The following is a 57,671-nucleotide window of genomic DNA, read 5'->3' as shown; positions in this document are numbered from 1 at the left end:
GGTAAGGTAGCTCTAAATCTTCTAGAATTGATTTTACATGCTCAACCATTCCCTCTAATGCCTCGTAAGACTTTTCAGGATGCTCAATTCTCACTAATTCTACTTTTTCGAACTGATGAAGGCGATTCAGTCCCCTTACATGAGATCCGTAACTACCCGCTTCTCTACGATAGCATTGAGAGAATGCCGTATTTAGGATAGGCAATTGCTTTTCCTCTACGATCACATCGCGATAAAGGTTGGTAACGGAAACTTCCGCTGTAGGAATCAGGTATAGATCATCCGCTCCGATATAATACATTTGTCCTTCCTTGTCAGGAAGCTGTCCTGTTCCATATCCGGAGGCCTCATTCACTACATGAGGTGGGTTTACCTCTAAGTATCCAGCATCTACATTCTTATCTAGAAAATATTGAACCAGGGAGCGTTGAAGCCTTGCTCCTTGCCCAAAATAAACCGGAAACCCAGCGCCTGCCACCTTCACTCCTAATTCAAAATCAATAAGGTTGTATTTCTTTGCGAGTTCCCAGTGAGGAAGTGCTTCCTTAGGCATGGGCTGCTCCTCTGCACTTTGAAAGATGACTTCATTCTCTTCTGGAGTTACACCTGCCTTTACTTTCTCGTAGGGAATGTTTGGAATCAAATACAATCCTTCTAGAAGGTCCTTCTCTACAGACTCTAAATCTTTTTTAAGCTCTTGGCTTTTTTCTTTAAAAGCGGTAGTCTTCTGCTTTGCGTCTTGGATTGCCTCCTTATTCCCTTCTTTTAAGAACTGTGCGATCTCATTTGAAATTCGTCTGCTTTGCGCGAGATTCTCATCTAGCTCAAATTGAACGGCTCTACGTCTATCGTCTAAGTTCACCACCGTTTCTACAAGATCCAACTGCTTAAATCCTCTTTTTTTAAGTCCCTCTAATACGAGCGCTTTGTTCTCTTTGATAAAACTAATCTGTAGCATCCTTCTATTGTGATAATATTATTAAATCCTTTCTAGTTTGTGATTGTGAGTTCTCTTTTAATCACAAGTTCATTTTGTTTATTCACGTCTCTTGTAAAGACAAGATCCTGATTGAGCCAAACCTGCTCTAAAGAAAACAGTCTGGGTGTCAATTTATAATCGAAACGAAGCGTATCTTGGTCTATTTCTGAATCGAGCTCATTTTGAAAACGAATTCCCAATGTCGAATAATAAGACTGAGCCTCGGCATCCTCCGACTCGAGCGTGCGTACAGCCCCTGAAATGTATTCATAATAATATCCTTTCAGACTGTCCTTCTTCTTCATTGCGCTAACAGGGACATTGGCCGTACTGGCGTCCAAGTCCACTAAATTCACACTGAATAAAGAAGTTTCTTCTTCCTTGTCAAGCAAATCGTTACCCGCCTCGTCCTGTACATAAATTCGAAGCACTTGGTCTATCGCTTGTACATCGTCTTCTCCTTGACGGCAAGAAGCCGCTAGAAGTATGAAAACGAGAAGAAAAAGGTATTTTTTGACGTTCATTAAGCAAAAATAGCATTATTTTAAGTGCTATGAAAATATCCAGTGGATTAACTTGAACCGAAAAAGTGCACTTTTCCACTCATCAGGACCAAAAAAAAGTCCTCATGATAAATAAGGACTTTTTTTTAGGTTCTAGGCATTCGCCCTTTCCCTTATTTTTATCAAAAGTACTCTTTATTCTACGTAGATTCCTGCCCAACTTCTTTTTAGGGGAAGCAAGAAATCCGATAAAAAACTAATGTAACTTGATTTTGAAAAGTCAAACACTTCAATTTCGTGCGAAATACTTCCATCCTTTAGACCGGATCTAAATTCACCTAATTTTAGGGTCTTAATTTCTCCGTTCTCTACATAAGAGGCTTTCATTCGATCAAAAAAGCCGAGCGAAAACTCGTGATCCAATTCTCGTATTGCCTCTCCTAAAGTATCAATCGAACATCCCGAGGCCATTTCTTTCTCCTCATCTACAGCAACGACAAGAAACTGATTCTTCTCGATTTTAAAGGAAGCCGATAGTGGTTTGCCGTGGGCAGCCCAGGTTCCTAAAAAATCATATAATTTTTCCGTAATCTTTTTGCTTTCTTTTGGCAAGAAAGGTCTAGAAGCAGGATATATAAGCACTCGATAATCATTTGTTTCAATGACTTCAGATTCCTCTATTCTCATTTCTTAATTTTCTTTTAATTATGCAAAGTTAGTGAAAAACAAACTCTTGCCTTCTTTACAAATCTTCCGCCTCCGCTAAAAGCTCCGCAATATCTTTGACCTCTACCGTACTGTTAAGGTGCTTCACACCGTCGCTCATCATGGTCATGCAGAAAGGACATCCTGTGGCAATCACATCGGGCTTTTCTTCCAATGCTTCCTCTGTTCTCTCTACGTTGATGTCTTTCTTCCCGGCTTCAGGTTCTTTGAACATTTGTCCTCCGCCAGCGCCACAGCAAAGTCCACTTTGCTTGCATCGTTTCATTTCCACTAGTTCCGCATCGAGTTTAGAGAGCAGATCTCGTGGAGCTTCGTATTCTCCATTGGCTCTCCCTAAATAGCAAGGGTCATGAAAGGTAATCTTCTTTCCTTCGAATCGACCTCCTTCGATTTTAAGCCTTCCCTCTTTCATTAAATTCTTTAAAAATTGAGTGTGGTGCATCACTTCGTAATGCCCTCCCAAACTTGGATACTCATTCTTAATCGTATTAAAACAGTGTGGACAAGCGGTCACAATTTTTTTGACTTCGTAGGCATTCAAAACCTCGATGTTCGTCATGGCCATCATCTGGAATACGAATTCATTACCGGCTCGTTTTGCAGGATCTCCTGTACAACTTTCCTCTTGCCCTAAAACGGCAAACTCAACATTGATCTTATTTAGTATTTTGCAAAATGCGCGCGTTATCTTCTTAGCTCGGTCATCAAAACTTCCTGCACAACCTACCCAGAACAGCACCTCTGGCGCTTTTCCCTCGGCCGCATATTCGGCCATGGTTTTTATTTTAAAATCCATACTCAGTTTTTGTTTTTGTTACATAAAGCTCACGCTTTACAAAAGCGGCGCTCGGTTTATTGCGCCCAGTTTAAACGGTCTGCTTGGTTGTACTGCCAAGGCGCCCCGTTGTTTTCGATATTGGCCATCATCAAATTCCATTCCTGTGGAGCGGAAGATTCCTCCATGATCATAAATCGTCTTAAATCAATAATGATGGACAAAGGATCGATAAGAACAGGACAGGCCTGTACACAAGCATTGCACGTAGTGCATGCTCGCAATTCTTCACGAGTGATATAATCGTCTAATAGTTTTTTACCGTCCGCTACAAACGAGCCGTTCTTCTCTACATTTCTGCCTACCTCTTCCAGCCTATCTCTCGTATCCATCATGATCTTTCTCGGAGAAAGTTTCTTGCCCGTTAAATTGGCAGGACACACGTCTGTGCATCGTCCACACTCTGTACATGTATACGCATTAAGCAGCTGCACCTGATTAAGTTCTAACACATCGCTGGCGCCAAACTTCTCGTCCGCTTGCTCTGCACTCGGTTCTTGCGCCGCAAAAGGATCTGCATTGGGATCCATCATTAATTTAATCTCACGTGTCACAGCAGGCAAATTGGTAAGTTCTCCTACTGGCTCGAGCTTGGCAAACCAAGTATTTGGAAAGGCAAACAAAATATGCAAATGCTTTGAGAAGTAAAGATAGTTCATGAAGAAGAGCACTCCAACGAAATGGAACCACCACGCTCCACGTTCCGCTAAATGAAGAGCTTCACTAGAAAGTCCTAACGAACTAAACAGGGGACTAAGCGTTATTTCACTAATAGGGAAATACCCTAGAATCTGTTCTCCGCTCAGTTCTCGGATGCGAAGATCCGCACCGTTCATGGTAAAGAAGGCAAGCATGAGCGCAAATTCAATGACAAGAATCCAATTTGCATCGTTCTTAGGCCATCCAAACAATTCTTTCATGGTGAGGCGGCGAACGCCATAGAAATTTCTACGAATAAAAAAGACGACCACTGCGATCAAAACAAGCAAGGCTAGAACCTCTAAAACTGCGGTAAAGACTCCGTATAGAGAAAGGCCTAGCACAGAGGCTAAAAATCGGTGCGTGCCGAAAAGACCGTCTACAATAATTTCAATAAGCTCTAGATTGATAATTACGAAGCCCACATAAACTAGGATGTGAAGGATTCCAGCAACAGGGCGTGCACCCATCTTGCTCTGCCCTAAAGCAACTCTGGCCATTAATGCCCATCTCTCTTTTGGGCGATCGGATCGATCCACCTTTTTACCGAGTTTAATATTTCTTACTAGCTTTTGAAGACTTCGAACAAAAAGTCCAATCCCTAAAACAAGTAAGATTCCAAATAGAATATTATCAAGATACGGCATCATAGGCGTGGGGGTTATTTACTGTTTTTACCAAATACGGAAAAGTTCACATATCGCTTCGGATTTGCTTTCATGTCTTCCACCAAAGCATTCAGGTTTTCCGCTGTCTTATTCAAATTTTGATAAAGTTCCTCATCTTTTGTCAATTTACCAAGAGAACCTTCACCATTTTGTATTCCTGTAATAACATTATTTAATTGCGAGGTCGTTTTGTTAAGCGCATCGATGGTATTGTTGAGCTTATCCGTGTCGATCTGCTCTGCAATATTTCCATAGTGATCCATCGCATCGCGAGCGCTCAAGGTCGCTAGATTTGCATTGTCTAAAATCTTTTGGATTCTCGGATCGTTGTTGGCAAGCAATTGATTGGCTTGCGAAGAAGTCCTTTCAAAAGCCCCTACAGTACGATTCAAGTTAATAAGTAGAGCTTTAATTTCCGCCTGGTTTTCAGCTCCGGTCATTAAATTGGCATTAATCATTAGAGAATCCACTCTCTTTAAGACGGATTGCAATTGATCTTTCACTGGACCTACTTGAGAGGAAATACTGTTCATCATAGAATCCTTATATCCTCCACTTAAAGTATCGCCTGATTTCGCCTCTTCTCCTCCGTACTCCAGATTCACTCGAACTTGTTTTCCAGACATCAGTCCAGGTTCAAAGATTTCGAGTGTAGAATTTTTAGAAAATTTAAATTGATCGTCCATAGTGACTTTTAAGACAAAATGAAGTTTCCCATCTTTTCCAGTCACGGGAGCGATTTCGTCCACCTGTCCTACTTTAAGTCCATTAATAGACACATGCGAGGAAGGTTCAAGCCCTTCCACGTTATCGTATTTCGCATAGAAAACGTTATCAGATACGAAAAGACTTTTGCCTTTCATAAACTGAAATAACACTACAAATCCTATGATCGCTAAAGCGGCAATTAAGCCTGCTTTTAATTCTTTAGAAAATTTCACAAGTTCAAATTTTGAGTGACAAATATAGGATATTTTTAATTAAAAAAACTCAATTCATCGTGGAGTGAAAAGCCAAAAAAGCGGCATTATCTGCCGCTTTTTAAGGATCCATAAAAGGATTTATTATTTGCCTGTTTTATCCCAAACTTCGATTCGATAATCGTCAATGTCTGCATTGTCCACTAAACTCTTCATGAAGAGTTGACCGAACATTTGTGCATTTTGACCTGCAATAGCCTCGGCGATTTGCTTCTCATCTCCTGGTTGTTTGTTAATCGTTTCCGATTTTTTCACCACTAGATAGACGCCGCTGATTCCTTCGACAGGTTGTGAGAGTTTCCCTTTTTGAACGCCGAATGCGGCTCCTGCAACTCTAGGTTCCATAGCCATACCTACGACTGGGTTCAAAAGGTTCACGCTAGCAGAAGCTTTCGTTGCTCCAAATAATTTGGCCGCTTGATCAAGTCCTGTCACGTTTCCAGATTTGATTTTGTCCATAATTTGCTTCGCAGCCAATTGGTTTTTCACGATGGGTTCAATCTGGTCTCTTACGGTTTCTGGATCGGCTAGACCTTTGTCTTGTTTCCCGTTGTAATAGGCCACAATACGATCTCCAGTTCCCTCCACAACAAAATACTCAGTTTCTCCTTTCTCTCTCTTCTTGTTAAATGCCCAAGAGATTACTTCTTCATCTTTGTCCGTACCTAATCCCTGAACACGTCCGTCAAAACGTTTTACCATTTTAGGATTCGTAAATTCAAACTTAGATTTCTTCGCTAGGTTTGCGAAATCGTTGAAAGATTTCCCTTGAACTTGTTGAATAAAGCGTCTTGCGTCTCTATCCACTGCGTTTTCTGTTTCTTCAGAAGGCTTGATTGTTTTCACAAGGTTTGCAACCTTGTAACCCATCGCTCCTGTTTTCTTATCTTGAATATTAATAATATGATAGCCAAATTGTGTTTCTACAACGCCTGTTGCGCCTTTTGCATGACTGCCTAAATACGCTTGGAATTCAGGAACAAAGGGAGTGTTCGGTGTAGTCCATCCTAAACTTCCTCCTTGCGCAGCAGAACCTGGATCGTCTGATAAATTCACAAATTCAGCAAATTTACCTGGGTTTGCTTGTACAATCGCACCAATCGAATCCGCTAGTTTCTTAGCTTCTTCCTTGGTTCTTTTGATTCCTTGCGCCGCTGGGCTCGCACTGTGCGCGATTAGAATGTGACGAGACAAAGTTGAATCTGACGTTTTCTTATCTAGTAATTTAGAAACTACATAAAGGTTTTGCTCTTTGTACGGTCCAAAGGTTTGACCAATGGCTGCACTTGCAACTTTATCGGAAATGCTTGGTGGCAATTGCTCTTTAGAAAAATAAGTAGGATTGAAAGGCAAGTCTGAATTCAGCATGACGAACATAGAATCCTGTGTCGTATTAATGAAGTTCTCAGTCCCTCCTGAAGCGTCCGTTCCTTTATTTAGTAACTTTTCAATTTCATCTTTCACTTTCGTGTCGTCCTGAAGTGTAGGTTTCGCTGGGAAATACACGACTCCAAGGTTGCGACTTGCTTCTGATTTGTAAGTATTAGGTCTCTCTTTGATATAGTTTGCTAAATCTTGCGTGCTAACTTTGATTGGATTTTTTTGAAGATAAGTCGCGTAATCGATCTGAACATAGTCAATGTCTGCCACTTTATCTCTTTGAGAAATCATCTCCCCGACTTCTTTTTTGCTCGCTGTGATTCCGGAAGATACATTCGCAAACAACTGTCTAGCCATCATACGATATTCGACACCGCGTCTGATTTTTAGCCATTGGTTATGTTCTTGAATTTGTCCTGCCGCTTCGAGTCCTTCATAGTACTGCTTCACTTCTTGCAATTTGAAGTTTCCCTTCTCGTCAAAGTAATCAGGAACTTGTGCGAACATGGGATCGTATTTCAGTTGGCTCCAAAAGTAATCGTCATTCAACTCGAGCCCTAGCTCATCAAATTGCTGCTTGATTAACTTGGATTGAACCAACATTTGCCACGCTTGCTCTTCGAGTCCTGTGCTAGGCTGTCCTTGTTGTTGAGCCTGCTGCTGAAGTAGTAAAAGTTGGTCATTGTATTCGTCTCTAGTGATTTTGTCGCCATTGACTTGTCCTAAAATATTAGGATTCTTGCCGAACACTTGATCGATACTATCTGGAGTCACTAAGAACGCAAATAGCGCAAGTGCAATCACCCCAATCATTAACCAAGATCTTTTTCTAATTTCTCCTAAAACTGCCATTCTATATAAACTTTTTAATCAGTGTGCGAAAATACACATTTTTAACCTATTAGAAAAAAAATATTTCCACTTTGTTTTTGCGCAAAATACCTACGATTCAGAAAAATTGGAAAATATGTCTACAATCCGCCCACTCACACTATTGGCATAAGAATTGAGCAGTCCTCCTTTAAAACCTATGCACGAGCGGATTTCTGACAAACCTTGGATTCCCTGCTACGGCACAACGAAATAACAATGACAATTTGTCATTTACAATAATATTATGATCGAATTTGAAGACATGAATTTAGAAGGACTATTGGAGGATGATTTTACAGTTTTCGCACAGGACTTAAGTATGATCGATTTCGAGGATAAAACTCAACTAGACACCCAGAAACTATACCCTATTCTTCCCGTCAGAAATCTCGTGATGTTTCCCCAGGTGATCATCCCGATTACGGCAGGAAGAGAACAAAGCAAGAAACTCCTAGAAGACGCGCAAAAAAACGGGACCATCATTGGGATTATCAGTCAAAAAAATAGCAATTTAGAGAATCCTGAAACATCGGATTTGTATCAAATTGGAACCTTAGCGAAGATTGTCAAGATTATCACTTTGCCCGAGGGCAATATTACGGCAATTACCAAAGGGATGCTTCGCTTTAAAATAAAAAATTACGTTCAACAAACGCCCTACATGACAGCGAACATTGAACAATTGAATGAGTCCTCCACGAGGGACCGTCATAAGTACGAAGCACTCATAGACAACATTAAAGCCCTTGCACTCAAAATCATTCAGCTGGATCCGAACATTCCGAATGCAGCCAACTTTGCGATTAACAATTTAACGCAAAATGAAGACCTATTGAATTTCATTTGTACAAATGGAAACTTCAGTGTGCAAAACAAACAAGGCCTTCTAGAAGAAAAAAGCTTGATGAAACGAGCGAAACGTTGCTATTCCTATATGCACGAAGAATTTAGAAAATTGGAACTTCGCAATCAAATTCATCAAAAAACGTCCAAAGACCTCGACAAGCAACAAAGAGAATACTATTTAAATCAGCAAATCCGCACCATTCAAGAAGAACTCGGCGGTGGAGCAGAAAGCGATGCGGAGGAACTACGTGAAAAGGCAAGCAAACTCTCTTGGGATCCAAAAGTAGAAGAACATTTTGAAAAGGAACTTAACCGCTTGTCCCGACAACATCCCAATTCGCCAGACTACAATGTACAGCGAAACTATTTAGACTTTTTCACGGATCTACCCTGGAATACATTTTCAAAAGATTCGGTTGAAATTAAAAAAGCGCAACGAATTTTAGACCGAGATCATTTTGGTCTTGAAGACATCAAAAAAAGAATCCTTGAGCACATGGCAGTCCTCAAATTAAAGGACAATATGAAATCGCCAATCCTCTGTCTTACAGGCCCTCCAGGGGTGGGGAAAACCTCCTTAGGTAAATCCATCGCGAATGCGCTTGGAAGAAACTATGTACGCGTCTCGCTTGGGGGCTTACATGACGAAAGTGAAATTCGGGGACACCGTAAAACCTACATTGGTGCAATGGCGGGGAGAATCTTACAGTCAATCAAAAAATCAGGCACCTCAAATCCTGTCGTAGTCCTTGATGAAATTGATAAGATAGGACAAGGCGTGCATGGAGATCCAAGTTCAGCCTTGCTAGAGGTTCTAGACCCGGAGCAAAACCATAGTTTCTATGACAATTACTTAGAATATGGATACGACCTTTCAAAAGTGATGTTTATCGCCACTTCCAATACACTTTCCACCATACAATCTCCTTTGTTAGACCGGATGGAAATCATTGAAATCACAGGCTATACAACCGAAGAAAAGATTGAAATTGCCAAAAGACACCTTATCCAAAAACAACAAGAAAATTCAGGACTGGATTCTAAGGCCTTTAGACTAGGAAACAGAGAACTGAAGCATATCATCGACAGTCACACCTCTGAATCGGGAGTGAGAACATTAGAGAAAAGAATTGCTTCCATTGCACGCTGGGTTGCCCTGCAAATTGCAATGGAAAATGAATACGAGCCTAAATTAACCTTAAAGCAAATTGATCAAATTCTGGGGGTACCTAGGGAGAAAACCGCTTCTGAAATCTCTGGAGTTCCTGGAGTGGTCACAGGGCTAGCTTGGACCAGTGTCGGGGGAGACATTCTCTTTATTGAAAGTCTTTTAAGTGCCGGAAAAGGAAATTTGACTATGACGGGGAATTTAGGAAATGTGATGAAAGAATCGGCGACCATCGCTTTGGAATACATTAAAGCAAAGCATTTGGAATTAGGCCTCAAGGAAGAAGAGGTCAGTTCATTTAACATACACGTGCACGTTCCTGAAGGAGCCACTCCAAAAGACGGACCCTCCGCTGGGATCGCGATGTTAACCTCAATGGTCTCGAGTTTCAAGAACAAGAAAGTGAAACCTCACATGGCCATGACCGGAGAGATCACGCTGCGAGGAAAAGTACTTCCTGTGGGAGGAATCAAGGAGAAACTTCTTGCTGCGAACCGCGCTGGAATTCGGGAAGTCATCCTTTGCGAGGCCAATCGAAAAGATGTGGATGAAATTAAAAAAGACTACCTGAAAAATCTCAAAATCCACTACGTGACGAAAATGAGCGAGGTGATTGACATTGCCATTGTCTAGAGGGAAAAGTCTTATAATTTTGCCAGTGCGAGAAGGCCTTTGGAGAAACTTTGTTTTGCTGTGAGGACCTCTCGCACTGGCAATTTAATTTAAGACGCAGAGCCTTGGACTTTGCCTCCCAAAGAATTCGGACAAGGAAAGGGTATGATTTTACAATATCACCCTTCTAAAATCTAGGCAAAAGGTGATAATTTGCGTAATTTTACCACCTCAAATACAATTCAACTAACAAAGTACCTTATGCTTTCAAAAATAAACCCTTCTCAAACCCAAGCATGGAAGGACCTACAAGCCCATTTTTCAACTCAAAACTTTGATTTGCGCACCTTGTTTGCCATAGACAGCACTCGTTTCGAGACATTTTCTATTGCAAGCGATCACTTCCTCTTTGATTACTCGAAGAATTTAATTGACCAAAAAACCAAAGATTTACTTCTTCAGTTAGCGAAAGAATGCGACTTAGAAAAGTCCATTCAAGCAATGTTTTCAGGAGAAAAAATCAACGAGACTGAGAACCGAGCCGTTCTTCATACCGCCCTTCGAGATTTTTCTTCGGATCCTATTTTGGTGGACGAGCAGAACATAAAACCGCAAATCCAAAAGGTTCTAGACAAAATGAAATCGTTTTCTGAAAATGTAATTTCAGGGGACCATAAAGGGTATACCCATCAACCCATTACGGACGTTGTAAACATCGGCATCGGAGGATCCGATTTAGGGCCTGTGATGGTGGTATCGTCATTAAAACACTACAAAACGAGATTAAATGTCCATTTTGTTTCGAACGTGGATGGCAATCACATTGCGGAAGTACTAAAACCTTTAGACCCTGAAACGACCTTGTTTATTGTCGCTTCGAAAACCTTTACTACGCAAGAAACCATGACCAATGCAGAGTCTGCAAAACAATGGCTACTAGAAAGTGGTGCGACCACAAGTGATGTTGCGAAGCATTTTGTCGCTTTATCGACCAATACAAAAGCGGTTCAAGAATTTGGAATCTCTGCAGATTCAATCTTTGAATTCTGGGATTGGGTTGGAGGCCGTTATTCTCTTTGGAGCGCCATTGGACTGAGCATTGTACTTGCGGTAGGGTATGAAAATTTTGAATCTCTTTTAAAAGGGGCCAACAAAACCGACACGCACTTCAAAACGGCACCTTTAGATCAGAATGTCCCTGTTCTGATGGGGCTACTAGGAATTTGGTATCGCAATTTTCACGACGCATCATCGTATGCGATTCTTCCCTATTCTCAATATTTAGATCGCTTTGCAGCCTACTTACAACAAGGCGACATGGAAAGCAATGGAAAAAGTGTGGATCGAAATGGCAATTTTGTCGACTACGAAACGGGGCCCATTATTTGGGGCGAACCCGGCACCAATGGACAACACGCCTTTTATCAACTAATCCATCAAGGCACGGAACTTATCCCTTCTGATTTCATTGGCTATGTAGAGTCTTTAAACTCAGTTTCTGATCATCAACCTAAATTGATGGCAAATTACTTTGCACAGACCCAAGCTTTGGCTTTTGGTAAGACAAAAGAGGAAGTGGAAACCGAACTTCGACAAAGCGGACAAGAGGAAAAACAAATTGAAAGCCTTGCAAATTTCAAAGTATTTAAAGGAAACATTCCCACCAACTCACTTTTATTCAAGGAGCTAACCCCTTTCACTCTAGGCGAACTAATTGCATTGTATGAGCATAAAATCTTCGTACAAGGGGTGATTTGGAATGTGTTTAGCTTTGACCAGTTTGGCGTTGAACTTGGGAAAGTTCTTGCCAAAGGAATTCTTCCCGAACTACAGAGCAAGGAGAAGACAACTAGACTTGACAGTTCCACGAACGGATTACTTAATTACTACAAAGCAAACAATCAATAAAACATCTTTTTGCAAAAATCAGAATTATGGCTCAAATACTAGACGGACTCAAAGTTTCGAAAGACATCAAAAGCGAAATCAAAGTAGAGGTAGATAAAATTTTAGCTCAGGAGCTCCGAGCTCCACATTTAGCAGCTATCCTTGTGGGTGAAAATGGCGCAAGCAAAGCCTATGTAAATAGCAAAGTGAAAGACTGTAAAGAGGTAGGGTTCGAGTCCACTTTAATTCGCCTATCGGACACGGTGAGTGAGTCTGAACTTCTTGCAGAAATTGAAAAGCTAAACCAAGATCCCGCGATCGACGGGTTTATCGTACAGCTACCTTTGCCAAAAGGTATTGATCAAGAACTCATCATTAATGCGATTGACCCCACAAAAGACGTAGACGGCTTTCATCCAGAAAACTTTGGTAGAATGGCCTTAGAAATGGAGGCATTCTTACCGGCAACCCCCTACGGGATCATGACTTTACTTGAGCGTTACAATGTTAGTACAAAAGGAAAAAACTGCGTGGTCATTGGAAGAAGCCGAATTGTAGGTCGTCCTATGAGCATTTTACTAAGCAGCAAAGGGGATCCTGGCGATGCAACCGTGACGGTTGTGCATAGCCATACCCAAAATATAGAAGAATACACACGCAAAGCAGACCTTATCGTGGTTGCCCTTGGTGCTCCGAAATACCTGAAAAAAGACATGGTGAAAGAAGGGGTTGTGATTATTGACGTCGGAATCACCCGAGTGGAGGACACAGGAGAACGTGGATTTCATTTGGAAGGAGACGTGGATTACGAGGGATGCAAAGAAAAGGCGAGCTGGATTACACCGGTACCCGGAGGCGTTGGGCCGATGACCCGAGCTATGCTAATGAAAAACACTTTGCTAGCCTACAAACGAAAAGGCTAAGAACTAGATAAAAAAAGAGTGGAACTAGGTTTCCCTATTTCAATACAAAATGATAGAAGATCAGGAACAATTATTAAAAGAAGGTAAAATGCTGCCTGTCATGGAGCATTTTTACACCATCCAAGGAGAGGGTGCCCATACAGGAAAGGCGGCTTACTTTATCCGTCTAGGGGGGTGCGACGTGGGATGCCATTGGTGCGATGTGAAAGAAAGCTGGGATCCAAAAATCCATCCCCTGCTCGATGTAGAACAGGTGGCAGAAACGGCGGCAAACCAGTGCAAAACCATCGTTTTAACTGGAGGTGAGCCCCTCATGTGGAATCTCGATCTTTTAACGGCAAAATTAAAAGAGCGCGGATGTACCATTCATATTGAAACCTCTGGGGCCTATCCCCTGAGTGGAACGCTCGACTGGATTACGCTTTCACCTAAAAAGACAGGTCTTCCTTTAGAGGAAATTTACAAAAAGGCAAGCGAACTGAAAATGATTGTTTTTAATCAAAATGATTTTAAGTTTGCCCAAGGACAGGCTGAAAAAGTATCTGCTAATTGCCGACTATATTTGCAAAGCGAATGGGGAAAACGCGAGGAAATGTATCCAAAAATAACGGACTTTATTTTGGAAAACCCACAGTGGCAAGCCTCGGTTCAGACTCATAAATATTTAAACATTCCCTAGATAAGACATGCACAAGGTTCTACTCTGTTGTAGAGCATAATTAAAATATTAATATTACTTTCGCAGTATGACTAAAAAGTTTTTAACCGCATTTGGCGAGTATTTTATGCTTATGGGAAAAAGCATTCGCCGACCCCAAAAAGCTGCCGTCTTTTGGAGGCTTTTGATGCGGGAAATATATGACCTGGGTGTGAACTCATTTGGTCTTGTGGTATTTACCTCGATATTTGTCGGCGCTGTGGTTGCGATACAAATGTTCAATAACTTCAACGCCTCGTCCTTTCCCATTCCCCCAAGTTTTGTGGGGTATGCTACAAAAGCGGTTCTCGTACTAGAATTCTCCCCTACGATTATTGCCCTCGTACTTGCTGGAAAGGTCGGATCCTATATTGCCTCGAGCATTGGAACGATGAGAGTCTCGGAACAAATTGATGCCCTTGATATTATGGGGGTTAATTCCGCGAACTTTCTGATTCTTCCTAAAATAATTGCTTGCGTTTTGTTTAACCCACTGCTTATTGCACTTAGTATCACCGTGGGTATCTTTGGCGGGTATCTCGCAGGAGAATTCACAAGCAACTGGACTTCAGGAGAATACATCTCAGGGATCCAAATGTATATGCCCACTCTCTTTTATTATTATGCCTTCACCAAAACCGTAGTGTTTGCATTTATTATCGCCACGGTCCCTGCCTATTTTGGATACAATGTGAAAGGAGGCTCTTTAGAAGTGGGTCGCGCAAGTACACAGGCGGTAGTTTGGACAATGGTCTTTATTATCATCTCGGAGCTTATATTAACCCAAATGATCTTAAGCTAATGATAGAGGTTAAAAACTTAAAGAAAAGCTTTGACGGTACGCAGGTACTTAAAGGCATCACGACTACTTTTGATACCGGAAAGGTCAATTTAATCATAGGGCAAAGTGGTTCTGGGAAAACCGTCTTTTTAAAGTCGCTACTCAATGTTCATGAGCCTACGAGCGGAACGATTTTATTCGATGGGAGAGACATTATGAAAATGGGACGAGACGAAAAACAAACCCTGCGCTCTGAAATTGGAACTCTGTTTCAAGGAAGCGCTCTGTTTGACTCTTTAACTGTGGAGCAAAACATTACCTTTCCACTCGATATGTTTACAAACTTAACCTTCCGCGAGAAAAAAAGAAGAGCTTTTCAAGTCATGGGGCTCGTGCGTCTTGACAACGCACAACGAAAATATCCTGCAGAAATTTCCGGAGGGATGCAAAAAAGGGTGGCCATTGCAAGGGCCATTGTCAACAATCCAAAGTACTTGTTTTGTGACGAGCCCAATTCTGGCTTAGATCCTTATACTTCGAATGTTATCGATGATTTGATTCTAGAAATCACGAAGGAATACAATACCACGACCATTATAAATACGCACGATATGAATTCTGTGATGACCATTGGCGAGAAAATTGTATACCTAAGGGAAGGAATTTTGGAATGGGAGGGTGATAAAAACAAGGTGATCACTGCAGGGAATAAAAACCTGATTGATTTTGTTTACTCCTCCGAACTCTTTAAGGAATTAAGAGAATACTTTTTGAGTACCAACAAAACCTCAATCGAAAATCAAATAACGAAACCGGAATAACAATGAAGAAATTAGTCAGTGCCGCTTTAATCGGTCTATCCGTGACGCTTTCTGCGCAAGTCTCTCTTGCGGCAAAAGCCAATTTATTATTTCCAACGGGCAAGCCTACTTGGAAAAACATTTCAAATTCTGCCACCGATGCATACAATTCGAGTGGTAAGAACAATACAGGATTCAATGTAGGTCTTTCTGCGAAAATTGATTTACCTACGTCCCTGTTTATTATGCCTGAACTTTATTACACTACGTTCAAAAATGAATTAACCGATCCCGTGACCAATACCACGATTGAAGCAAAAAGCAACCGTGTGGATTTACCGGTCCTTGTTGGGTTAAATTTACTTGGAGATCAACTCGGTGTATTTGTAGGACCTGTCGCAAGCTATAACCTTAGCACAGACAACCAATACAATGATTTCAAAGAAAATGCAGAATCAAACTTTACCGTAGGGTATCAATTTGGAGCGCAAGTGAAAGTGAGTAAACTCCTGATCAACGCACGCTACGAAGGTGCATTCAACAAAGATCAGCGTGAGTTCATTAACAACAACGTTGCGGGTGAGAGCTACACAGTCCGTTATGACAACCGTCCAAGCTTATTTATGGTTGGACTTGGTTACGCATTCTAAGAAGCAAAGAACCTATATTTAAATCCCCTGAATTAGTAATAATTCGGGGGATTTATATTTTCATTCGGAGTTTCTTTTTGCTCCACTACTTTTTGCTGCAATTCCTTTTCTTTAGCAAGCTCTTGTGCTTTGCGTTCGAGTTCTAATTTCTCTTTCTGCAGTTGTTTAAATTCGCGGCGTTTCTGTTCTTGTTTGAGCGCCGTTCCTTTGCTCACATAGCCTACCATTCCACCGAAAATCAGTCCGAGCCCAATCCCAGCCATAATTCCCATAATATGGGAAAGTTTGATTTGTTCCACCGCAAAATCAGTGGTTAGATAAAATAAAAATGTGGCGATTACTAAAAGTATGACACCGACGAGACTTAGACTTTTCATAGTATATAAATTAAAACCTCTTCAAATTTAGTAAAATTTTGAAGAGGTTTAGGTTTCTAATTAGATGGATTTAAATTTTACCACCTGCATTCTTATAATATTCGAGGGCTTTTGGTAAATGTGCCGCGATTTGCGATTTTCTATTCTCCGGACTCGGGTGAGTAGAGAGGAATTCTGGAGGTCTGTTGCCACTTGTGGTCATCGACTCCATACGGTTCCAGAAAGGTGTAGCTCCTCTTGGGTCGTATCCTGCCATTGACATAAGGTAAAGTCCCATTTCATCCGCTTCCAATTCTTGTTTTCTCCCGTACTTAAGTAAGGCTACTTGACCTCCTACGGAGTAAATAGAGCCCAAAACTTGCCCAAGTTGTCCGTTAGAAATGGTACCACCAAGAATCTGTCCGCCATACTGCGCTATCATGGCTTGAGAAATTCTCTCGTTGCCGTGACCCGCCAAAGCGTGGGATATTTCATGGCCTAATACCACCGCTAAACCGGTTTCATTCTGCGTAATGGGTAAAATCCCACTGTAAACGGCCACTTTTCCTCCGGGCATACACCATGCGTTTGCAGATGCATCTTGAATCAAATTATACTCCCAATTAAAAGACGTTAAATCTTGCGAACGCCCAATGGAATTATAATAGTTCTTGGCTGCATTTTGGAGCCGAAGACCTACATTCTTCACTTGGTTAGCCGCTGTAGTTCCTTTGACTACCTTGGATTTTGACAAAACTTCCTGGTATTGTTGAACCGCCATACTGGCAATTTCTGCGTCACTCACTAATTGTACGGACTGACGTCCCGTGAGGGGGTTCGTAGTACAGGCAATCATCAAAAGAGATGCAGCGCCCACTGTAAATACTTGTATTAATTTCATAGTTTTAAGTGTTATTAAATATCGTGGTTACAATATTTGTTCCAATTGTGAAAAATAATGTACCTTTAGTAGCCTTTGAGCATGAATTTTGTAAGAAACCTATAAAATATTGAAAAATGAAAAAATACATACTCCTATCGGTTGTCTTCGCATTGGCAATCCTCCAATCTTGTAGCTCTCAAGATTACCTTGATAAAACAACACTTGATAATTTGCTAAACTCTAAAGAATTCACCTTTATGGCAAAAAGAGCGGTGCCTTCTACTAATGACATTTCAAGGGTAATGAGTGGATCCGTGCAGGGGAGCTCTCGATTATTAGACCTTGATTATGGGTATACAGTGGAAGTGACTAAAGAAAAGATTACCTCGACTCTTCCTTATTTTGGACGCATGTACACGCCTACAACCGATCCTGACAAACAAAGCTATCGATTTACTTCCGAGAAATTCAACTACCAAGAATCTGTTGAGAAACGCAATGTCAAAGTAATTACTCTCCGCCCTCAGGATGTGACTCATGTGCAAAGAATGGTCATGCAAGTGTACCCCAACGGTCGTGCCTACTTAACCATTGAAGCAAACGATCGTCAACTCATTTCGTACGATGGGTACTTAATGAAAAACGAAACTAAGAATTAGACTTAAAGAGTAAATTCACAAAACTTTTTGCTTCGGAACTGGGTGTAGACTTAAGTTCGGAAGCATTTCGTTTGTGCCGCTCGTAATTTTCTGATAAATAGGCATCGGCTTCAGTCCGTTCTAGAAGGTAGTGTTTCACCCAATAGAAAAACCTTTTTTCGGCTTGCTCCTGCCGGCATTGGACAAATCGATCTGATTGTTTCTTCTGATCGATAAACTTTTCAATTGAACTATACACTTTGTCAAGTCCTTGTTTTTCAAGCGCTGAACCTAAAAGAACTGGGACTTTCCAATTGGGCTCTTTTTCTGGCATAAAATAGAGCGCCCTCAAGAGTTCCTGTTTGGTTTGTTTGGCGAGGGCTAAATTATCATTTTCCACTTTGTTGATGAAAATGAGATCGACCATTTCCATTATGCCACGCTTGATTCCTTGCAGTTCATCTCCACCTCCGGTAATTTTCAAAAACAAAAAGACATCGCTAAGTTCAGAAACCATCACCTCACTTTGCCCCACTCCCACAGTTTCAATCAATATATAATCGTATCCAGCTGCTTCACACAAAAGCATCGTTTCAAAGGTAGTGTTTGCCACGCCGCCCAAAAATCCAGAACTAGGCGAAGGACGGATAAAGGCCATGGCGGATTTGCTTAACTCCTCCATCCTAGTTTTATCTCCTAAAATAGATCCTTTGTTAAGTGTGGAACTAGGGTCGATTGCAAGGACTGCCACTTTCTTGCCTTTTTCTATTGCCAGAAGCCCAAAACTTTCAATGAAGGTGGATTTTCCAACGCCTGGAACCCCTGTGACGCCTACTCGAATGGAATTCCCAGCATACGGCATGATTTTCCTTAACAGGTCTTCGGCCTTCGCTCGATGTTCTGGCTTCTTACTCTCCACCAAAGTGATCGCCTTGGCCAAAATTCTTTTGTCTCCCTCTCGAATTCCCTTCAAATACTCCTGTATCGATATCTCGTTCATCTTTTCTCCTTATTATGTTTTCATTTGAATGCCTAGTCCTGGCGAACTCTCTAAATGCAATTCCCCTTGGTAAACTTTACTCCCAACCGCATCATCGTTTGCGATTAATTCTGCCCCGTCTAGATCCGCATAATCACAAAGGGGCGCCAAGGCAATCCCTGCGGAAATTCCGACTGAGGACTCTGTCATGCACCCAATCATCACCCTAAACCCGTACTCTTTCGCTTTTTTGACCACCTCAAGCGCGGGGGTCAGTCCACCGCATTTCATAAGCTTAAGATTTAAAGAGGGATAATGGGGCTGCAATTCCGCCAATTGATCCATTGATTGAAAATCTTCATCGCCCATCCAGTTCACTTTTGAGTTGCGTGATAAAGCTTTATACTCGCCCACTTTTAAGGGCTGCTCTACATATACTAGTTTTTCAACGTTTACACTTGCCTCTAAGCGCTTGCAATCCTCAGGCCCAAAACTAGTGTTCGCATCGATAGCAATCTTTTTTCCTGTTTCTAACAGAGCTTCTAATTGCAAGGGATTCCATTCCACAAACTTTACTTTAAAGAAGCTCCATTTTGAGCTCTTAATCTTTTGCACCTGCTCCCATGAAGTTCCTCCGCTAAGGGTTAAAGAGGAAAAGGGGAGAGAACCTCCAATTGAATTTAGTTCTCCAAAAGATTTGCCCTCTAATTTCCCATACAAATCCCAATAGGCACAATCCAGAGCGCTACGTAAAAAGGGATTTTGAGCCCACTTCATTAAAATCAAATAAAACTCCTGCGGAATCACCTTAGAGACTTCTTTTAGAAGACGCCTAATTCGAACCAATTCTTTTTCAAAATCAGCGAGAACGATGCCATAATACGTGATTTCGACACATTCCCCATACCCCACTTCGTGTTGCTCTGAGAGTTCCACAAGAAGGGCATTTCGATAGTCGAATTGCCCATACGTAATATGAAAAGGCTCTTTTAAAATTAATTTTCTAACTTTCCATCGTAATTCCATCGGATCTTTGGTTACTCATGTAAATTATTTAAATTTAACCAAAAATAACAACTAACAAAATTCTTTATGAAAAAAATGATCTTCGGCACCCTCACGATGGGGCTGGCTTTAGCCTCTTGTACCCAGAGCGGTATGGCTGGAAGCAAACTTAAAAAAGAGAAGCAAATTGCAGAAGGCAAAACCATCTTTGAAAACTCTTGTCATAAATGCCATGCACTCCCTGAACCAAAATCTTTTACGGACGAACAGTGGGTAGGGCTCGTGAATGCAATGGCACCGAAAGCCAAACTAAGCGACGAGCAGGGGAAACTTGTATATGAGTACGTCTCTAACACGAACTAAAAAAGAATAAAAAAGCGGACTTTCCCTAGAGACAAAGTCCGCTTTTTTTGCTTTTAATGGTTTATTCTTTCAAATACCCTTCTAGAATCTGACAAGCAGACTGAGGAAGACTTGTACCGGGCCCAAAAATATAATCGGCCCCGTTTTCATACAAATAGTCATAATCTTGTTTCGGGATTACGCCCCCAACCACGATTTTGATATCGGTGGCTCCCAGTTTTTTAAGTTCTTCTACGACTTTAGGCACTAGGGTTTTATGCCCTGCCGCAAGAGAAGAGATCCCTAATACATGGACATCGTTCTCCACGGCTTGAAGAGCTACTTCCACTGGGGTTTGAAATAAAGGCGCGACATCGACATCAAAGCCCATGTCCGCAAATGCAGTCGCGACGACTTTTGCACCTCGATCGTGACCGTCCTGTCCCATTTTCGCAACCATAATACGGGGACGACGTCCGAAGGTATTCTCAAAGGTTTCGCACAAAGCAAGGGCTTTGGCAAAATATTCATTCTTAGTTGCACTCATCGCATACACTCCTTGAATTGTTCTAATGTTCGCTTTGTAACGACCGAAACTTTTCTCCATCGCATCACTCATTTCTCCTAAGGTCACTCGCCTTCTGGCTGCTTCAATACAAAGTTCTAATAAATTTCCATCGCCGCTACTAGCCGTCTGTTCAATTTCCTGAAGGATTTCACTTACCTTTTGTGCATCGCGACTACTTTTAAGACTCTCTAGTCGCTCAATTTGCTCTTTACGGACCTGTGAATTGTCTATATCAAGAATATCGAAGCGTGGCTGTTCAAGTTCAGACTTGAAGGAGTTGACCCCGATAATAAACTCCTCCCCAGAATCAATTTTGGCCTGTTTGCGGGCAGCGGCTTCCTCGATTCTCATCTTTGGAATTCCTTGTTCGATCGCTTTGGTCATTCCCCCTTGCGATTCTACTTCTTCAATATACTTCATCCCTTCTGTAATCATCTGCTTGGTCAATGCCTCGACAAGGTCACTGCCTGCGCAGGGATCAACCACGTCACAAATACCGCTCTCCTGTTGAAGAATAATTTGTGTATTTCTTGCAATTTTTGCAGAATAATCCGTGGGCAGTGCAATGGCTTCATCCAAAGCATTGGTATGCAAAGATTGCGTACCTCCTAAAGCTGCCGACAGGGCTTCAATAGCAGTCCTTGTTACATTATTAAAGGGTTCTTGCTCTGTAAGACTCCAACCCGAAGTTTGAGAATGGGTACGAAGTGCAAGACTTTTAGGGTTTTTAGGTTGAAAGGGCTTGAGAAGCTCTGCCCATAAATAACGGGCAGCTCGCATCTTAGCGATCTCCATAAAGTGATTCATTCCTACGGCCCAAAAAAAGGAGAGACGAGGCGCGAAGGAATCGATTGACATCCCTGCTTTAATCCCTGTACGTACATACTCAAGTCCGTCTGCAAGTGTGTAAGCCATTTCTAAAACGGGCGTCGCACCTGCTTCCTGCATATGGTAGCCTGAAATGGAAATCGAATTAAACTTCGGAATATTTTGAGCGGTATATTCAAAAATATCCGCAATGATTTTCATAGACGGCTTGGGTGGATATATATAGGTGTTTCTCACCATGAATTCCTTCAATATATCATTCTGAATGGTCCCTGACAATTTCTCTTGACTCACGCCCTGCTCTTCGGCAGCCACGATATAAAAGGCCAAAATAGGCAGCACAGCTCCATTCATTGTCATAGACACAGAAATCTCATCCAGAGGAATCTTATCAAAAAGAACTTTCATGTCTTCCACCGAATCAATGGCTACCCCGGCTTTACCGACATCTCCTTCAACCCTTGGATGGTCTGAATCGTATCCTCGGTGGGTGGCTAAATCAAAGGCGACCGAAAGCCCCTTTTGCCCAGCTGCGAGGTTCTTTAAATAAAATGCATTGGACTCTTTCGCAGTGGAAAAACCGGCATATTGACGAATGGTCCACGGCTTTTGTACATACATAGTAGGATAGGGCCCTCGAAGATAAGGAGCCACCCCTGCACTTACACTAGAGGTAAGAGAAGTATCTGTGTCCGCCTCTGTGTAATGAGATTTTAATTCCAATCCGTCCTTTTCAAAAAGAAAGGGAGTCTTTGGGAATGTAAGTATCTTAAAGTCAGGATTTTGATTTTGAATTTTCCGGCGCATAACGGTAAGTGGATTGAAAAAGTAAAGTTACAAATTTTTACGAGGTTTTTCGAGTGCCTCTATGAGGTCTAGGAAAGGGCGCATTCCAGAGTGTTAAACGAAAAAAAACATGCCTTGGGTAAGACATGCTTCTCTTTTAAACATTTAAATTTATCACTTTTCAGAAACCGATTCTTTGACGTCCTTTGCTCCTTTTTCTACTGCAGAGGCTGCATCGGCGGTCACTTTCTTCGCTTCTCGTTTGAGATCTTTAGATCCTTCTTTAAGGGCATCTCCTACTTCGTTCAATTTCACTTTAGCTTTCTGCGCTGCCTCTTGGGATTTCGCTTTAAAGTTTTCTGCACTTGAATCTACTTTCTGCTCATCGATTCCGACGTGTTCAATCGTGGTGGTATCACCGTCTTGCTGAATCACCGTTGTTTTTTCTTTTACGCAGGCGCCTAAAGTGAATAGACTTCCCATTAGACCGAGTAGAACCAATTTTTTCATCGTTTTAATACTTTCTATATTAGGTAACAAATACTAAACCAAACTTCTAATACTCGTCCTCTGCACCTTTCATCTTCTCGGCATTTTCCGCCATGATGACCGCATCAATCATTTCTTGAATGTCCCCATTCATATACGCATCCAGGTTGTAAATGGATTTGTTAACTCGGTGGTCGGTGACTCTACCTTGAGGATAATTATAGGTTTTAATCTTTGCAGATCTATCTCCGGTTGAAACCATGGATTTACGCTGAGCAGCGACATCGCCTTGAACCTTTTGAAGTTCAATGTCGTAAAGTTTTGCTCTTAGCATTTCCATCGCAAGCTCTCGGTTGGCTAACTGAGAACGAGCCTGTTGGCAAACAACCACAAGACCCGAAGGTTTGTGGGTTAACTGAACCTTGGTTTCCACCTTGTTCACATTTTGCCCTCCTGCTCCTCCGGAACGTGAAGTTTGCATTTCAATATCGGCAGGGTTGATTTCTACATCCACTTCTTCTGCTTCTGGCAAAACGGCCACCGTAATTGCAGAGGTATGCACTCTCCCTTGGGATTCGGTCTCAGGGACACGCTGTACCCGGTGAACCCCGGATTCAAATTTCATAATACCGTAAATGCCATCTCCCTCCACTTTCATGATGAGTTCTTTGTATCCTTTGGCAGCTTCGTTAGAGTCGGTAATTTCGTGCTTCCACCCTTTGGTTTTGAAGTACATTGCGTACATTCTATAAATATCTTCGACAAAAATAGCAGCCTCGTCTCCTCCGGTTCCTGCACGAAGTTCCACAATGACGTTTTTATCATCCGTTGGGTCTTTAGGAATCAGAAGGACCTTTAATGCCTCTTCGAACTCTGGCAATTTATCTTGGGCTTCTAATTTCTCCATTTTGGCCAAATCCACGAATTCCTTGTCGCTGCCGTCCGCAATGATTTCATCCGATTCCTTGATGGTATCAAGCGCGGATTTATACTCATCGTATACCTTCACGATCTTACCCAGATCGCTATACTCCTTATTTAGCTGAGAATAGCGTTTTTGATCCATGATCACATCGGGTTGGATGATGAGGTCGGCGACCTCGTTATAGCGTTGCTTGATTGCTTCAAGCTTAGGAATTAGGGATTTTGACATGGATAACTTTTTGTGCCTGCAAAGATAAAGAAAACTTGCAAAACCATCGAGGGAGCTTTAAGAAACTCTTTCTAAAACTATCAATCCACTCATTTGAGTGGATTGATAGGAATTTATTTTAAGGTTTAATTTCCCGGTTCGCTAGGTTCAACAATTCTATTCTCATAGAGATTGATAAACATTTTCGAAATACGCATTAACACCGCCTGAATGTCTCTACTCTGTAAAAACACGTTGGTTTGAAGCACTCCTTCTTTTGTGGAAGGCTTGGTTCTGTTAATGTTGGCGATCTGATAATCCAATTTTTCGTTGATATAAGCTCGCACCTTATCTCTCTCCGCACGGATATCATGAATATTCTCATCGGCCGTTTGCTCTAGAGAAACTAAGATGATATTGAAGAACTCACCCATTCTTGAATCCAGTTTCTTAAGGTCTTTTAAAAACTCTAAATCACTAACCACATGCAGGTTCTTCACAAAATAGAGAGCTTCATTGCTTAAGGACCTAGTTGATTGAGCAAGGTCTTGAATGAAATCACTGCTTAGAACAATGGCCTGCGCCGTTTGCTTGTCATTAATGCTTAAGGACTTAATGTATTTAATACTTTTGACCCTTACTTGATGACCGTGCTTCTCTAAATCGGCTAGAGATTTATTCGCACTTTCTAATTTTGCGATATTTCCTTCGATCAGCCCATCTAAGATTAGGTTGTAGTTGATTGCAATTTCAGAAACCGTAGAACTTACAATAGATTGGTACTTCTGAACTGTATTTAAGTCACTATCTCCTAAAACCTTAAGACGATCCTCATTTCTCTTCTTCTCCTTCACTTTCATACTGAAGCGAATATTGGATACCACAATAAAGGCAAAAACAACCCCCATAAGCGCATAGGTTCCCTCTCTACCCCCTTTGTACATAATTAAGGCAAACACAGCAGAAACGCTAAAAGCAATTAAGGCCGTAATAAACCAACCTCCGATCACGGAAAGTACACCTGCTACTCTATATACTGCGCTGTCTCTTCCCCATGCATTGTCTGCAAGCGAACTTCCCATTGCGACCATGAAGGTAACATAGGTAGTGGACAAAGGGAGCTTCTGCGAAGTAGCCCAAGCAATGATACTCGAGGCAATCACTAGATTCACAGCCGCGCGCACTAAGTCGAACGAAGGTGCATCTTGCGATTCAGCCGCTTCAATTAATTTCTTTTCCTGGATGGTGTTACGATAGCGTCTCGTAATGGGTTGAGGAATAATAACTCCAAAGATTTTTCCAAAAGTAAGCGAGGAGTTCACAATGCTACGTGAGATTAAGTTCGCTTTAAATCGCTCGTCTCCTTCGTCTTGTCGACCGAGACTTACTTCCGTTTCCGTCACATTCTTTGCCTTTGCACTGAACCAAATGGTAAGTCCCATGATAATCCCTGCAATTAACAACATATAATTAGGTACAAGCACATCGTTGCCTGCCAAATAATCCATGAAATACTCGTTTGCAGGAACTCCGGAACTAGCCCAATCTTGAAACGCTAAGAGTCCTGAAATGGGAACTCCAATAAAGTTGACTAAGTCGTTTCCAGCAAAAGCCATCGCCAGAGCGAAGGTTCCTAAAAGGACCACAACCTTTAGTGGGTTCACTTTGTAGAATCGCTGCAAAAGGTAAAGTACAACCAAGGCGAAAACAAACATTCCTGCTAAAATAGCATTTGTATTCTCTTGAATTAATAGGGCAATCTCTTGGTTTAATAGAGTGGTTCCTTTTAATCCTTTAATCAGTAGGAAATAAACAATGGAAGTGATTCCAATTGAGGAAAACAAAACTCCGTAGGTAGCTAATTTTTTGTCAAAATTAAAGGTAAACAAAATTCTTATTAGGTACTGAATTATAGCCCCAGCCGTAAACGCGATTAAAATCGATAGAAATATACCGGAGATGATGTTGTTTGTACTTTCAAAATTAATGTATTTCCATATCTCACTTATAGTCTCATTGTTCGTCATCGAAAGTAAAAACCCAGCCATAAGCGAGGCCCCTAAGAGTTCGAAAATAATAGAGACGGTGGTAGAAGTCGGCAAACCAAGACTGTTAAATACATCTAATAGAATAATATCCGTGAGGATCACGGCTAAAAATACAATTAGAAGTACGTCAAAAGTAAAGTACTGCGGATAGAAAATTCCCTTTCGAGCAATTTCCATAATGCCACTTGAAAAAACGGAGCCTATGACCACACCCGCAATTGCGATTAAGATAATGGTCCGAAAAGAGGCTACTTTAGACCCGATAGCGGAATTTAAAAAATTCACCGCATCGTTACTTACGCCCACTACTAAATCAATAACAGCAAGTACAAGTAGAGCACCTACCACAAAAATGAAATAATCCATGAAAATAGTTTGCCGCAATTTACGACTATGCTCAAGGGTACTCATCATATGTTAACAAAACTTAACATTGGGGTTTGGACCCAAAAAAACCGATCCAATGGATCGGTTTGTATATATAGTTTTGCTTTGAGAATGCAATTCACTCAGCTATAGAGCAAATCACACCATCATCCACTAGTGATGACCTTCGTGCAAAAAGGGACCTCTCCCTTTTGGATTGCTATAGATAACTTCTGCTCCTTGTTCTGGCAAAGTTTTACGTCTTATTTCTTCTGGGTCAAAAGGTTTGGTTTTACCAAAGTACTCCATTAGTCCTTCCGTTAACCACAACGGAATCACGAGTCCGAAGAACATTAGGATACACCAGAATCCAACGAGCATCATGATTATAAAAAACACGAACCAAATAAATTGGTAAAATGGCCACAATTCTAATACTGTTAACATTTCTTTAGATTTTGAGCAAAAATAGTATTTTTAATTCTATTACTAAAATTCTAACCCCTCTTTTTAATTGTTTATTCTGATTCTAAACTTCTCAGCGGGTTAAAGACTGAAAAAAATCGTTCCCTTTGTCGTCCGTAATGATAAAGGCTGGGAAATCTTTTACTTCGATTTTCCGTACCGCTTCCATACCGAGTTCAGGGAAATCAAGAACTTCCACTGATTGTATGTTTTCTTTGGCTAGAATGGCCGCAGGACCTCCAATCGACCCCAAATAAAACCCTCCATATTTACCGCAAGCATTTGTAACACTGTCACTGCGATTTCCTTTTGCAAGCATCACCATACTTCCTCCGTGAGACTGGAATTCATCTACATAAACATCCATTCTACCAGCAGTCGTGGGTCCAAAACTACCGGAAGGAAGTCCTTCTGGAGTTTTTGCAGGTCCTGCATAGTAAACCGGATGGTTTTTAAAATATTCAGGCATCGCTTCTCCACGGTCGAGCATTTCTTTAATTTTCGCATGTGCGATGTCACGGGCCACAATAAGAGTTCCACTTAATTTAAGGCGGGTCTTGACCGGATATTTTGACAACTCAGCACGGATTTCTTCCATCGGCTGATTCAAATCAATCTCCACGGCTTTTTCAAGATGGGGAGCGGTTTGCGGAAGGAAGCGCTTTGGATCCTCTTCTAGTTGTTCTAGAAAAAGTCCCTCCTTCGTAATTATCGCTTTTATATTTCGGTCTGCAGAGCAAGAAACCCCCATTCCCACAGGACAAGAGGCTGCGTGTCTAGGAAGTCGAATTACTCTTACGTCATGGGTTAAGTATTTCCCTCCAAACTGAGCACCAATAGCGGATTTTTGACAAATCTCTTGAATCTTCTTTTCCCATTCAAGATCACGAAACGCCTGACCTCCCTCATTTCCTTCTGTAGGCAAGTGATCAAAATACCCAGCACTTGCTTTTTTCACGGCCGCTAAATTCGCTTCCGCGGAAGTCCCTCCAATCACAAAAGCCAAATGATAAGGTGGACATGCTGCCGTCCCTAAATCCATAATTGCTTTGGAAACGAACTCCTCTAACGATTTTTCGTTCAGAAGTGATTTTGTCTTTTGGTATAAAAAAGTTTTGTTTGCAGACCCTCCTCCTTTTGCCAGAAACAAAAATTCATACTTCGCACCTTGGGTAGCATAAATATCTATTTGAGCGGGCAGATTCGATCCTGAATTCTTCTCTTCAAACATGTTAATAGGCACAATTTGGGAGTAACGAAGGTTACGACTTTGGTACGTGTTGAAAATTCCTTTGGAAATCCATTCGGCGTCCACACTGCCCGTGTACACATCCTCACCTTTTTTCGCCATGCAAATCGCGGTTCCGGTATCTTGGCAAGAAGGAAGCGCTCCTTCTATGGCCACAGCCGCATTTTGAAGTAAATTGTAGGCAACAAACCGATCGTTATCCGTTGCTTCTGGGTCTTCAATAATATTCCTCAACTTTTGCAGGTGAGAACTACGAAGCATAAAGGAAACATCGGCAAGTGCGTTTTCAGCCAAAATTTCGAGCCCCTTTGGGTCCAAGACCAGAATCTCGCGATCCCCCACTTTTTGAGTGGAAACATAGTTAGAGGTTAGTTCTTTGTAAGGAGTATCGTCTTTTAGAATCGGATACGGTTCTTGGTATTGAAAATCCATTGGTTTTAATTTTGAGCCGTAAAAATAAGCAAATTAATAGATTCTAGAAAATTAGAATCCGCCTCCGTAAGCTTTAGCAGGGGATCGGGTTTAAGATCAAAGAACCTTCTCTTTTGGGCCTAATCCACGGAAAATTCGTAACTTTATAATCATCAAATCATACTTTAATTAATAAAAAACACAATGAACTACCGTACGGAACACGATACGATGGGCACAGTTCAAGTGCCTATAGACCGGTATTGGGGGGCTCAAACAGAGCGCTCAAGAACCAATTTTAAAATTGGACCTAGCGCTTCCATGCCCAAAGAAATTATCGAGGCCTTTGCCATCTTAAAAAAAGCGGCAGCCTATACGAATGCAGATTTGGGAGTCTTATCGGCTGACAAAAGAGACCTAATTAGCAAAGTTTGCGAGGAAATTCTTGAGCAAAAATTGTGGGATGAATTCCCCCTAGTCATTTGGCAGACGGGATCGGGGACACAGAGCAACATGAATGTGAACGAAGTGATTTCCAATCGAGCACACGTTCTCAATGGAGGAAAGCTTGGAGAAACCTCTACAGTTCACCCAAACGACGATGTAAACAAGTCACAAAGTTCAAACGATACCTTTCCCACAGCGCTGCACATTGCAGCTTATAAAATTGTAGTGGAATCGACTCTACCCGCTGTGGAAACACTTAAAAGCACACTCGAATCAAAAGCCAAAGAATTTAATTCGATTGTCAAAATTGGACGAACTCACTTAATGGACGCTACGCCTCTAACTTTGGGTCAGGAGTTTTCAGGGTACGCTGCACAATTGGGCTATGCTATTAAAGCCATCAAAAACACCCTTGAGCATCTTAAAGAAATTGCCTTAGGTGGAACCGCAGTGGGAACCGGACTCAACACACCCAAGGGATACAGTGAAAAAGTAGCACAGTATATTGCAGAGTTCACGGGACATCCCTTTGTTAGTGCACCTAACAAATTTGAAGCTCTTGCCGCGCACGATGCGATTGTAGAAAGCCATGGAGCTCTAAAACAACTTGCCGTGTCTCTTTTCAAAATTGGACAAGACATTCGAATGCTTGCCTCTGGGCCACGTTCTGGAATTGGAGAACTTTTCATTCCGGAAAATGAACCCGGATCTTCGATTATGCCTGGGAAAGTCAACCCGACACAAAACGAAGCACTTACGATGGTTTGCGCCCAAGTTTTAGGCAATGACACGACTATCTCTTTTTCAGGCACGCAAGGAAATTATGAGCTCAACGTATTTAAACCGGTTATGGCTTATAATTTCTTGCAATCCGCAAGACTTCTGGCCGATGCTTGCCTTTCGTTTAACGAACATTGCGCCGTAGGCATTGAGGCAAACCAGGAAAGAATTGATCAACTTTTACACAATTCTCTCATGCTCGTGACGGCTCTAAATACGCACATCGGATATGAAAATGCAGCGAAAATTGCCAAAACCGCCCATAAAAATGGAACGACGCTAAAACAAGAAGCCCTCAATTTAGGCTTAGTAAGTGCCGAAGATTTTGACAAGTGGGTTCGCCCACAAGATATGGTGTAAGAAGAAACACTTGCTTAAGATCCATTAAAAAATCCCTCAGAAGAGGGATTTTTTAGTTGTATGTTATAGGCTTTCGGCCTGCGTTTCCATTTCGCCGAGCGTAAAGAAGCTTTCCAGTTCTTTTAAGGTCTCTGGACTGGTTTTGATATCCCTTACGAGTTCTCCTTTATTAAGTAAGACAATTCGATTGCTCACCTCGGTCGTATGGGCTAAATCGTGACTTGAAATAAGAAAAGTCACGTTCGAATTTGTAGACCAATTCCGTATTAAATTTTTGAGTTTAATCTGGGTGGAAGGATCCAAATTCGCAAAAGGTTCGTCAAGCACGATTACCTCGGGATTTCCGATCAATGCACCAATGACTCCGACTTTCTTTTGATTCCCTTTCGAGAGGTCTCTGACGTATTTCTTCGCATTTAGAATTTCTCCGTTAAAGAAATCTGTAAACTGAATGAGAAACTCATCGACTTGAGCCTTTGATTGCCCTCTCAATTCTCCTAGAAAGTAAAAATATTCCTCGGGCGTCAAATAGCCAATTAGAAACGTATCGTCGATAAAGGCAGAAACTTTGGTTTTCCAACTCTCCGTTTCATTGACCTTTGCTCCGTCCACAGAAATAAATCCCGTGGTAGGTTCAATCAAATCAAGCAGAAGACTGAAAAGGGTGGTTTTTCCTGCACCGTTATTCCCGACGAGTCCAAAGCTTTCTCCTTTCGGAATTTCAAGACTCTCAATATTAAGGACCTTTTTGTCTCCGTAAACTTTCGATATGTTCTGTATTGCAATCATAGTATTCTTTCTTTTTATTCGCCTGCGAGGTTTTGGAATTACCCTACTTTTTTGAAGGCTTCTAGCGTGGTGTATTTTTCTTTTTTATAAACTTTTACAATCATATCAAAGATCCTGTCCCGAAGTAAGAACCCTATCAGACCAAGTCCCCCTAAAGCTGCGACAGCCAAATATTGGTTGAAAAAGTGATTCATTAGCGCGTAAACCGCCATGGGTAATATCATCTGAGGCACGATCAAAAGGAAGGTCTTCAAACTGAAATTATTTCCCCCTCCAAACGACTTGCTACTTGAATTAAGATCGAGTGGTTTTTTATTGTACGCTCCTGCAAGTAGCGTCACGTGACAATTGACTCCTAAATTATAGAGTCCTGCTCCGAAAATAATAAGCCACAAATCAAATCCGAAAAACAAATAAAAGAACGAGAGAACTAAAGAAACAAGGGTCCCCGTCACTAAAAGCGCCCACTTGCCTTTTAGATACTGTTTGTACGGAACATTTAGGGTCATCATTAAAGGATAGTAGGAACTATCCCAAGATGGAACCCGCTGTCCAAACATAAACATAAAGCCTCCGGTCACAAAAATCGCCGCGGAAAGTTTCATGAAATCCGTCTCGTAGGCCGAATTAAAAAACAAAAGGCCATAAAACAAAAAGGCTACTCCCATTAACGCTGCGGATCGCGCAGCCTTGCTTCTTTTCAAAAGCTTCACATCGTTATTAATAAAGGTTCCTGTGACGCCAAAACGATTCAGGAACTGAATGTTTTCCGTCTTTCCTTCGGACACTTTAAGTTCTAAGCCTTGGTCTAAATAAAACGTCTTTTTAATCGTTTGATAGGCCAAATACGCCGCTCCAAGGGCAAGCACAATCGGAATCACACAAAGCCAAGGTTGTAAATACAAACTATGAAAAACCGTTTGAGAGATCGCGAGTACAGAAAAGACTTGAAAATACTCAAGTGCTCCTAAAATGGCCGCAATGACTACTGTGGTGATTAGGATACTCGTTTTACCATTGAGTAAGATATTCAAAAAATTACTTAAGTAGAACATGAAAAGAATCCCGAGGGTAAACCCAAGGGTTCCTATAACCGAATACCCTCCTTCAAAAATGAGAAGTCCTGCGAAAGGAAGCAAAAAGAGTAAGTATCCCCAATTGAAAAAATGGGTGAAGGTCTTAAAGATCGTATAACGAACCAAAAACGTTTTGCTTAAATTCTGAGTGAGAAAGGGCTTCATGTTCTGCGTGGGCATCGGCTGCATAAAGTAGCGTACCGCTAGATCGAGTACCCAGTAAAAGAAGAAAAACTGGCAAAATAGAACCAGTGGATCCACCTGCATTTCTTGAGTCGCAAAATAATACAGAATAAAAGGCGTACTCAAATAAACAAGACCAAAATATACCATCCCAAAGCCCATTAGAATCTTCATAGCTAGATTCGTTGCGAACTGCGGATTTCTTAAAAAATTAAGAATTTCAAATCGAAGGAGTCGTATATACATAAAAGACGAGCATTTATTTCATAAGTAGAAAATTTGCCCTTTTTGTTACATATTACTTCATAAGTTCTTTCGCCTGCGCAAGGGCCGCATCTGTAATTTTAGAACCAGATAGAAGCTGGGCCACTTCGGATAGTTTCTGAGCATCGTCTAATTTTAAAATCGTAGAGGTCGTTTTGCCTTCCACCTCGCTTTTGACTACTTTATAGTGGTCTTGACCCTTGGCCGCTACTTGTGCTAAATGGGTAATGAGAATAAGTTGCAAATCGCTTGACATTTCTTTCATTAAGATTCCCATGTCTTCCGCTACTTTCCCAGAAACCCCTGTATCAATTTCGTCGAGGATTAAAGTTGGAAGCTCTCTCGATTGTGCCATAATTTTCTTTATGGCCAGCATGACTCTTGAGCGCTCTCCTCCAGAGATGGCCAGATGAATAGGCTTTAAATCAAATCCCGAATTTGCCTGAAAAAGAAGTTGAATGTGGTCCTTCCCAAAGGAACCAAAAGATTCTGCTTCCGAAATGTTGAATTCCATCCGCGCTTTTTCAAGACCCAGCTTGCTTAAGGTCTGCGAGATTTGCTTCGAAAATACATCTGTATATTTCAATCGCTGAACGCTGAGTTTTTTTGCGAGAACCGATAACTCCTGCTGCGCCTTAGAAAGGTCTGTTTTGGTGGTTTCAATAAAAGATTCAAGTTCATGAAATCCTGTTTGCTCTCCGGCTAATTTATCCCGAACCTCTCGTAATCCCTCTAGGGAATCCACCCCGTGTTTCACAAACAGTGCGTTAATTTTATCCACCTGTATTTGCAAAGCAGCAAGAAGCTCAGGGCTTGACTCTAGATCTTCTGCTTTATTTTGAAGTTCAAAAAGAATATCTTTCAGTTCCACGAAATTACTTTCGAGACGCTCTCTAAGAGCGGTAAACTCATGAGAAAGGTCCGCTACTTTTGAGAGCTTCGCTCTCGCGTCAAGCATAGAATCAAGAACCCCTAACTCTTCGGCGTCAAACCTTGAAAAGAACGATTGTAAGTTCTCCACGATGATTCCCACATTTTCTTGGGTTTGCAATTTGGTTTGCACCTCATCCCAATCCAGTTCATCCAGTGGCAAATCTTCCAATTCTGCGAGCAAATAAGTGCGATAATCCGCACTTTGAGTAAGCTCCTTATATTGGCTCTCTAGTCTTTTAAGCTCTTTCTCAAGAGTTTTCGCTGCCTCATACTTGTGTTGGTAACTTTCTAGAGTCCCACTGTTTCCAGCAAGACCGTCAATGAGATCAAACTGAAATTCTTGTGTAAATAAAGAAGCGGTCTCAAACTGAGAATGAATATCAATAAGTTGGCTTGAAAGCATTTTCAAAACATCGAGCGTCACAGGGCGATCGTTTACGAAAGCTCGTGATTTGCTTGCACTAAGAAGTTCCCTTCTTACGATCGTATGCGGATCAAAATCCAAATCGTTGGCTTCAAAAAAGGGTTCTAGTCGAGAGGAAATTTCAAATTCTGCTTCTACAATGCTTTTCTTATCTGCATTCATCGAAGATTTAAGATCCGCACGCTCCCCTAAAATGAGACGCAGAGCACCGAGCAAAATGGACTTCCCAGCCCCTGTTTCTCCAGTGATCACTTGCAACCCATTTCCCAAGGTGAGTTCTAGGGAATCGATTAGCGCGAAATTTTGAATTGAAATTCTCTTTAGCATAGGACAAAAATAAGAATATTGTGAGACTTTACCGCCGGCTCCTCTCAAATTAATCCCCTAAAAGCGAAATTCTACTCCGCTTTTCAAAAAGTAGCTAATTCGTAAAAATAAGAGTCTAGAAAACTAGGACGAAAGCTGGCTTTGGATAAAGTCCAATATATCTTTAGACACGTGTTCTTTGGACTTGAGATCGAACTCTCTTTCGAGGTCCTCGGTTAGAATGCGAATCTTATTGGTGTCGCTTTTAAATCCTGCACCTTCATCCCGCAAAGAATTTAAAACGATCATATCTAGATTCTTACGCTCAAGTTTCCCTTTTGCGTTTTGCACCTCATTCTGGGTTTCAAGGGCAAACCCTACCAGAAACTGAGATTTCTTTTTCTGTCCCATTTCGAAAAGAATGTCCGGATTCTTAACCAGTTCAATACTCATCGAATCTTCGGACTTTTTAATTTTTTCTAAGGCTGCTTCCTTGGGCGCATAGTCTGCTACAGCAGCACTTGCTATCGCAATATCAACAGAATCATAAACTTGGAACACCGCATTTCGCATTTCCCAAGCAGAAGTTACTCGAACTACTTTTACATGGGGGTGCTCTAGCAAAAGCGCACTGGGCCCTGAGATTAAAAAAACCTCAGCTCCTCGTAGTGCAGCCTCTTTTGCAAGGGAAAAACCCATCTTCCCACTGGAGTGGTTGCCAATAAAGCGAACGGGATCAATCGCCTCATAGGTGGGTCCTGCTGTAATAAGTATCTTTTTTCCGATAAGCTCCTTCTTCGATTGGAAGGAGGAAAAATACGTTTCGATTTGCGCTAGAATTTCTTCGGGTTCCTCCAGACGACCTTGTCCCACTAATCCACTTGCTAGCTCCCCAAACTTCGCCGGAATGACGATATGTCCATAGTCCTGTGCTAAGTCTAAATTTTGAACGGTTGAAGGATGCACATACATATCCAAATCCATTGCAGGAGCAATAAACACCGGACACTTGGCAGACATATAGACGGCTAAAGCTAGGTTATCGCAGGCACCGTGTACCATTTTTGAAAGCGTATTTGCTGTGCAGGGTGCAACTAAGAGTACGTCAGCCCAAAGGGCAAGCTCCACGTGGTTATTCCAAACTCCTTGCGCCGTATAAAACTCACTAAGCACCTCATTCTTCGACAAGGTCGAAAGCGTGAGCTCAGAAACGAAGCTTTTGGCAGCAGGGGTCAAAACGACCTTTACCTCGCATCCTTTTTTTATAAGGCTACGCACAAGTTCATTCATTTTGTAGGCGGCAATTCCGCCTGAAATGATCAAAAGTATTTTTTTATCTGCTAAAGGCATATAGATCCAGTTAGAAAAACGAAGTTAGTGATTTTGCAGCAATAGAACTTCTCAAAAGAGCATCAACTTAAAACAATTAGAGTCACACCCTTTTATAGGATGTGACTCTAATTAATTTTTATTGCCTAAAGAGTAAGACCTTAGTCTGTTTTTCTCGAATAAATTTCATCGTCTAACCATTCCGCAATCGCAATGGAAGTAGGCTTTGGTAATTTTTCGTAATGTTTTGAGATTTCAATTTGCTCTCTGTTTTCAAATACTTCTTCTAGAGTCGTATTATGAACTGCAAACTCATCGAGTTTACCGTGCAATTCAGAACGGATTTCAGCATTGATCTGCTCCGCTCTTTTTCCCATAATGACAATCGCTTCGTAAATGGAATTGGTTCCTTTTTCGATCTTGTCTCTATCGTAAGTTACAGTTGTTAATTCTGCGTTGGTATCTTTTACACTCATTTTCAGTGAATTAATTTAATTGAAGTCTGCAAAGATAGTTAATTTCTTTGGATTTTAAAAGTCGCGTCTGGCTCCGGTGTCGGATTTTCAAGAGTTTGCTTTTCTTTCGCATCTTTTCCGCGTAAAACTTTCGCTTCGTCTTTCAAGTCCTCTTTCTTTTCTTTTTCCGCGTCACGACGGTCTAGCTCAAGTTCCATCTCACGTTGTTTCTCAAGCAATCTTGCCTGTTCTTTTTCAACCAAAACCTTCGTTTTCTGGAAACGTACGGTTTCATCCTGAAGCTTTTCACGTAGGTTTAAAGCCACTTTTTGCTGTGAAGAATCCGGTAGTTCCTTCTCTACGAACCTCGTATACGCTAGGGCACTTTCTAAACGCTCTTCTTTTTTGTCGAACACTGAATTCATAGCAAGTTCGTATTTAGAACGAAGAATGTACTCATAGATGGTACTGCGAAGTTTGGTACTAGGGAAATCTGCCAAAACATTTTCAAACGAAACGTCCGCCGCTTTGTATTCCGCTATTTTGAAATAATGCCTTGCATTTTCGTAGGCCTTATATTCTAATTTATAGGTCAACTCATCAATGAGTTCATTGATGTTCTTACTTCTTTCTGAATCCGGATAACGATTTAAAAAATTCTGCAATTCGTTTATCGCGGAGTCTGTATTCGCTTGGTCTAGATTATAGTCCAAGGATCCATTGTAATAACAAAGTGCAGACATATAGGCTGCTTCCTCTGCTTTTTCATCTTCTGGGAAGGTAACCGAGTAATTTTTGAAGTGATGGGCTGCAATTCTATACTGCTTGTCGTAGTAATTTGCATAGGCCGTATTAAAAATCACGGTTTTGGCATCGTCTGTACCGGCCACTAGATTGGGTAACCTTTCGTACAATGCAATTGCTTGCGTCCACTTTTTATTGGCGAAATAATCGTTCGCTGTTTTTAAAATCAGAGCTTTGTCAGCACTCTTCAGTGCCACATCGTACTGCTTGTTGCAAGCAGTCATTAAAAACACCAATAGTAGGAGGGTGAATGTTTTTTTCATAAATTAATTAAAATCGTGTTTTGACGACACCTTTTACAATCTGCAAAAATAGGATTTTTTTGCCAAAAGATTTCATTTTAAGAGACTTTAACTATCGTTGGGATTCGCCCTGGTAACCTAAAACAGAAAATATCATTTGATAATTACTCATTTTCACTTTTTCTTCTGCATTCGCAAGAAAATCTTCACTTTCTCCACTGAGATAAGATTGAAAAAATGAGCGATTTCGGATTGCAAAAACGGCGGAGCCAATAATATGAGTTAGGATGTCTTCTGGCTTCGGAGCAAAATGGAAAACACCCGAGGCAATGCCTTTTTGAATCACGAAATCAATTTTCTGTGTGGCCGTTTTGTAAAATTCAATTAGTTCGTCTTTGACGAGCTCTGTGTGTCTAATCTCTTGTTTGACAAAAGCATGGAAATAATTATACTTAAACATCTGGCTTATAATGAACCTGATGATTTCTTTCATTTGCATTTCAGGCTTTCCATCCTTAATGGTTTGTGCAAATTCTGCGAAATTTTCGCGAGTTCGAAGCACCCGATACTGATACAAATAGGCGAGCATTTTCTCCTTTGATCCAAAATAGTAGGAGATCATCGCTACGTTAATTTTCGCTTTGGAAGATATGTCCCGAACGGAAGTGCCGTCGAACCCTTTTTTCGCTATGAGTTCTTCCGCCACCTCTAAAATGTTGATCTGTTTTGCCGTGAACTTTTTCTTCATAAGAAAGCTTTAAGTAAAATTAACATTTTTTTAAGTTCTACCAAAAGAATAGGGCATGAATCCCCACATAATCCTCACATTGAAAATCAAATAGGAGATTTTCATGCAACTTGTCCCTTGAAAAGGAAAACTTCTAATTCTATTCTATTTAAATTTGCAAGTGTAGGAACCTCAAGGAAAGTACAGAAGCCTCACGATTTCAATATTAATACACAGTTGCAACCATGGAATTTTTCGATTTCCACCACCACAAAGAACAAGAAGTTGGGATTCTCAACTTGACCGCTTTTCAAAAGCCGGTCCAAAGACCCTTCTCTGCGGGATTGCATCCCAAAACTTTACAATCGGATTACAGTGAGCAGCTTCAATGGGTAGAGAACATGGCCGCTGACCCCAACTGCTGGGCAATTGGGGAAGCCGGTTTGGACGGCTTATGCGCGACGCCCGAAGACCTTCAACACAAGGCATTTGAAGCTCAAATTCAACTCAGTAACACACTAAAAAAACCAATGATCATCCATTGTGTGCGTCGATTTTCGATGCTGTTGCATTTTTATAAAAGAGCATCCACACCGTGGATCATCCATGGCTTTAATAAAAAAGAAACCCTTGCTAAAGAGCTGTTAGAAAAAGGGTTTTATCTTTCATTTGGAAATGCACTGCTGCACAATGTATCTTTGCAAACTCTCTTTTCTAAGATTCCTCGAGATCGTTTCTTTTTGGAATCAGATAATAGTCTTTCGGACATAGGTGAAATATACCAAAGAGCGGCCTTTTTACGGAATCTAGAGGTAGAGGAGTTGAAAAAAGAGATAGAGGATAATTTAAAATCAATTAGAGCGCATGGATAAATCGTGGCTAGAACGCACGGAACTACTCATTAAAGAAGAAGGGATTCTAAAACTTAGGAATGCAAAATTGCTGGTCGTAGGACTGGGCGGAGTCGGTTCGTTCGCCGCGGAATTTCTAGCCCGCGCAGGCGTAGGCCGCCTAACTCTAGTGGACGGAGATACGGTGGATATAACCAACATAAATCGACAGCTTCCTGCACTTCACTCCAGCATTGGGCAAAGCAAAGCAAAACTTGTAGCCGATCGTATGATCGACATCAATCCTTCGATTCAATTGGAGGTGATCCCCCGATTTTTAAATCCTGAAGACATGGCTCAAGTTTTAGATTCGACTCCTTTTGATTATGTCTTAGATTGCATTGACAGTGTTTCTCCAAAGGTCGAATTGATAAAACAAGCTCGCAGACGCAAGATCAAAATCATCTCCTGTATGGGAGCAGGAGGCAAAATGGATGCAAGTCAAATCCATGTCAAGGACATCAGCAAAACCTACAATTGTTACCTAGCAAAACAAATTCGAAAACGAATTAAAAAGGAAGCAAATCTTGACAAGGGATTTAAATGTGTTTTTTCTTCTGAACTTCAGGACGAGGAAAGTCTTAAACTGACAGACGGAACCCTTTTTAAGCGCTCCTTTTATGGAACCATAAGCTTCATTCCGGCCGCATTCGGACTTCGTGCTGCGTCCGAAGTGATCAATTACGTAGTCAACAAATCTTAAGATCTTCTCATGAAAAGTTTTTCGTACGGTTCGAATTTAAAATTAAAGCAAAAGAAAGATTTAGCACTGGTCTTTGAAAAAGGCAAGTGGAAATCCTCTGGGAATCTTCGAGTGGCTTTTGTGAATGACCCTTTGAGCCTAGAACCTAAAATTGGTGTATCCGTTTCCAAGCGCTATTTCAAAAAGGCGGTCCATCGCAACCGAATCAAAAGGCTACTTAGAGAAGCGTATCGTCATCACAAAGAAGAATTCCATTTGCGATTCGGAGCCAATTGCTACGCCATGATTTTCTGGACCTCTACAAGTTTGCCTTCTCATTATAAAGAAGTGGAGGCGGAACTAGAAAAACTTTGCACTGCCAAATAAAATCAATTTTCGATTCAGATTATTTTTGTAATTTCACTTCTATAACCCACTAAATTTCAAGTGATGTTAGAGAATATTCCGTACGCGCCCTATCTAATCGGCACCTTCATAGGTATTGGACTAGCCGCAGCCACTGGATTTCGGGTCTTTTTGCCCTTATTTTTGGTGAGTTTAGGATCTTATCTAGGGTGGATCCCTGTCAATGACTCCTTTGAATGGCTTTCTGGACTACCTACACTCATTGCTACAGGCATTGCCATGGCAGTCGAAATTTTCGCTTACTACATTCCGTTTGTGGATCATTTGCTCGACACCCTCTCGATTCCCCTTGCCACGCTTGCAGGTTCGGTTCTTTTTGCCAGTCAATTTGCAGATTTAGGTACCTTTCCCTTATGGGCTCTTGCTTTGATTGCGGGTGGAGGCACCGCAGCTACCATAAGTTCTGGCTTTGCAGGAACTCGGGCCGCATCCACAGCCACGACCGCAGGTTTGGGCAATTCCGTTGTCGCCACGACAGAGACCGCTGGAGCAGGGGTAATGACCTTTTTAGCGCTTGCTGCGCCCATAATTGCAGGCCTCTTAGCCCTTGCTCTAGTGGTTGTAGTTTTAGTCGTCGGAAAAAGAATATGGTCAAAAATAAAAAGGAAAACCTCGAGTAGCCCTCTTACGACGGTAGAGGTGGAATCCGTGGAAACCAAGCATTTGGATTAAGGCCGAAAAGAATATTGAACGAGAATTATTTTTGGAAAAACATTTTGACTGCTACCACAAACATAAGCACTGCAAAGAGCTTACGAAGGGTATCTTGCGATAAAGAAACCGCCATCTTACTTCCGAAAAAACTGCCTAAAACAAAGCCCGCGCACAGCAGCAAAGCCGTTTTAACATCCACATTCCCAGCTTTGTAATAATTCATGACTCCGAAGAAACCTACCGGAATCATTAAAAGAGCGAGGGTAGTTCCCTGCGCTTTGTGCTGCGTAAATCCAAAAAGAATTACGAGGACAGGCACCATCACGATTCCTCCGCCGATACCAACCAGTCCGCTCAAATAGCCTGCAATGAGGCCTAGGATAATTAATCCAATTACAACACTCACATCCATTTTCATCTTATTTCCCTGTTCTTGATTTTATCTCTTCAATCTTTTCCCCATATTCGCGATGCTTTTCTGGGTGCTTTTCTTGCAATACCTCATACCCTCTAATTGCCTTACTATAGAGTCGCTGCTCTACGTATAGCCCAACCAAGGTTTCTGTCATTAAGTGAGAAATATCGTCTGGCTTTTCTTTGATCACGAAGCTGGATTCCTCTTTTAGTTTTGAAATTTTAGGTTGATTCTCAATAAAAGTATCAATGGCTTTGTTTCGTACTTGGTCAATCGAGAGCAAAGTAGATTTTTCAGCCGGCTGCTGAGAGCGGTCAATTTTAAGCCAGCTTTGCCACGTATTTATAAACTCTGGAACATTGCTATTTTGCAAAGACTCCTGCGAAGGCTCTTCCTTGGGTGTAGACACATCCATTTTTGGCTCCGACCCGGCCTCGATTTCTACTATTGGTTTTTCAACGATAACGTTGTGCTTTTGATTCGCAGTCTGCTCTTCTACTTCCCTTGGTTTCTCTGCCGATTTTAACGGACCTACCCTTGTAGGCAAAGACATAGGCTTCCACCCTTGAGAATGGGAAACCACGGGCGAATCCGAAGTTTTGACTTGAGACTCTTTCGTAGGAGATAAATCCTTTGCTTGTACTTTATCCGATTCTTTTTCGTCTGAAAATTCAAACTGCGAGACTTGAGAGAAATTGATTTCATTTGATTCACTGGGTGATCCCTCTTTGGGCTCAGGCTCTTTAGCCACTTTTTTCTTCGCTTTGATTTTTGCTTCAACTTCTGCAATTAATCTTTGCATTTCGTCCTGATGACGATCGCTAGATTGTTTGGGCGCAAATGCACTTGGACTCTCTTTTGCGATTATGGAAACCTCTGGCAGGAAAGAATCTACGCCTTGAAACGACAAATCCGCTGCATTATTTTCCTCTTCAATAGGAGCCTCCTGCTTTTCTTTCTCCAACTCCTTTTCAATCTCCACAGCGGAAACTTCCACTTCTTTTTGACTCTTCTCAACTTCTATCTCTGTGGAATCGGAGGCGGGAATCTCTACTGCCACTACAGGGCTAAGTTTTCCCGATTCCTGGGTTTGCTCCCAATCAATTTTAGGGGCCTGCTGCGAAAGAAAATCCTCTTCTCCTTCAAAGAGAATTCGGTTTCTCTCTCCGTTGACGTGGACCACAGGCAATGTACGTTTTTCCTTAGGTAAAACGGTTTCAAAAGCGGAAGTGGCCACCTCCCTATTTTCGACAACGGGCTCTTGTTCCTGCTTTTCTTCTTTTGTCTCGGAAGGAGCCGCTTGCTGATTTATAAAATGGTAAAGAATCTTTTTATCTGTGGTATATGCCGCGGTTGTATGCAGCACGGAGGGATATTGCTCCGCTTTGTACATATGTGTCCCCAAGAGATAAAGCGCTCTTAAACTTTGCACATAAGGATATTTTGCTATCTCTTTTGATACTAGTTTTAAATCCTGCTCCTTAATCTGTGGTGGACTTTTTAAAAGTTCAATTACCCTTGCGTTTATCATTACCAGTCTGCTATAATATCGTTGAAAATTTTATTAATGATCCGTTCGTTCACCACCTTCACTTGAGAGGCTTCGATTGCATTAATGTCGAGGTCACTGCTAAACACCGATTCATCGGAATAGGTTCGGTCAAAACCTTTCTCAGGTTCAATGCTATTTTCGTAATGAATCCGAACGGTGATGGTGAGTTTATTCTGCGCTGCTTGAATTTGTCCACCTGCTTGCGTACCAATCGGTGTGGAAATAGTGGTCGGCGAAATGGAGTAGTCGATAATCTCCCCTTCAATTAACAGGTGTGGATTTTGAGTCGTTCCTTTCAGAGTGGTTCTTTGAAGGAATCGATTGTTGATATCGATGGTGAACTGCTGCGCTAGGGTTGGATTCATAAGTGCGGCGCTGTTTATAAAATCCTTAATTTGAATCGTCTTCACATCCTCATGCAAAGTGTTTCCTTTAAAATTATACACGGTGCAGCTATACAAAATCATAGTCAATACGATTCCAAACAGAGCGAAACGATTTGCTTTCGGCCGCGCGAAGCGCAGTCCCAAATTTAAGAAGGAGGTCCGATGCCCTATATTCATTGTATTAGTCTTCTAAGTTGTATTGTTTAATCTTGCGGTAGAGCGTTCTCTGGGAGATTCCAAGCTCTTCTGCCGCTTTGTTTCGTCTTCCTTTGTGCTTTTCTAACGCCTTGACAATAAGATCTTTTTCATTGTTTTGTAAAGACAAAGATACAGGTTTCGATTCTTCAATTTCGACATCTTCCACATCTTCATATTCCGGCTCGACAGGCCCTGCCATTAGGTTAGAAGACGAGGGCGTATTTCTATTTTCGAAATACAAAAGGGAATTTGAATTTCCCGTTTCGGGCGTATATATTCGGTTAATGAGGTCTTGCTCTTGGTTGCTGAAATTTGTATTTTCTTTGCTTTTAATCAGTTCGGAAGTAAGCGCTTTTAAATCATTTAAATCGCTTCGCATGTCAAAAAGAATTTTGTACATAATCTCACGTTCGTTATGAAAATCCGATCCCGAATTTGTACTCAGTTCACTCTTTTGAACGACCGCCGGCAAGTGATTGGACTGAGGCAAATATTCGGCAAGACGAACCGAATCGATCTCTCTTTTTTGCTCAACCACCGTCATTTGCTCTACTAAGTTCCGAAGTTGCCTTACGTTTCCTGGGAAGGTATTGCTCTCCAAAAACGAAATCGCATCGGCCGTAAGCTCGATCTCAGGCATTCTGTATTTCTCCGCAAAATCGACTGCGAATTTCCGGAATAACAAATGGACGTCTCCCTTCCGCTCGCGAAGCGGCGGAATGTCAATCTGTACGGTGTTAAGTCGGTAATACAAATCTTCCCGAAATCTTCCGTCCGTGATTGCTTTCATCATATTGACGTTTGTGGCTGCCACAATTCGAACATTGGTTTGTTGCACTTGAGACGAACCCACCTTCATAAATTCTCCACTTTCTAGAACGCGAAGAAGTCTTACCTGCGTTTGAAGCGGAAGCTCTCCCACCTCATCCAAAAAGATCGTCCCTCCGTCTGCGACTTCAAAATAGCCCTTTCGGGTGGTCGTCGCTCCCGTAAATGCACCCTTCTCATGCCCAAAAAGCTCAGAGTCAATTGTGCCTTCAGGGATCGCTCCACAGTTTACGACAATGTAGGGCTGGTGTTTTCGTCGACTTTCCGAATGAATAATCTTTGGAATAAATTCTTTCCCCACTCCACTTTCCCCTATGACAAGGACGGTAATGTCAGTGGGTGCGACCTGAATCGCCTTTTCCAAAGCACGGTTTAGAGTCGGGTAATTCCCTATGATTCCGTATCTATTTTTGATGGCTTGTAAATCGCTCATAGATTGCTACTTCTTTTAATTCGCAAGCTGCGCTTGCTCTTGTTTTCCTAACAATGTTCCTTGTGTATTTCCATACACATAAACCATGACTAAATCTCCTACCTTTTGACCCTCTTGCTTGTCAAAGACACAAACCGCATTTTGCGTGTTGCGACCTCGCCACTGATTTTCGTCTTTTTTCGAGGTACCTTCAATTAGAATCTCATGGAAACGTCCTACGTATCCCTCCATTCTTTTTCTAGACAGTTCCCCTTGAAGTTTTATGATTTCGGCAAGTCTTTGTTGCTTCACATCGGCCGGAATATCGTCCTCAAGTTTTTTGTGGGCGGGAGTTCCTGGACGTTCTGAATAGGCGAACATATACCCGTGATCGTATTCTACTTCCCTCATTAATGAAAGAGTTTGCTCGTGATCTTCTTGCGTTTCTCCACAAAAACCTGTCATCATATCTTGCGAAAATGCAATTTCCGGAACAAGTTCTTTTGCTTTGCGAATGAGTTCAAGATACTCCTCGCGAGTATGTTGGCGATTCATAGCTTTTAGAATGGCATTACTACCGCTTTGAACGGGAAGATGCACGTATTTGCAAATGTTATCGTATTTCGCGATCATTTTGAACACTTCGATATCCATATCTTGAGGATTTGAGGTGGCAAAACGAATTCTCATTCCAGGTACTTTCTGCGCGACGAGTTCTAACAAGTGAGCAAAATCAACCGCAGTCGCTTTTTGCATGTCTGTGGCCTTTTTGAAATCTTTCTTAGGACCTCCTCCGTACCACAAGTAGCTATCCACGTTCTGACCAAGTAGGGTCACTTCTTTGTATCCGTTTGCGTAAAGATCTTCACATTCTTTTAAAATGGAATGAGGATCTCTACTGCGTTCCCTCCCTCTTGTGAAAGGAACCACGCAGAAGGTACACATGTTATCACAGCCTCGGGTAATGGTTACAAAAGCGGTAACTCCGTTTCCACCCAATCGAACAGGAGAGATATCGGCATACGTTTCTTCTTTCGAAAGAATTACATTAATGGCATCGCTACCTCCTTCCGTTTCTCTCAGCAGGTTGGGTAAGTCTCGGTATGCGTCTGGACCGACCACGAGATCCACCAAATTCTCTTCTTCAAGAAATTTTGTTTTAAGACGTTCCGCCATGCAACCTAACACCCCTACGGTTAAACTAGGGTTCAATTTTTTCTGACGCTTAAATTGGGAGAGTCGCATTCTCACCGTTTGTTCTGCTTTTTCTCGGATAGAGCAGGTATTTAATAAAATTAAATCAGCCTCCTCCGAGTTGAGCGTAGTATTGTAGCCTTCATCTCTTAGAATAGAGGCGACAATTTCACTGTCGGAGAAGTTCATCTGACAACCATAACTCTCTAGAAAAAGCTTTTTGGTATTGCCTGATTTCTCCGCTATGGCGTAGGCTTCGCCTTGTTTCGTTTCGTCTATGTATTTTTCCTGCACAGGTTCTATATTTTGATCTTAGCCTCATCGCACTTTCCAAGAAAGACTTGAATAAAACTAAAAGTTTGCAGGCAAAGATACTAATTTTCTGCCAAAATGGCAGGTATAGCGGAGAGGATTTAGACCCCGAGCAAAACCCCTTTAAATGAAAAGAGAGGACCTAACAATCCTCTCTTTTTTCTTCTTGGCACTTTGAATCAAAGCCTTAACGGAGCTAATTCCTTTTTAAAGTACTTCAATTTGATTGGTGAGCAAATCTTCGAACACTTCTCTTTTGCGAATCAAAACAGGCTTTCCTTCATGCACCATCACCTCAGCCGGTTTCAGTCTGGAATTAAAATTGGAACTCATTTCAAAGCCATAAGCGCCTGCATTTCTAAAAACAACAATGTCCGTTTCTCGTACTTCATTGATTTTGCGGTCCCAGGCAAATGTATCCGTTTCGCAAATATTCCCCACCACTGTATAAATCCTTTCAGGTCCTGAAGGGTTCGATAAATTCTCTATTTCATGATAGGAATCGTAAAACATAGGTCTAATGAGATGATTGAATCCGGAATTCACACCTACAAAAACCGTGGCTGTTGTTTGCTTAATTACACTCGCGCTTACGAGAAAATGTCCTGATCCACTTACTAAGTACTTTCCGGGTTCAAACCACAGTTCGAAGCATTTCCCTCTTGTTTTGTGGAAAGTCTCCATCGCTTCTTCCACTCTTTTCCCTAGATCCTTGACATCGGTTTCCATGTCGGATTCTTGGTAGGGCACTTTAAAACCACTCCCCATATCGAAATACTTTAAATTCGGAAATCGATCGGCAAGTTCAAACATAATGTCGAGTTGTTGCAAAAACACAGCAGGGTCTTTGATTTCACTTCCCGTGTGCATGTGCAACCCTTCAACTAAAATATTCGTGGATTCCACAATTCTTTCAATATGACGTACTTGGTGAATAGAAATCCCAAATTTGGAATCAATATGCCCCGTGGAAATCTTATAATTACCGCCCGCAAAAATATGCGGATTGATACGGACAAATATCGGGTAACTCCCTCCGTACTTGTTCCCAAATTGCTCTAGGATGGAGATGTTATCAATATTAATATGGACGTTTAGAGCCATCGCCTCTTCAATTTCTTTCAGATCGATGCAATTGGGCGTAAAAAGAATGCGGTCCGAGGAAAAACCCGCTTTTACTCCAAGTTTCACTTCATTAATAGAAACACAGTCTAGATTCGCTCCTAAACCCTCAATGTATTTAAGAATATTTATATTGCTTAACGCCTTCGCAGCATAAAAGAACTTAGTCTTGCTTGAAAAAGAAGTGCGAAGTTTTTCGAACTGGATTTTAATCTGCTCTAGATCGTATACATAAAGTGGAGTCGAGAATTCTTCTGCGATCGCCAAAAGCGCTTGGTTTGTCATAACTAATAAGATTAAGAAGGCAGGTTCGCTAGAGCCTGCCTTAAGTCAAAAAGACGAATAATGGCGTCAAAATTAGGCGATAGGGTCGAGAAATACAACAAATTGCCTCTATATTATCACTTAGGAAGAGGCTCTATTCGAATTTCTCGTTTGAGCAGTGACAATTTCATTTCGTTTTGAAGATCTGCGGAACATTCTTTCACAGGAATCCTGCGTTTTTCTAACTTCTCACGAGATTTAAGTACCGTATGAAACTCGTAAAATCCATAAAATTTGATTTTGCCCTGCTCAACAATATAGAAAGTAAATTCCTGAGAATTGCGACCGGCCGAAGTCCATATCCCGTCCTTCTCTTTTAAATCGAGGACGTTCTTAAGCTCTTCTTTCGACTTAAATTCCGGATTGCTTCGAATGTAACTTAAGGCTTTAAGGCCTTGAGTAAAGGACTTGAACTTCAACAGGGGGACGCCGGAAGAGCTTGTTACAATTCTTTCCACTTCTAGCGATCCAGACTTTTCATAGAGTCCGTAGGTAAGCGATTCCTTTTTCTTAATCCCTCTGCTTTGCATCATTAGTTTGGCTAAAAGTGCACTTGCGGCAAGTTCATAATGAATCTGAGTGGTCTCCTGCTGCAGAGACTGGTAGCGTTTCGCTTTTGAATTGAACACGATTTTGGCGAACTTATTGAGATCTTCCACATAGTCCGAGAATAAAATGGCTCCCGACTCGTTCTGAAAATAAATAAGCCCATTTTCACTCGGAACATCTTGAGTTAATTGCTTGATCTTGTTTACATACGTTTTTGCATTCGCCTCCTCGAACTGCTGCTGAATTATTTGAAGCTCTGTGTCTTTAGAAATCAAAAGCTTAAACAAATCAAGCGTGGCCCTTGCATCTCCTGCTGCGCGGTGCGCATCCGTCAGAGGAATCCCTAAGGACTTCACTAGTTTGCCTAAGGAATAACTCTCAGCCTCTGGAATTAGCTTTTTGGCAAGTGGAATTGTATCCAGTGTATTGATTTTATAATCATACCCTAGACGTTTAAATTCCTGTCGTAGCATTCGATAATCGAAATCAATATTATGCCCTACAAGGGTCGTACCTTCCGTTATTTCCACAACACGACGTGCAAGTTCATGGAATTTGGGGGCTGTTTTCACCATTTTTGATGTGATGCCTGTTAAGCGCTGTACAAAAGGAGTGATCTCCTTAGGTGAATTCACGAGCGAACTGAATTGATCTACAATTCGATGTCCATCGTATTTGTATATGGCGATATCGATGATGCATTCTTTCCTAAATTCTCCGCCGTTACCTTCTATGTCTATAATTGAATACATTGCACTCTACTTATGCCTTATGGCAATACCTTGATTGTTTTATATTATCTTTTCCTTCCTCCTAGCCCAAGCATACCCAAAACAAACTTGGCTCCTTCCCGAGCTAAGGTAGTGGTAAAGGTTCGTCCCGCTCTACTTTTCATTACACTCTCCAAAACACCAGGTTCTGGTTTTGGACTGCGCGTGGTTTTCCTTACCTCTGGCTCCGCCGCTTCCACCGCTTTTTCCATTCGCTTGGTGAGAAGTTCGGAAGCCGATTCTTTGTTTAAGGTTTGCTCGTATTTTCTTACGAGCGAAGAATTTGAAGTGAGCTCGGTCACTTCACTTTCATTTAGTACATCCATTCGGGATTCCGGTGAGATCAAATAAGTATGCACAAGAGGAGTTGGGATTCCCTTTTCATCCAGTGCCGTCACAAATGCCTCTCCAATTCCAAGATTTTGTATCAGTTGTCCTGCATCGTAAAATTCCGTGATGGGATAATTTTCAACCGCTTTGTTAATCTCCTTCCTGTCCTTTGCCGTAAAGCCCCGAAGTGCGTGCTGAATTTTCATCCCTAATTGAGACAAAACTTCTTGAGGCACATCGCCCGGAATTTGAGTGATAAAATAAATTCCGACTCCTTTTGAGCGAATTAGCTTTACCATGGATTCAATCTGCGAAAGTAAGGCTTTTGACGCTTCTTTGAAAATTAGGTGCGCTTCATCTATAAATAAAACCAGTTTCGGTTTTCCAGAATCACCCTCTTCAGGAAATGTCATGTAGATTTCAGCAAAAAGAGAAAGCATAAAGGTGGAAAACAGCATGGGTCTGCTTTGAATGTCCGCCACTCGTAAAATATTTACAACCCCCTTCCCGTCTCTGGTTTGGAGAAGATCCTGAACATCAAAACTCGGCTCCCCAAACAATTCGCCTGCTCCTTGCTGCTCTAGAGCCACAATGCTTCTTAAAATGGCCCCTAGCGAGGCAGAGGATATCGAACCGTAATCGGCAGACACTTCCGCTTTGCCCTCAGGTGTGCTTGTCACGTATTGCAATACTTTCTTTAAATCGTCTAAATCGATAAGGGGCAGACCCTTGTCGTCACAATACTTAAAAACGATAGACATAATGGAAGTCTGTGTATCGTTTAGATCTAATATTTTGGAAAGAAGTAAGGGCCCAAATTCGGTCACGGTCGCTCTAAGTTTCACTCCTTTCTCACCCGATATACTTAAAAGCTCCACAGGAAAGGACTGGGCATTCCACTCTAAGAGTGTTTTTCCGTACCGGTCGTTAATAATATCGTTCCTCACTCCACTTTGCGCAATTCCGGAAAAATCTCCTTTAATGTCCAATACTAAACTCGGAACTCCTAAATGCGATAATTGCTCTGCGAACACTTGGACCGTTTTGGTCTTCCCTGTCCCTGTTGCTCCTGCGATTAAACCGTGTCGGTTGATAGTCTTTAAGGGTAAGCTAACGCTTACCTCGGGAACCACTTGGGTATCCAGCATTCCTTTTCCCAAAATAATATGCTCGTTCTTGCGGCTATAGCGCTTTTGAAGCTCCTCTATGAATTTAGTTCGATCTGCCATAATTCACTGATGTTTCTTTGTTTTGGTTAAATTTAGGATATTTTGCGAAAAGAATAGAACGCTGAGCCAAAAAAATAATGGAATGAGACTTCTATTTCCTCTTCTACATGACGAATATCACTTCATTTGCCCTATATTCTCCGCAGTTCCACCGATTCAAAGATTTACCTTTGTAGAACAAAATGAAATGGGTATCCTTACACATATTGTCCCTACTGATCTTTGCAGCAAGCTTTCAAAACTCCCTGCTGCTCGTCGATTATCAGGTCAACCGAAGCTTTTACGAGCTTCGCTGTATGAATCAGGACCGTCCGGAACTGGAGTGCCATGGGAAATGTGAACTCACAAAAGCAAGTGAGAATTCAAACTCCCTTTTTAGGCTCGTTCAAATCGGCTTTGAATTTCACATACTTCCCTCCGAAAGCACAATTGATTTAAGCCCTCCTAGTAAATTTCGACAAACCCTCGAAAAGATTGGGTATTCTCCTTCTCTATTTAGCAATCCACTCCTTAGCGTACGCACAGCGCCTCCACAATTTTGATTTTTTAACCGATTTTTTTTATGCTACTTCCCATTTTGGGACTTAGCCCGTTTTCTCATTTAAAAATTCAAAATCATGAAGTCAATACCTCATTCAAATCGCTTCCTCGTAGCGTTTTGCATCTATTTCATTACGAGCAACACTCTTCTATTAGCTCAAAATACAATAGACCTAGACACCACCAAAATCCATTCTATTGAACGCGTTACCCTCCGCAAAACTCAAAATAGAGACTCCAAAATAAAAGATCTTACACTTCGAGACACGGATCGACTCACCCATGACGCCGGTCGATTTTTAACTCAATTGCCCGAAATTAGCGGCATTCGCAAAGCGGGTCAATACGGGATGGATCCCGTTTTACGCGGATTCAAATACGAGCAGCTCAACATCGTGATCGATGGTGGGCTTAGCGCTTTAACCGCTTGTCCAAGCCGAATGGACCCTCCAAGCAGCCAAATAAACATGAACATGGTTCAAGAAGCGCAAATCTACAAAGGCCCTTATCATTTTCGGTACGGTCCTACGCTTGGGGGCAGCATCAATTTTGTGACCCTCGCTCCCTCCTTTAAGGATTCTATTGCACTGAGTGGCCGACTTTCGTCGGGATACGAATCGAATGGAAGCTTATTTAAGAGCGAAGCCTCTGTGTCGTTGCAATCAAAAAAACTGGTCTCAAATCTCTTTGCGGGTTACCAAACTGCTGATTCTTACAAGGATGGCAACGACGCAGAAGTCCCCTCTAGTTTCACTAGGTACAATGTGGGATCCAAATCTACTCTACGTTGGAATGAGCATCAGCAAACCACCCTTCAACTTACTACGAACCAAGCGAGAAACGTAGAATTCGCTGCCCTTAGCATGGATTTGCTTTACGACAAAACTTGGATGTCACAACTTGAACACAAAATTCATTTTGACCAGAAATTACTAAAAGTTCTTGATTTCTCAGGATATGGAAGCTGGGTAGACCATTCCATGGGGACCTATGATCACTCAATGGTGTCAAAAGTCTTCGCAAAAACCTACGGAGCTCGTACGGAAGCGACTTTTCAAACCGAGAACAGCAAGTTCTTCACGGGTCTGGATTTCAAATTCCAAAGTGCTGAAAACAAAGAAATGACCATGCCCATGATGGGCCACTCCATGCAGAGGGATGGCACTAGCTGGCAAGATTCCACTTTGGATCAATTGGGCTGGTTTAACGAGTTTCAGACCCGGTGGGAGAATTCAAAACTGACTCTTTCTTATCGAATGGATTACGACCAAGGACAGGCGAAAGAACTCTCGGAACTTTTCATCGCTCTGTATGGGGATGGAAAATCAGATAATTTAAACCATAGTTTTAGTGTGGGGTATACTAGGGCATTAAGTCCAGCCCTCTCCCTTGCCCTATGGAGCGGGAGGGCGGAGCGTAGCGCCAGTCTATCCGAACGCTACATCAATCGTTTCCCTCAAGGCCTAGACAATTATGAAATGCTCGGGAACCCAAAATTAAAACCTGAAAGTAATTTTCAAACGGATCTTATTCTTTCCTATCAAAATAAGGCATTTTCAATTCAAGCCTCAGGGTTTTACTCTTATCTTACAGACTTTATATCGGGTAAAATAAATCCAGACGTTCAGAAATCCTCCATGGGAAGTCCCGGTGTGAGACAGTATGTGAATTTAGACCGAGCGTTCAAAACCGGTTTCGAGTTGGCGGCCAAATACCATCTTAATAGCCATTTCCATAGCTCCTTTGGTCTTGCCTACACCTATGCCGAGAATCTTGTCACAAAGATTCCCCTTGCTGAAATTTCACCTCTCGATTTACGACTCAACGTAACGGCAAATTTCTATCCATTGGAACTGGGCGCTAATCTTAGACATACGGGAGCGCAAAATCGAATTGACCCTTCTTTCTCTGAGCTGAAAACACCGAGTTTCACCTTGCTCGACTTGGATTTCAAATATGCAATTTTTAAATCCACTTCAATCTTTGCAAGCGTGAGCAATGTGTTTAATATAGCCTATGCAGAGCACTTAAGCAGGACACTTTCTTCCGATTCAAACCAAAGAATTCTAGCCCCCGGCCGTTCCCTAGGTGTCGGATTTACTACAAATTTTTAAAAACCAGATACACTTGTGCCAAAAAAGGGTTGGTCCTCAAAACCAACCCTTTTTTTAAGATAAATTTCCTAGATTTGTTACAACATCAAATTAATCCCTATGACTCGGACTGAACTAATAGAAGCTTTGATTGAAAAGCAAAAAGCCATTATAGATAATTTAGAAAGTTCGGTAGAACGATACCAAACCGCTTCTGATATTGACGAGCAAGAAACCAGAGAGCCCGAAGACTTCTCTCGACAAACCGAAGCGAAGGATATGCAACTTCGTTTTGAAAAACTGCTTCGTGAAGCAAAATTAACTGCGGACTTTTTGCTGGAGCAAAAGGACCAGTCTCATGATCGATTAGAGAAAGGTGCGCTTGTGAAAACAAGTGGAGATTGGTATTTTCTTGGCGTATCCATTCCTAGCACAGAAATTAACAAAAAGGTGATTGTATCGGTCTCAGACCAAGCCCCCGTCTACCGAGAATTTACTAGCAAAAAAGTCGGAGATCGCCTAGAGGTAGGTCAACAGTCCCTTGAAATTCTTGAAATTCTTTAGAGCAAAAAAACAAATAATGCATTTCCTTAGTGACAAATTGGAAAAAAAATAAATTGTATTACCTTTGAAATCGATCAAAAAACCAAGTACTAGATGCATATTTTAGGTTATTTTTTTGCAATCGTCATCGGTCTCGTCATGGGATTAATTGGGGGCGGTGGCAGTATTTTAAGTGTTCCCGTCTTCGCTTACCTTTTTGAAATAGACGCAATTACAGCGACAACGCTTTCCTTATTTGTGGTAGGAATTACAAGCTCAGTAGGCTCTGTTAGTTTTGTTCGACAAGGACATGTACAGTTTTCGACTGCATTGCAATTTGGGCTCCCTTCAGTCCTTGGAATCCTCTTTTCAAGAAGAGTGGTTCTTCCCCATTTGCCCCCGTACATTATCAACCGTTGGGGAATCACTATTACCAATGAGATGTTTATTTTGCTCCTCTTTGCGATTTTAATGCTGATCTCAGCAATTAAAATGATTCAAAAAAAGGAAAGGCCTAGAGGTAGGAAGTTTCAACAATCGAATTACACACTTCTTGCTTCGCAAGGGCTGCTCGTTGGTATCATCACGGGTTTTATTGGCGCGGGAGGAGGATTTCTTATTGTCCCGGCTCTAGTTATGCTCGTGGGGGTCTCCATGAAACAGGCGGTAGGTACTTCGTTATTTATTATTTCTGTGAACTCACTTATTGGATTCGCGTCCTCATTAGACAAAGTGCATATCGATTGGCCTTTCCTTTTAAGCTTCACAGGACTCTCTATCGTAGGGATCTTGGTCGGGGTTGCCTTTGCCAAAAACATAGAATCCAAAAAGCTAAAACCGCTTTTTGGATGGGTGGTTCTTTCCATGGGGGTCTTCATTATAGTAAAAGAACTTATCCTAAAATAAAGCAAGAAAACCGCTTTCCACTAAAGAAATCAAATGGAAAAGAAGTGAAAGTTCCTTGTAGCCTGAAATTCTCATAGAACACAGGAAAGAGAAAACAATAGACAAAGCACAGTGATTGATTTCATCAATCGCAACAATGAACCACTTCGTGGAAGGATTTAAAATAATTAGTCGAAATTTGCAATGCATAGCAAAACCACACACAATTTACAGAAGATGAAAATTGAACAAATTTACACGGGATGCCTAGCGCAAGGTGCTTATTATATTGTTTCTGAAGGAGAAGCTGTCATTATTGATCCCCTAAGGGAGACCCAGCCCTATCTTGAACGCTTGTCCCAAGATGGAGTTGAATTAAAGTACATTCTCGAAACGCATTTCCATGCGGATTTCGTGTCCGGTCACGTGGATTTAAGTGAAAAAACAGGAGCTCCGATTGTGTACGGTCCTACGGCAGATCCTACTTTTGAAGCGACGATTGCAAAGGATGGTGACATCTTAGAAATAGGGAAAGTGAAAATCAAGGTGCTTCATACGCCCGGACACACCATGGAGAGTACTACTTACCTTTTGTTTGATGAAGACCAAAAACCTCATGCTATATTCTCAGGAGACACTCTTTTTCTAGGGGATGTCGGAAGACCTGATTTGGCTCAAAAAGCAGCAAACCTAACCCAAGAAGAACTTGCAGGATTGCTATACGACAGTCTTCAAAACAAAATCATTCCACTTCCCGATGAACTGCTTGTTTATCCGGCGCATGGAGCAGGTTCTGCCTGTGGCAAGAACATGCAAAAAGAAACCGTGGATACCCTGGGGAATCAAAAAAGAAGCAACTATGCGCTCAACCAGCCAAACAAAGAAGCTTTTGTAGAGGCTGTCCTTGATGGACTCGCAGCACCTCCTCAATATTTTGGGATGAATGTTGCACTCAACAAAGGGGGCTATGCTAGTTTTGACCAGGTGCTAAGCAATAGTCTTAGAGCATTAGAACCGAGTGAGTTTGAAAGTGCAGCAGAGCAAACCGGTGCACTTATATTAGACACCCGAGCAGCCGCAGAATTCCACAAAGGATTCATTCCGAACTCAATCAACATTGGGCTTAAAGGAGATTTCGCACCCTGGGTTGGTGCAATGATAGTGGATGTAAAACAACCCCTACTGCTTGTAACGGAAGAAGGGATGGAGAAGGAGGCCATTACAAGACTAGCAAGAGTCGGCTTTGACAACGTAATTGGATATTTAAAGGAGGGATTCCCTACCTGGAAAGCGAGTGGGAAAGAATCCGATTCCATTGAAAGAGTCACTGCACAAAATTTTGCAAACGAAGCAAAACAGGAAGTTAAAATTATTGACGTCAGAAAACCAGAAGAATTTCAGACCCAGCATATTGAAGGGGCTATTAATGCGCCTTTAGATCAGATTTCTAAGTGGGCAAGCAAAATGGATTTAGACCAACCCTTCCTCATTCATTGTGCTGGCGGATACCGTAGCATGATTGCAGGTAGCATTCTCAATTCCAGAGGAATCCGAAATTATAAAGAAATCGAAGGAGGATTTAATTCCATTAAACAACTAGACGGAATCTCACTTAAATAGCAGCAAAACACGAGGTTACCCATTTTTACTTACTGTAAAAACACAATTAGAAACCCTTTGTTATGTCACAAAAATTCAAAGAACTTATCGATTCGGAACGTCCTGTTCTCATCGACTTTTTTGCGACCTGGTGCGGTCCTTGCAAAGTACAGTCTTCTGTCTTAACGGAAGTAAAGGATCGAATTGGAGACCTCGCTAGAATTGTAAAAATCGACGTAGATCAATTTCCAAGCATCGCCGCCGAATATGGCGTTCGGGGTGTTCCGACCTTAGCGATTTTCAAAAATGCAGAACTGCTTTACAAGCAAAGTGGAGTTCACGATGTAAATACACTTGAGTCTTTACTTAAAAAACATTCCGCGCAGTCCTAGTCCTCAATGGAAAAGCGGTCTCGATCCCCTAGAAATTTATAGTGCTCTAGGTATTCTTGCAAACGTTGTAAATCAATTGTGCCCGTAATGCCTTCATTCGTTTCTTCTGCGATCGACTTTCCATCCGCAAAATAAAGATAAGAACTAGGGACATAGTTCAAATCGTTTCCATCCCTTCCCGTTCGATTCACTCCCAAAACGTAGCACTGATTTTCAATTGCACGAGCTTTGAGTAAACTTTGCCAATGATCGACTCTCTTTTCGGGCCAATTGGCTACGTATAAAATCGCATCATAATCTTCCTTATATCGGGAAAATACTGGAAAACGAAGATCGTAACACACTTGCAATAAAAAGCGAACTCCTTTATAAAGTACAATTGTACGCTCCTTTCCAGGAGTATAGACTTTGTCTTCTCCCGAAAAGGAAAAAAGATGGCGTTTGTCATAGTACTCATAGCCCCCTTCAGGATTCACGAAATACATGCGGTTCAAATAGCCATTCGACTGCTCAATAGCCACACTGCCGCAAACGGCCGCGTTTTTCATGCGCGCAAGTTCTTTCATCCATTCTAAACTTGAGGAGTCTCTATCGGCGATTTGCTCCGGAGTCATTGAAAAACCGGTAGAAAACATTTCAGGAAGCACAATTAAATCCGCCTCTACATCTCTTGTGAGCGATTCGATGTTCTTAAAATTTGTGGTAGGATCATGCCACTTTATATCTAAACTTAGGCCGAATAACTGGATTGATTTCATATAGAACTTTTCTTAAATTTATAATAATTTACACATCCGAACCAAATAAATCTTTTTTGGCTTTATATTTGAACTCGCTTACTTGAACAATTAAAATTAAAAAAATTATGAAAAAGCTTATTTTAGTATGCTCAATGCTGTTTGTGGGAAGCATGGTTTCCGCTCAGGCATGGAACGGAAAAGGAGATCAGAAGGTACAAATCGGTCTGAACGGATGGGGTTACGGAACAGGGATCACAGGTAGCTACGACTACGGTTTAGGAAACATTGTATCGATTGGTGCAGGTGCTAACGTGTTTTTTGATGGGTACAAAGACAATAACAAAGACAACAATTTGTTCGTTTTTGGTCGTGTAGGATTCCATTTACAAGAACCTTTAAATTTACCAGAAAAATGGGACATCTATCCTGGTGTTAACCTAGGGGTTCTTGGGAAAGACTTTGGTATAGGAGCGCATTTAGGTGTTCGTTACTTCTTCAACCAAAACGTAGGTATCTACGGAGAGTTTGGTAACAACGGTAGCTTAGGAGTTTCTTTCAACTTCTAATCCATTCAAAAATAAAGATATAAGGTTCTCTTCTAAAGGGAACCTTTTTGTTTTGGCATACCTTTGATAATTACTACCTTTGCCCCACTTATTATTTAAATACAATTAATGACTATAGCTCAATTATTTCAGTTTTTCCTAAGTATTTCAATACTTGTGGTTCTCCACGAATTAGGACATTTCCTACCGGCTAAATATTTTAAAACTCGCGTCGAGAAATTTTACCTCTTTTTTGACCCTTGGTTTTCCCTAGTAAAAAAGAAAATTGGAGGTACCGAATACGGGATCGGATGGTTGCCTTTAGGAGGATACGTGAAAATCGCAGGAATGGTGGACGAGAGTATGGACACCGAACAACTTAAAAAACCG

55 protein-coding genes (2 of these 55 only partly in view) are annotated in these 57,671 nt (G+C 41.6%); 22 read left to right on the top strand and 33 right to left on the bottom strand.

What is annotated here, in order from left to right; all coding sequences use genetic code 11:
• The 7 genes from serS to AC3IRX_RS08100 form a co-directional block, all read right to left on the bottom strand.
• Positions 1 to 958, bottom strand: partial view of a serine--tRNA ligase gene (gene serS / locus AC3IRX_RS08130; RefSeq protein WP_489209580.1) — the 5' portion only. Its footprint begins 314 nt before the window's first position; only the first 958 of its 1,272 coding nucleotides appear in the window; the start codon lies at positions 956 to 958; its stop codon lies beyond the left edge, outside the window.
• 32 nt (positions 959 to 990) lie between these two features.
• Positions 991 to 1,503, bottom strand: a complete 513-nt coding sequence (locus AC3IRX_RS08125; protein WP_489209578.1) for a hypothetical protein — start codon at positions 1,501 to 1,503, stop codon at positions 991 to 993.
• Positions 1,504 to 1,677: 174 nt separating this feature from the next.
• The gene (locus AC3IRX_RS08120) at positions 1,678 to 2,169 is read right to left on the bottom strand and encodes a hypothetical protein (RefSeq protein WP_489209576.1); all 492 of its coding nucleotides are present in this window, start codon (positions 2,167 to 2,169) and stop codon (positions 1,678 to 1,680) included.
• 55 nt (positions 2,170 to 2,224) lie between these two features.
• The gene (locus AC3IRX_RS08115; protein ID WP_489209575.1) at positions 2,225 to 3,004 is read right to left on the bottom strand and encodes a (Fe-S)-binding protein; all 780 of its coding nucleotides are present in this window, start codon (positions 3,002 to 3,004) and stop codon (positions 2,225 to 2,227) included.
• 56 nt (positions 3,005 to 3,060) lie between these two features.
• The gene (locus AC3IRX_RS08110; protein ID WP_489211481.1) at positions 3,061 to 4,389 is read right to left on the bottom strand and encodes a 4Fe-4S dicluster domain-containing protein; all 1,329 of its coding nucleotides are present in this window, start codon (positions 4,387 to 4,389) and stop codon (positions 3,061 to 3,063) included.
• Positions 4,390 to 4,403: 14 nt separating this feature from the next.
• Positions 4,404 to 5,351 (bottom strand): MlaD family protein, encoded by a 948-nt coding sequence (locus AC3IRX_RS08105; RefSeq protein WP_489209573.1) that lies wholly within the window; start codon positions 5,349 to 5,351, stop codon positions 4,404 to 4,406.
• A gap of 123 nt (positions 5,352 to 5,474) precedes the next feature.
• A complete protein-coding gene (locus AC3IRX_RS08100; RefSeq protein WP_489209571.1) occupies positions 5,475 to 7,622 on the bottom strand; it encodes a peptidylprolyl isomerase in 2,148 nt (715 codons plus the stop codon).
• A gap of 265 nt (positions 7,623 to 7,887) precedes the next feature.
• On the opposite strand from AC3IRX_RS08100, the gene lon reads away from it, so the two are divergent.
• The 7 genes from lon (at position 7,888) to AC3IRX_RS08065 (ending at position 16,007) form a co-directional block, all read left to right on the top strand.
• Positions 7,888 to 10,290, top strand: coding sequence for an endopeptidase La (gene lon / locus AC3IRX_RS08095; RefSeq protein WP_489209569.1), 2,403 nt, complete (start codon positions 7,888 to 7,890; stop codon positions 10,288 to 10,290).
• 240 nt (positions 10,291 to 10,530) lie between these two features.
• Positions 10,531 to 12,177, top strand: a complete 1,647-nt coding sequence (gene pgi, locus AC3IRX_RS08090; protein ID WP_489209567.1) for a glucose-6-phosphate isomerase — start codon at positions 10,531 to 10,533, stop codon at positions 12,175 to 12,177.
• 26 nt (positions 12,178 to 12,203) lie between these two features.
• Complete coding sequence (locus tag AC3IRX_RS08085) at positions 12,204 to 13,079, top strand: bifunctional 5,10-methylenetetrahydrofolate dehydrogenase/5,10-methenyltetrahydrofolate cyclohydrolase (RefSeq protein WP_489209566.1); 876 nt, start codon at positions 12,204 to 12,206, stop codon at positions 13,077 to 13,079.
• Between the two features lie 49 nt (positions 13,080 to 13,128).
• Positions 13,129 to 13,758 (top strand): 7-carboxy-7-deazaguanine synthase QueE, encoded by a 630-nt coding sequence (locus tag AC3IRX_RS08080; protein ID WP_489209564.1) that lies wholly within the window; start codon positions 13,129 to 13,131, stop codon positions 13,756 to 13,758.
• A gap of 67 nt (positions 13,759 to 13,825) precedes the next feature.
• Positions 13,826 to 14,578 carry an MlaE family ABC transporter permease gene (locus AC3IRX_RS08075; RefSeq protein ID WP_489209562.1) on the top strand — a complete coding sequence of 251 codons (753 nt, stop codon included), beginning with the start codon at positions 13,826 to 13,828 and terminating at the stop codon, positions 14,576 to 14,578.
• Positions 14,578 to 15,378, top strand: coding sequence for an ABC transporter ATP-binding protein (locus tag AC3IRX_RS08070; protein ID WP_489209560.1), 801 nt, complete (start codon positions 14,578 to 14,580; stop codon positions 15,376 to 15,378). Before AC3IRX_RS08075 ends, AC3IRX_RS08070 begins: the two co-directional genes overlap by 1 nt.
• A gap of 2 nt (positions 15,379 to 15,380) precedes the next feature.
• Positions 15,381 to 16,007, top strand: coding sequence for an outer membrane beta-barrel protein (locus AC3IRX_RS08065; RefSeq protein ID WP_489209558.1), 627 nt, complete (start codon positions 15,381 to 15,383; stop codon positions 16,005 to 16,007).
• 32 nt (positions 16,008 to 16,039) lie between these two features.
• On the opposite strand, the gene AC3IRX_RS08060 is transcribed toward AC3IRX_RS08065, so the two are convergent.
• Positions 16,040 to 16,384 (bottom strand): hypothetical protein, encoded by a 345-nt coding sequence (locus AC3IRX_RS08060; protein WP_459082637.1) that lies wholly within the window; start codon positions 16,382 to 16,384, stop codon positions 16,040 to 16,042.
• 70 nt (positions 16,385 to 16,454) lie between these two features.
• Positions 16,455 to 17,264: a M48 family metallopeptidase gene (locus AC3IRX_RS08055; protein ID WP_459082639.1), complete on the bottom strand. Its 810-nt coding sequence runs from the start codon at positions 17,262 to 17,264 to the stop codon at positions 16,455 to 16,457.
• 116 nt (positions 17,265 to 17,380) lie between these two features.
• Between AC3IRX_RS08055 and AC3IRX_RS08050 the strand changes: the two genes are divergently transcribed.
• Entirely contained in the window at positions 17,381 to 17,905 is a 525-nt protein-coding gene (locus tag AC3IRX_RS08050) for a DUF4251 domain-containing protein (RefSeq protein ID WP_489209555.1), read from the top strand.
• On the opposite strand, the gene meaB is transcribed toward AC3IRX_RS08050, so the two are convergent.
• Complete coding sequence (meaB, locus tag AC3IRX_RS08045) at positions 17,895 to 18,884, bottom strand: methylmalonyl Co-A mutase-associated GTPase MeaB (protein WP_489209553.1); 990 nt, start codon at positions 18,882 to 18,884, stop codon at positions 17,895 to 17,897. The two genes, AC3IRX_RS08050 and meaB, sit on opposite strands and share 11 nt — an antisense overlap.
• Positions 18,885 to 18,896: 12 nt before the next feature.
• Positions 18,897 to 19,889, bottom strand: a complete 993-nt coding sequence (locus AC3IRX_RS08040; protein WP_489209551.1) for an enolase C-terminal domain-like protein — start codon at positions 19,887 to 19,889, stop codon at positions 18,897 to 18,899.
• Positions 19,890 to 19,955: 66 nt separating this feature from the next.
• Here AC3IRX_RS08040 and AC3IRX_RS08035 point away from each other — a divergent pair, with 66 nt between their 5' ends.
• Positions 19,956 to 20,231, top strand: a complete 276-nt coding sequence (locus AC3IRX_RS08035; protein WP_489209550.1) for a c-type cytochrome — start codon at positions 19,956 to 19,958, stop codon at positions 20,229 to 20,231.
• A 61-nt stretch (positions 20,232 to 20,292) separates the two neighbouring features.
• Here AC3IRX_RS08035 and scpA read toward each other — a convergent pair whose 3' ends face one another.
• The 6 genes from scpA to AC3IRX_RS08005 form a co-directional block, all read right to left on the bottom strand.
• Complete coding sequence (gene scpA / locus AC3IRX_RS08030; RefSeq protein WP_489209548.1) at positions 20,293 to 22,413, bottom strand: methylmalonyl-CoA mutase; 2,121 nt, start codon at positions 22,411 to 22,413, stop codon at positions 20,293 to 20,295.
• A gap of 153 nt (positions 22,414 to 22,566) precedes the next feature.
• Positions 22,567 to 22,902 carry a hypothetical protein gene (locus AC3IRX_RS08025; RefSeq protein WP_489209546.1) on the bottom strand — a complete coding sequence of 112 codons (336 nt, stop codon included), beginning with the start codon at positions 22,900 to 22,902 and terminating at the stop codon, positions 22,567 to 22,569.
• Positions 22,903 to 22,948: 46 nt separating this feature from the next.
• Positions 22,949 to 24,034: a peptide chain release factor 1 gene (gene prfA, locus AC3IRX_RS08020; protein ID WP_459082653.1), complete on the bottom strand. Its 1,086-nt coding sequence runs from the start codon at positions 24,032 to 24,034 to the stop codon at positions 22,949 to 22,951.
• A gap of 125 nt (positions 24,035 to 24,159) precedes the next feature.
• Entirely contained in the window at positions 24,160 to 26,427 is a 2,268-nt protein-coding gene (locus AC3IRX_RS08015; protein ID WP_489209544.1) for an inorganic phosphate transporter, read from the bottom strand.
• Positions 26,428 to 26,601: 174 nt separating this feature from the next.
• Complete coding sequence (locus AC3IRX_RS08010) at positions 26,602 to 26,874, bottom strand: hypothetical protein (RefSeq protein ID WP_489209542.1); 273 nt, start codon at positions 26,872 to 26,874, stop codon at positions 26,602 to 26,604.
• A gap of 91 nt (positions 26,875 to 26,965) precedes the next feature.
• On the bottom strand, positions 26,966 to 28,573 hold the full coding sequence (locus AC3IRX_RS08005) for a fumarate hydratase (protein ID WP_489209540.1): 1,608 nt from the start codon (positions 28,571 to 28,573) through the stop codon (positions 26,966 to 26,968).
• 183 nt (positions 28,574 to 28,756) lie between these two features.
• Between AC3IRX_RS08005 and fumC the strand changes: the two genes are divergently transcribed.
• Complete coding sequence (gene fumC / locus AC3IRX_RS08000; protein WP_489209538.1) at positions 28,757 to 30,139, top strand: class II fumarate hydratase; 1,383 nt, start codon at positions 28,757 to 28,759, stop codon at positions 30,137 to 30,139.
• A 63-nt stretch (positions 30,140 to 30,202) separates the two neighbouring features.
• On the opposite strand, the gene AC3IRX_RS07995 is transcribed toward fumC, so the two are convergent.
• The 7 genes from AC3IRX_RS07995 to AC3IRX_RS07965 all read right to left on the bottom strand — a co-directional run bounded on the left by AC3IRX_RS07995 (position 30,203) and on the right by AC3IRX_RS07965 (position 37,692).
• Entirely contained in the window at positions 30,203 to 30,928 is a 726-nt protein-coding gene (locus AC3IRX_RS07995; protein WP_489209537.1) for an ABC transporter ATP-binding protein, read from the bottom strand.
• 38 nt (positions 30,929 to 30,966) lie between these two features.
• Positions 30,967 to 32,433, bottom strand: coding sequence for a DUF5687 family protein (locus tag AC3IRX_RS07990; RefSeq protein WP_489209536.1), 1,467 nt, complete (start codon positions 32,431 to 32,433; stop codon positions 30,967 to 30,969).
• 52 nt (positions 32,434 to 32,485) lie between these two features.
• Complete coding sequence (locus AC3IRX_RS07985; RefSeq protein WP_489209534.1) at positions 32,486 to 34,135, bottom strand: DNA repair protein RecN; 1,650 nt, start codon at positions 34,133 to 34,135, stop codon at positions 32,486 to 32,488.
• A gap of 123 nt (positions 34,136 to 34,258) precedes the next feature.
• Complete coding sequence (gene coaBC, locus AC3IRX_RS07980) at positions 34,259 to 35,464, bottom strand: bifunctional phosphopantothenoylcysteine decarboxylase/phosphopantothenate--cysteine ligase CoaBC (RefSeq protein ID WP_489209533.1); 1,206 nt, start codon at positions 35,462 to 35,464, stop codon at positions 34,259 to 34,261.
• Positions 35,465 to 35,604: 140 nt separating this feature from the next.
• Complete coding sequence (locus AC3IRX_RS07975; RefSeq protein WP_489209532.1) at positions 35,605 to 35,919, bottom strand: DNA-directed RNA polymerase subunit omega; 315 nt, start codon at positions 35,917 to 35,919, stop codon at positions 35,605 to 35,607.
• Positions 35,920 to 35,957: 38 nt separating this feature from the next.
• Positions 35,958 to 36,965, bottom strand: coding sequence for an outer membrane protein assembly factor BamD (locus tag AC3IRX_RS07970; RefSeq protein ID WP_489209531.1), 1,008 nt, complete (start codon positions 36,963 to 36,965; stop codon positions 35,958 to 35,960).
• A 91-nt stretch (positions 36,966 to 37,056) separates the two neighbouring features.
• Positions 37,057 to 37,692, bottom strand: coding sequence for a TetR/AcrR family transcriptional regulator (locus AC3IRX_RS07965; protein WP_489209529.1), 636 nt, complete (start codon positions 37,690 to 37,692; stop codon positions 37,057 to 37,059).
• Positions 37,693 to 37,916: 224 nt separating this feature from the next.
• On the opposite strand from AC3IRX_RS07965, the gene AC3IRX_RS07960 reads away from it, so the two are divergent.
• The 4 genes from AC3IRX_RS07960 to AC3IRX_RS07945 all read left to right on the top strand — a co-directional run bounded on the left by AC3IRX_RS07960 (position 37,917) and on the right by AC3IRX_RS07945 (position 40,341).
• A complete protein-coding gene (locus AC3IRX_RS07960) occupies positions 37,917 to 38,543 on the top strand; it encodes a TatD family hydrolase (protein ID WP_489209528.1) in 627 nt (208 codons plus the stop codon).
• Positions 38,536 to 39,264, top strand: coding sequence for a tRNA threonylcarbamoyladenosine dehydratase (locus AC3IRX_RS07955; protein WP_489209526.1), 729 nt, complete (start codon positions 38,536 to 38,538; stop codon positions 39,262 to 39,264). Before AC3IRX_RS07960 ends, AC3IRX_RS07955 begins: the two co-directional genes overlap by 8 nt.
• Before the next feature lie 9 nt (positions 39,265 to 39,273).
• On the top strand, positions 39,274 to 39,630 hold the full coding sequence (gene rnpA / locus AC3IRX_RS07950; protein WP_489209524.1) for a ribonuclease P protein component: 357 nt from the start codon (positions 39,274 to 39,276) through the stop codon (positions 39,628 to 39,630).
• Positions 39,631 to 39,693: 63 nt separating this feature from the next.
• Positions 39,694 to 40,341: a DUF4126 domain-containing protein gene (locus AC3IRX_RS07945; protein WP_489209523.1), complete on the top strand. Its 648-nt coding sequence runs from the start codon at positions 39,694 to 39,696 to the stop codon at positions 40,339 to 40,341.
• A 25-nt stretch (positions 40,342 to 40,366) separates the two neighbouring features.
• Here the strand turns inward: AC3IRX_RS07945 and AC3IRX_RS07940 are convergent, their stop codons facing one another.
• The 8 genes from AC3IRX_RS07940 to AC3IRX_RS07905 all read right to left on the bottom strand — a co-directional run bounded on the left by AC3IRX_RS07940 (position 40,367) and on the right by AC3IRX_RS07905 (position 49,944).
• Positions 40,367 to 40,735, bottom strand: a complete 369-nt coding sequence (locus AC3IRX_RS07940; RefSeq protein ID WP_459082683.1) for a TSUP family transporter — start codon at positions 40,733 to 40,735, stop codon at positions 40,367 to 40,369.
• 7 nt (positions 40,736 to 40,742) lie between these two features.
• On the bottom strand, positions 40,743 to 42,269 hold the full coding sequence (locus tag AC3IRX_RS07935; RefSeq protein ID WP_489209520.1) for a DUF8458 domain-containing protein: 1,527 nt from the start codon (positions 42,267 to 42,269) through the stop codon (positions 40,743 to 40,745).
• Positions 42,269 to 42,757, bottom strand: a complete 489-nt coding sequence (gene lptE / locus AC3IRX_RS07930) for an LPS assembly lipoprotein LptE (protein ID WP_459083482.1) — start codon at positions 42,755 to 42,757, stop codon at positions 42,269 to 42,271. The genes AC3IRX_RS07935 and lptE overlap by 1 nt, the downstream gene beginning before the upstream one ends.
• 100 nt (positions 42,758 to 42,857) lie before the next feature.
• On the bottom strand, positions 42,858 to 44,135 hold the full coding sequence (locus AC3IRX_RS07925) for a sigma-54 interaction domain-containing protein (protein ID WP_459111904.1): 1,278 nt from the start codon (positions 44,133 to 44,135) through the stop codon (positions 42,858 to 42,860).
• 15 nt (positions 44,136 to 44,150) lie between these two features.
• A complete protein-coding gene (gene miaB, locus AC3IRX_RS07920) occupies positions 44,151 to 45,602 on the bottom strand; it encodes a tRNA (N6-isopentenyl adenosine(37)-C2)-methylthiotransferase MiaB (protein WP_459111905.1) in 1,452 nt (483 codons plus the stop codon).
• Between the two features lie 225 nt (positions 45,603 to 45,827).
• The gene (gene lysA / locus AC3IRX_RS07915; RefSeq protein ID WP_489209518.1) at positions 45,828 to 47,027 is read right to left on the bottom strand and encodes a diaminopimelate decarboxylase; all 1,200 of its coding nucleotides are present in this window, start codon (positions 47,025 to 47,027) and stop codon (positions 45,828 to 45,830) included.
• Positions 47,028 to 47,143: 116 nt separating this feature from the next.
• On the bottom strand, positions 47,144 to 48,367 hold the full coding sequence (locus tag AC3IRX_RS07910; RefSeq protein WP_489209516.1) for a 3'-5' exonuclease: 1,224 nt from the start codon (positions 48,365 to 48,367) through the stop codon (positions 47,144 to 47,146).
• 44 nt (positions 48,368 to 48,411) lie between these two features.
• A complete protein-coding gene (locus AC3IRX_RS07905) occupies positions 48,412 to 49,944 on the bottom strand; it encodes a helicase HerA-like domain-containing protein (protein ID WP_489209514.1) in 1,533 nt (510 codons plus the stop codon).
• 182 nt (positions 49,945 to 50,126) lie between these two features.
• On the opposite strand from AC3IRX_RS07905, the gene AC3IRX_RS07900 reads away from it, so the two are divergent.
• The 6 genes from AC3IRX_RS07900 (at position 50,127) to AC3IRX_RS07875 (ending at position 55,996) form a co-directional block, all read left to right on the top strand.
• Entirely contained in the window at positions 50,127 to 50,486 is a 360-nt protein-coding gene (locus AC3IRX_RS07900) for a hypothetical protein (RefSeq protein WP_489209512.1), read from the top strand.
• A gap of 75 nt (positions 50,487 to 50,561) precedes the next feature.
• Positions 50,562 to 52,598, top strand: a complete 2,037-nt coding sequence (locus AC3IRX_RS07895; RefSeq protein ID WP_489209510.1) for a TonB-dependent receptor domain-containing protein — start codon at positions 50,562 to 50,564, stop codon at positions 52,596 to 52,598.
• 99 nt (positions 52,599 to 52,697) lie between these two features.
• Complete coding sequence (locus AC3IRX_RS07890) at positions 52,698 to 53,141, top strand: hypothetical protein (protein WP_489209508.1); 444 nt, start codon at positions 52,698 to 52,700, stop codon at positions 53,139 to 53,141.
• A 93-nt stretch (positions 53,142 to 53,234) separates the two neighbouring features.
• The gene (locus AC3IRX_RS07885; RefSeq protein ID WP_489209506.1) at positions 53,235 to 54,026 is read left to right on the top strand and encodes a sulfite exporter TauE/SafE family protein; all 792 of its coding nucleotides are present in this window, start codon (positions 53,235 to 53,237) and stop codon (positions 54,024 to 54,026) included.
• 216 nt (positions 54,027 to 54,242) lie between these two features.
• Positions 54,243 to 55,625, top strand: coding sequence for an MBL fold metallo-hydrolase (locus tag AC3IRX_RS07880; protein WP_489209504.1), 1,383 nt, complete (start codon positions 54,243 to 54,245; stop codon positions 55,623 to 55,625).
• A gap of 62 nt (positions 55,626 to 55,687) precedes the next feature.
• Positions 55,688 to 55,996: a thioredoxin family protein gene (locus AC3IRX_RS07875; protein WP_489209503.1), complete on the top strand. Its 309-nt coding sequence runs from the start codon at positions 55,688 to 55,690 to the stop codon at positions 55,994 to 55,996.
• On the opposite strand, the gene AC3IRX_RS07870 is transcribed toward AC3IRX_RS07875, so the two are convergent.
• Complete coding sequence (locus AC3IRX_RS07870; protein WP_489209501.1) at positions 55,993 to 56,754, bottom strand: nitrilase-related carbon-nitrogen hydrolase; 762 nt, start codon at positions 56,752 to 56,754, stop codon at positions 55,993 to 55,995. The two genes, AC3IRX_RS07875 and AC3IRX_RS07870, sit on opposite strands and share 4 nt — an antisense overlap.
• Positions 56,755 to 56,861: 107 nt before the next feature.
• On the opposite strand from AC3IRX_RS07870, the gene AC3IRX_RS07865 reads away from it, so the two are divergent.
• Both AC3IRX_RS07865 and rseP read left to right on the top strand, forming a co-directional pair.
• Complete coding sequence (locus tag AC3IRX_RS07865; protein WP_489209499.1) at positions 56,862 to 57,302, top strand: DUF6646 family protein; 441 nt, start codon at positions 56,862 to 56,864, stop codon at positions 57,300 to 57,302.
• A gap of 108 nt (positions 57,303 to 57,410) precedes the next feature.
• Positions 57,411 to 57,671: the beginning of an RIP metalloprotease RseP gene (gene rseP / locus AC3IRX_RS07860; protein WP_489209497.1), read on the top strand. 1,077 nt of this gene lie beyond the right edge of the window; only the first 261 of its 1,338 coding nucleotides appear in the window; the start codon lies at positions 57,411 to 57,413; its stop codon lies off the right edge, out of view.

The sequence above is a fragment of the Epilithonimonas sp. KH_059 genome, assembly GCF_057838485.1.
The sequence above is the reverse complement of the archived record's forward strand: the minus strand, read 5'-3'. Positions and strand labels throughout refer to the sequence as shown.

Bases quoted from the DNA above. Each gene is read 5' to 3' on its own strand.
- AC3IRX_RS07940 (WP_459082683.1), bottom strand. From the start codon at position 40,735: ATGGATGTGAGTGTTGTAATTGGATTAATTATCCTAGGCCTCATTGCA.
- rnpA (WP_489209524.1), top strand. From the start codon at position 39,274: ATGAAAAGTTTTTCGTACGGTTCGAATTTAAAATTAAAGCAAAAGAAA.
- AC3IRX_RS07955 (WP_489209526.1), top strand. From the start codon at position 38,536: ATGGATAAATCGTGGCTAGAACGCACGGAACTACTCATTAAAGAAGAA.
- AC3IRX_RS07985 (WP_489209534.1), bottom strand. From the start codon at position 34,135: ATGCTAAAGAGAATTTCAATTCAAAATTTCGCGCTAATCGATTCCCTA.
- AC3IRX_RS07970 (WP_489209531.1), bottom strand. From the start codon at position 36,965: ATGAAAAAAACATTCACCCTCCTACTATTGGTGTTTTTAATGACTGCT.
- AC3IRX_RS08075 (WP_489209562.1), top strand. From the start codon at position 13,826: ATGACTAAAAAGTTTTTAACCGCATTTGGCGAGTATTTTATGCTTATG.
- AC3IRX_RS08050 (WP_489209555.1), top strand. From the start codon at position 17,381: ATGAAAAAATACATACTCCTATCGGTTGTCTTCGCATTGGCAATCCTC.
- AC3IRX_RS07880 (WP_489209504.1), top strand. From the start codon at position 54,243: ATGAAAATTGAACAAATTTACACGGGATGCCTAGCGCAAGGTGCTTAT.
- AC3IRX_RS08110 (WP_489211481.1), bottom strand. From the start codon at position 4,389: ATGCCGTATCTTGATAATATTCTATTTGGAATCTTACTTGTTTTAGGG.
- meaB (WP_489209553.1), bottom strand. From the start codon at position 18,884: ATGAACGAGATATCGATACAGGAGTATTTGAAGGGAATTCGAGAGGGA.
- lptE (WP_459083482.1), bottom strand. From the start codon at position 42,757: ATGATTTTGTATAGCTGCACCGTGTATAATTTTAAAGGAAACACTTTG.
- pgi (WP_489209567.1), top strand. From the start codon at position 10,531: ATGCTTTCAAAAATAAACCCTTCTCAAACCCAAGCATGGAAGGACCTA.
- AC3IRX_RS08125 (WP_489209578.1), bottom strand. From the start codon at position 1,503: ATGAACGTCAAAAAATACCTTTTTCTTCTCGTTTTCATACTTCTAGCG.
- AC3IRX_RS08040 (WP_489209551.1), bottom strand. From the start codon at position 19,889: ATGGAATTACGATGGAAAGTTAGAAAATTAATTTTAAAAGAGCCTTTT.
- AC3IRX_RS08035 (WP_489209550.1), top strand. From the start codon at position 19,956: ATGAAAAAAATGATCTTCGGCACCCTCACGATGGGGCTGGCTTTAGCC.
- AC3IRX_RS07945 (WP_489209523.1), top strand. From the start codon at position 39,694: ATGTTAGAGAATATTCCGTACGCGCCCTATCTAATCGGCACCTTCATA.
- AC3IRX_RS07900 (WP_489209512.1), top strand. From the start codon at position 50,127: ATGAAATGGGTATCCTTACACATATTGTCCCTACTGATCTTTGCAGCA.
- AC3IRX_RS07925 (WP_459111904.1), bottom strand. From the start codon at position 44,135: ATGAGCGATTTACAAGCCATCAAAAATAGATACGGAATCATAGGGAAT.
- AC3IRX_RS08100 (WP_489209571.1), bottom strand. From the start codon at position 7,622: ATGGCAGTTTTAGGAGAAATTAGAAAAAGATCTTGGTTAATGATTGGG.
- AC3IRX_RS07870 (WP_489209501.1), bottom strand. From the start codon at position 56,754: ATGAAATCAATCCAGTTATTCGGCCTAAGTTTAGATATAAAGTGGCAT.
- lon (WP_489209569.1), top strand. From the start codon at position 7,888: ATGATCGAATTTGAAGACATGAATTTAGAAGGACTATTGGAGGATGAT.
- AC3IRX_RS08080 (WP_489209564.1), top strand. From the start codon at position 13,129: ATGATAGAAGATCAGGAACAATTATTAAAAGAAGGTAAAATGCTGCCT.
- lysA (WP_489209518.1), bottom strand. From the start codon at position 47,027: ATGACAAACCAAGCGCTTTTGGCGATCGCAGAAGAATTCTCGACTCCA.
- AC3IRX_RS07890 (WP_489209508.1), top strand. From the start codon at position 52,698: ATGACTCGGACTGAACTAATAGAAGCTTTGATTGAAAAGCAAAAAGCC.
- AC3IRX_RS07995 (WP_489209537.1), bottom strand. From the start codon at position 30,928: ATGATTGCAATACAGAACATATCGAAAGTTTACGGAGACAAAAAGGTC.
- AC3IRX_RS07885 (WP_489209506.1), top strand. From the start codon at position 53,235: ATGCATATTTTAGGTTATTTTTTTGCAATCGTCATCGGTCTCGTCATG.
- AC3IRX_RS08115 (WP_489209575.1), bottom strand. From the start codon at position 3,004: ATGGATTTTAAAATAAAAACCATGGCCGAATATGCGGCCGAGGGAAAA.
- prfA (WP_459082653.1), bottom strand. From the start codon at position 24,034: ATGTCAAAATCCCTAATTCCTAAGCTTGAAGCAATCAAGCAACGCTAT.
- AC3IRX_RS08015 (WP_489209544.1), bottom strand. From the start codon at position 26,427: ATGGATTATTTCATTTTTGTGGTAGGTGCTCTACTTGTACTTGCTGTT.
- AC3IRX_RS08065 (WP_489209558.1), top strand. From the start codon at position 15,381: ATGAAGAAATTAGTCAGTGCCGCTTTAATCGGTCTATCCGTGACGCTT.
- fumC (WP_489209538.1), top strand. From the start codon at position 28,757: ATGAACTACCGTACGGAACACGATACGATGGGCACAGTTCAAGTGCCT.
- AC3IRX_RS08070 (WP_489209560.1), top strand. From the start codon at position 14,578: ATGATAGAGGTTAAAAACTTAAAGAAAAGCTTTGACGGTACGCAGGTA.
- AC3IRX_RS07960 (WP_489209528.1), top strand. From the start codon at position 37,917: ATGGAATTTTTCGATTTCCACCACCACAAAGAACAAGAAGTTGGGATT.
- AC3IRX_RS08025 (WP_489209546.1), bottom strand. From the start codon at position 22,902: ATGAAAAAATTGGTTCTACTCGGTCTAATGGGAAGTCTATTCACTTTA.
- AC3IRX_RS07935 (WP_489209520.1), bottom strand. From the start codon at position 42,269: ATGATAAACGCAAGGGTAATTGAACTTTTAAAAAGTCCACCACAGATT.
- AC3IRX_RS07990 (WP_489209536.1), bottom strand. From the start codon at position 32,433: ATGTATATACGACTCCTTCGATTTGAAATTCTTAATTTTTTAAGAAAT.
- AC3IRX_RS07875 (WP_489209503.1), top strand. From the start codon at position 55,688: ATGTCACAAAAATTCAAAGAACTTATCGATTCGGAACGTCCTGTTCTC.
- AC3IRX_RS07975 (WP_489209532.1), bottom strand. From the start codon at position 35,919: ATGAGTGTAAAAGATACCAACGCAGAATTAACAACTGTAACTTACGAT.
- AC3IRX_RS07895 (WP_489209510.1), top strand. From the start codon at position 50,562: ATGAAGTCAATACCTCATTCAAATCGCTTCCTCGTAGCGTTTTGCATC.
- scpA (WP_489209548.1), bottom strand. From the start codon at position 22,413: ATGCGCCGGAAAATTCAAAATCAAAATCCTGACTTTAAGATACTTACA.
- AC3IRX_RS08005 (WP_489209540.1), bottom strand. From the start codon at position 28,573: ATGGATTTTCAATACCAAGAACCGTATCCGATTCTAAAAGACGATACT.
- AC3IRX_RS08120 (WP_489209576.1), bottom strand. From the start codon at position 2,169: ATGAGAATAGAGGAATCTGAAGTCATTGAAACAAATGATTATCGAGTG.
- coaBC (WP_489209533.1), bottom strand. From the start codon at position 35,464: ATGCCTTTAGCAGATAAAAAAATACTTTTGATCATTTCAGGCGGAATT.
- AC3IRX_RS07905 (WP_489209514.1), bottom strand. From the start codon at position 49,944: ATGGCAGATCGAACTAAATTCATAGAGGAGCTTCAAAAGCGCTATAGC.
- AC3IRX_RS08060 (WP_459082637.1), bottom strand. From the start codon at position 16,384: ATGAAAAGTCTAAGTCTCGTCGGTGTCATACTTTTAGTAATCGCCACA.
- AC3IRX_RS07910 (WP_489209516.1), bottom strand. From the start codon at position 48,367: ATGTATTCAATTATAGACATAGAAGGTAACGGCGGAGAATTTAGGAAA.
- AC3IRX_RS08055 (WP_459082639.1), bottom strand. From the start codon at position 17,264: ATGAAATTAATACAAGTATTTACAGTGGGCGCTGCATCTCTTTTGATG.
- AC3IRX_RS07965 (WP_489209529.1), bottom strand. From the start codon at position 37,692: ATGAAGAAAAAGTTCACGGCAAAACAGATCAACATTTTAGAGGTGGCG.
- AC3IRX_RS08085 (WP_489209566.1), top strand. From the start codon at position 12,204: ATGGCTCAAATACTAGACGGACTCAAAGTTTCGAAAGACATCAAAAGC.
- AC3IRX_RS07865 (WP_489209499.1), top strand. From the start codon at position 56,862: ATGAAAAAGCTTATTTTAGTATGCTCAATGCTGTTTGTGGGAAGCATG.
- AC3IRX_RS08010 (WP_489209542.1), bottom strand. From the start codon at position 26,874: ATGTTAACAGTATTAGAATTGTGGCCATTTTACCAATTTATTTGGTTC.